This is a genomic window from Methylacidiphilum caldifontis (assembly GCF_017310505.1).
In the GTDB taxonomy this organism is placed as follows: Bacteria; Verrucomicrobiota; Verrucomicrobiia; order Methylacidiphilales; family Methylacidiphilaceae; genus Methylacidiphilum; species Methylacidiphilum caldifontis.
Genome location: NZ_CP065957.1, coordinates 57,672 through 114,748 on the forward strand (window position 1 = coordinate 57,672; position 57,077 = coordinate 114,748).

The window sequence follows — 57,077 nt, forward strand, 5'->3', positions numbered from 1 at the left end:
TTCCACGGGATTGCCTATTCCAGTGGAGGTTTCAGCATGAACTAAGGCAACGAGTTTGGGTTGAGTCTTTTCGAGGGCTTTTTGAAGCTCTTCAGCTTCGATAGATTCTCCCCATGGAACTTCAAGAGTATGGACATCGGCTCCAAGTTTTAGGGCAAGGTCAGCGATACGTCTTCCAAAAAGGCCATTGATCCCAATAAGAACCTTGTCCTGGGGTTCAACCAAGTTAACAAGACAAAACTCCATCCCTGCACTACCTGTCCCGCTTATGGGGAAGGTAAATTCATTTGAAGTTTGAAAAATTTCCCGTAACATCCTTTTGATTTCATCCATCAAAAGGAGAAAATAGGGATCGAGATGCCCAACAGGAGCACAACTCATTTTTTCTAGAATCGATTTAGCCACCATGCTTGGACCGGGTCCCATCAATAACCGGTGAGGAATTTTAAGGGAAGGAATATCAAAAAAACTCATGTCCGTTTTTCTGGATTTGTTGGCAAAGATCGTATCGGTTTTATAAAAAGATGAAAGAAAAAAGGGTTCTATTTTAAGAATCTGTAAAGATATCGCGAAATATTTGAAAAGGAACTCCTCTATATTGACTCATTTTTGTTCCGGAAATTCATTTATTTTATATTAGGCAAAAGCTTACCTATCTTTCCTGTTTTTGCAAGTCCTCTCTGGTTTTATTATTTTTATCAAGTATTAACCTGAAAAATTCTCTTTCTTCTATCAAATGAGAATAGCCATGTTTTCCTGGGAAACCCTCCATTCCATTGCCGTAGGGGGGTTAGCTGTTCATGTTACTGAACTGGCTGCAGCACTGACGCGTCGTGGACATCAAGTTCATGTTTATACACGTAGGCAAAGCTGGATGAGCCATTATGACTGTATAGATGGAGTTCATTACCACCGGTGTGATTTTGCCTTTCATCCTGACTTTATAACCGAAATGCACAATTTGTGTCGGTCCTTTGTGGGTCATCTTTGGAAAGAGGAGGATTATGCGGGAAGTTTTGATATTGTTCATGCCCATGACTGGTTAACCTCCATGGCTGGAAAATGGGCAAAGTGGGGTAGAGGCAGGCGCTTTGTTTTTACCCTTCATTCAACCGAGTATGGCCGATGTGGGAATCGTCATTTTGGGGGGACATCCTCAAGAATACGTCATCTTGAAGGCGAGGGTGCTCATTATTCTGATAAGATTATCGCTGTTTCCAACCATTTGAAATGGGAAATTGTATCGATCTATCATCAATGGGAAGGGAAGATATGGGTTATTCCTAATGGGATCAGTGTTGCTCCCTTTAGTGGATTTATTGATCCAGGGAGTGTTAAGGCTAGGTATGGTATAGGACCTATGGATCCTACTTTTCTTTTTTGTGGACGGTTAACTCATCAAAAAGGGCCTGATTTGCTCCTTGAAGCCATTCCATGGATTCTTAAATTCAATGGCAATAGCAAGTTTATTTTTGCTGGAGATGGTTATCTAAGACATCAACTCGAGTCAAGGTCCTGGCAGCTTGGTATAAGGCATGCCGTGCGATTTATCGGTCATCGGTTTGGTGCTGATCTTCAGGATATTTTTAGGGCGGTTGATGCCGTTGTACTGCCTTCTCGCAACGAACCTTTCGGTATAGCTGCTCTTGAAGGCTGGGCGGCAGGCAAGCCTGTAATAGCCACGCATAACGGTGCAGAGTTTGTCTGGCATGGAGTCAACGGCTATAAAGTTTATCCTACTCCTGAGTCCATAGCTTGGGGATGTTGCGAAATTATGAAAAATTTTGAACATAGCCGATGGATGGGACAGAATGGGAGAAAGGCAGCTGAAGAGTCTTTCAGTTGGGACTCTGTTGCAGCACTAACCGAGCGTTGCTATTATTCTTTGTTGTAAGTTCTTTTAAAATAAAAAAAATTAATGTAAATAGAAGAGTATGCCAGGGATTTTTCATGCTCTTGGACTCCATATGCACCAGCCTTTGGGTAACTTAGCCCTCTTGTTAGATACGAATCGCTGGGAAGCCGAGCAAATTCTTTTGGCTTATGAAAGGCCGATACGGTTTTTGAAACGCTTTGAGCAAAGCGCAAAAGTCCACATTGGTTTTTCTGGGACACTGCTTGAACAGCTTACTGATCCTCATATTCAGGAAAAGAGTAAAGGCATAATCGATTTAGGGGTAATGCTTGCAGGCTACAGGGAGCTTCCCAATATTGAACTTGTAGGAATGGGGTATTTTCATCCTGTATTCCCAATAATCCCTATAGAGGATTGGGAAGAGCAACTTTGGCTTCATAAACAGATTATTGAAAGAGTTTTTAGAAAAAAGCCGGTCGGTTTTTTCCCTCCCGAAATGGGATTTAGAAAGGAGATGATCCCTTACCTGGTGGAAGCGGGATATAGGTATGTGATCATTGATAGCGTACATATTCGAAAAGCCGATGGCCAGATAGCCTCTCCTTATAAGCTCTATAAGGCTGAATGGAAAGGGAAATGGATTACAGTCGTTCCAAGGGAAAGGGATTTGAGCAATGCCCAACAAAGCGGAATGGATCCAGTATGGTTTTCAGCGGAGGCTAAAAACAAGACGAAGGCTGTTATGCCTCCTGTTTTAATTACAACATGGACAGATGGGGAAAACGGTGGATGGTTTAGAAATTTGAGTGATGGAGCGAATTTTTGGGGTTATTTCTTCGCTCCTTACGTAGAAAAGAAATATTCCGGGGAAGGAATTGATACCGTTTTCTTAAGCCAGTTCATTTTAGAATATCCTCCGGTTGAAAAGGTAGAAGTGAGTACCGGGGCTTGGAATGTGGGGTCAACTTCCGGGTATGATTTCTCACAATGGGCGGGGAGCGCGGCTCAGAAACAAGCTTTAAAAGAGATATACAAACTGAGTGCAACCTATTGGCAAAGAGCTAAAGCTGGAGGATCAACAAGTGATCTTGAGTTTAGACAAAAACTCCAAGAAGTACGAAGATTGGTTCTTCAAGCAGAAACAAGCTGTTATCTGTTTTGGGGGGATTCCTGGCTTCCTCAACTCTATGAGCTTATAGAGCGTGCTTACCGGGTTATGCCTTAAAGCTCAGTAAAAAGTGAAAATGTAGGATTTAAATAATGGGAATTTTCTCTTAAAAATGAATTTATAACGCTGTTTTGTAAAGAAAGAATAAGAGTTATGGTTCAAAAAGAGAAAAAGTTATGGATTTACAACCTTTTCCCTAGACTGTTTGGTAAAATTGAAAATTGGAAAAGCCAGATAGATCGCATCGGTTGGATGGGTTTTAAGGTTCTATTCATTAACCCTATAAGTCCTTGTGGATCATCTCGAAGTATTTATGCGATATTAAATCCGAAGGTTATTTCTTCCGAATATGGAACAATTGAGCAGTTTAAAGAATTTTTAAATCGATGTCATAAAGAGGGCATCGAAGTTTGGCTTGATCTAGTAGCTAACCATATCGCTATTGATTCCCCATTAATTAAAGAGCACCCTGATTGGATTGTTTGGGAGGGGAATCATCCTAAAAATCCGGGTTGCATGGATAATGGGCAGTGGGTGAGTTGGAAGGACTTAGCACAGTATAACCATTCGAATCCCAGCCTCATCGCATACCTGAAATCAGTGATTGAGTATTGGCTATGGATTGGAGTAGATGGATTTCGGGCTGATTATGCCTATGGAATTCCTCCTGAAGTATGGAAAGAACTTATTTCCCATGCCCACTTGGTTAATTCGAAGGTTAAATTCTTTGGTGAAGCTCTAGGTTGTCCTCCTGAACAAGTTGTGAGCATAGCCAAAAGTGGTTTTGATTTCATGGCCAGTTCCATTTTTTGGTGGGATGGCCGGCAACCATGGTGGCCCGAACAAAGAGCTCTTTTCCAGAAAGAATCGATAAAGCTCATTGGTTTTCCCGAAAGCCATGATACTGAAAGGTGTGCTTCTTATGAAGAGGCATTACTAAAATTGCAGCAAGCTTATGATCAAAGTGATGGAATACTGATTCCTGCTGGGTTTGAATTTGGCTTTCGCAGAAAGCTTGACGTGGTGAAAACAACCCCACAATGGTGGCATGAAGAGATGCCCGGTCGATGGAATTTGTCTTTGAAAATTAGGCAGTTAGCCCTTGGCACATCCCTTTGATAAAAGTTTCTATCCCATGGGCTTAAAGGATCGCCATTCAAGCCTACACTCAGAACATTTTAAAGCTCCATAGACGTTGTAATAACTGCTATACCCTGTACTGGTATCCGATTTAGCCAGTGTCATTTCATCATGGATATGGGCATGGCCATGACATAGAGCTCGACCGCAGGCGGCACATGTTCCTCTAGCTTCTTCTTCACAAAACCAGCATTTCATATTCTTTTATAGTCAGTTAAAATATTTTTCTATTCAGAATCTAGCCTACGGATAATATTTTTAAAAAACAAGTTTTTTATATGCTTATAGTTGAATCCATCCATCATGTCACATTGCCGGTAAAAGATCTCAATCAATCTGTAGGGTTTTATTCAAAATTGCTTGGGCTAAAACAGATTGAAAGGCCTCCTTTTCCTTTTTCTGGAGCTTGGTTTCAAGTGGGTACCCAACAACTGCATTTAACCGAGTGGACTGATGAAAAGAAGAGTCCAGATTTTAGCATGAATACCAGAGATCATCATGTGGCTTTTCGGGTAAAAAGCATTAATGAGGCTTTAGAGTGGTTAAGAAAACAGGGATATAGGGAAGATCACGCCAATCCATCCTTACGGCTATGGGTTAAATTAGACAGTGTTGCAGGTTTCCCTCAGATTTTTCTGTTCGATCCCGATGGCCATCTCATTGAAATCAATGCGCAACGTAAAGAAGATTAACCGCCATCAGCAGCTTTACTGTTCAAATCTTCCTGTGGCATTTTTTTTTGTGTAGAAAAAAACCGGGCTAACCCAAAATAAAGTGATGTTCCTATAATCGCTCCAAAGCAGTCGGCAAACCAATCGTAGAGGTCACACTCTCTTCCAGGAACAAGCCTCTGATAGTTTTCATCAAGAGCCCCAAAAAGAGAGCTAAGAACGATACCTAGGATAAATCGGGTTGAAGCCCAGCTAAAAAGAAAACCGAGCCCTGCATAAGCAGTGGCGTGAAGAATTTTGTCAGAAATACTTAGGGTAACTTGAGCTAGCACCTGTCCAGGAAAGGAAGAAAGAGTAATCAGAAGATCTCCATATAGAAAACAAACAACCCACCGACCTATCTTTTTTTGCATTTTATAAAACAATAGGTCCAAAATAACTTGGAAAGAATAGTTGGAAAAGAAAATATTAAGAGTAAACTAGCGAGTTATTGGCTCATCACCGAGTAGCCAGACTGTAGTGGTCTGGTTGTGATGTCCTACCGTTCCTGAAAGAGTATAACCTGTTTCCCCGTAAGTCGAGGCTCCGATAAGCGGTACATTTTCGCCGACAAGTTCCTTGACAGCTTTAATTTCCGCTCTGCCTGTTTGCAGCCGTTCAGCCTGTTGATGACAAAGAATGCAATTAAAAAAAACAACAGCAGCGATCTTTTCCGGATACCCTGCATCGGCTATCGCTCTTTGCACAGCTCTTCGGGTAGATTCAACACGACTTTGGGGATCTGCTTCAAGCAGCGAAACCCCGGATCCTTGAGGAATTTCAGAAAAGAAAACAAGGGAGCCATCTTTTTGAATTACCGCTGGGCTATGGACATGCCAATAGCCACTTACGGGTTCTACGATGCCAAAAGGATGACTGTTGAAAGCTTTTGTAGCGTCTTGCCAGCTAGAACAGTTGGTCAATTCTGTATATACATCTGCAGCAACTCTGTTGTTTAATGAATAGACAACCCTTCCCGAACTTTTCGTGACAAAGGCTCCTTTACCAGGGATGGGTCGGAAAGCATTGGCTATGCCCACTCCGTTTTTAAGCGTGGATGCAAGGGCAAGCACCGACAAAGCATTTTTTTCGACTTTCTCTTCTGCATAACAGTAGGTTTCTGTAACTCTTTCTAGATAAAGAGAATCAGCCCCACTGCCGCCTGCAATCCGAACTCCCCGACCAACCGATTCACAGATACCTTTCAAGCATTCCTCTTCAGTGCCAATTCGGGAATGGGCTACGAGAAGAGAAAAAGGATTAACTTTAAGCATTTCAGATGGCTTTTTGCCCGAAAAACCAAGATAAAGAAGTTCTGGGCTAAACTTCAGTCCCTCAAATGCGGTCTTAACAATCTCTTTTGCAGTTTTTTCAGCCTTTTCTTCAATCTTTCCAATAGCTACATTTGAAACAAGGACGTCGCCTAGGGGTTCAATGGAAAGAAGAAAAATCCCTCCGCATGTCATTTCTTCTTGTATCCCATTAAATTCGCCTGCGCTAGAAAGTCCCCAAAGATGGCCCTTCAGTGACTGCTTTATCTCCTTTATACATTGCTTCTGGTCAAGTTCGCTGGATACAAAGCAAACCGTAAATTCAGGCTGTTTAATTCCCTGACGGGCTAAAGACTCAAGAACATCAGATGGAGTTTTCCCATAAGACAAACCTATTTTGACAAAAGAAGAGCTGTTCATTGGAGAAATAAAATAATCGATTGGAAAGGGAGTAAAATAAACCTTAACCAAAATAGCAAGTCAGAAGCAAGACGCACAAGTATTTTTCAACTTTTCTTTAAATCCCTGGCATTATCCCGCTTGGACATAAGATATTTTATAATTTTGTTTTAGGAAGAAATAAGTTGAAGATGAGAGTCAATTAAACTTTTTGTTTTGTTAATTGTTATGATTCCTGTAGCCGATACCATTCCGAGCAAGAAAATTCCTTTCGTTAACCTTTTCTTCATTTTGGTCAACGTTGTTGTTTTTCTTTATGAGCTTAAATTAGGAAAAAACTTGAACAATTTTCTCTTAGACTATGGGAATGTCCCTGTACGCTTTGTTTATTGGACAGAGTTTGGAGGCCAATTCTGGGATATTAAGCGTTATGTCCCTCTTTTCAGCTCTATGTTTCTTCATGGAGGGTTCTTCCACATTATTGGTAATATGATCTATCTTTGGATTTTTGGGGACAATGTTGAAGACCGGTTAGGACACCTTGGCTATCTGTTTTTTTATGTCATTGGAGGAATAGTCTCTGAAATCATTCAAATCCTTTCCGATCCTCATTCCACATTACCGATTATTGGGGCTTCGGGTGCAATTGCTACAGTTCTTGGGGCTTATTTTGTCTTTTATCCCTATAGCCGGATCATTACCCTGCTTCCTGTTTTTGGATGGTATAGTTTTGTTGAAATTCCAGCTCTCTTTTATTTAGGTTTCTGGTTTTTAATGCAGCTATTCAGTGGAACTTTTTTACTGATGAGTCCTGAAAGCTTTGCTTCTGGTGGTGTAGCCTGGTGGGCTCATGCGGGTGGCTTTGGTGTGGGAGCTTTAGTTGGTTGGTTCATAAAGAGGTTTTCTCCCACTGATGAGTAAAGGTGATCTAATCATATTTATGAACTGAAAAATAAAAAAAACGGCTTTTTCTCTCCTTATGAAAGAAAAAGCCGCTAATTCAACTTTAAAAACTATGCCTTTTTCAAGGCTTCTTCGACACCCCTCGTTGTGCTTCCCACGGTATAAGAATGAGCTCCTGCTCCAGCCAGTTTTCCTCCTTTTACGATAAGATATTCCTCTCGTATCGGACGGCCTTCAAAAAAGCATTCGAGGATTTCTCTTGTTCCTGCAGCATACCGCGCCTGGGCTGAAAGAGTTGTCCCTGAATAGTGAGGAGTCATTCCGTTGTAGGGCATGGTCCTCCAGGGATGATCAGCCGGTGGGGGTTGAGGAAACCATACATCGCCCGCATAAGCAGCGATTTTACCACTTTGAACAGCCCTTACTAAGGCGTCTCGATCGCAGATTTTGCCCCTTGCCGTATTAACTAAAAAGGTCCCTTTCTTACACTTTTCGAAAAGTCGATCATTAAAAAGATGTTCGGTAGAAGGATGCAGAGGGCAATTAATGGTAATGACATCGCAGTGAGGAACCATATCGTATACATCAGGATGATAGGTCACTCCAAGTTCTCTTTCCACTTCGGCTGGCAACCTGTGTGTATCGGTATAATGGAGGTGAACATCAAAGGGTTTTAACCTTCTTAATACCGCAAGGCCGATTCTTCCTGCAGCTACCGTTCCCACATGCATTCCTTCCAAATCATAGGCCCTCACGGCACAATCAGCGATATTCCATCCCCCTTTTACTGCCCATTCATGAGAAGGTAAGTAGTTCCTTACCAGTGAAAGAATCATCATCACAACATGTTCAGCCACACTGATACTATTTGAATAGGTTATTTCAGCAACAGTTATGCCTGCTTCAACTGCAGCTTGAATATCCACGTGGTCTGAACCTATGCCCGCTGTTATAGCTAGCTTTAAATTTTTAGCTTTTTTGATTCTTTCCGGAGTGAGATAGGCGGGCCAAAAGGGCTGAGAGATGACTACATCAGCATCAGGGAGTTCTTTCTCAAAAACAGAGTTGGGTCCATCCTTGTCAGAAGTGACAACAAACTGATGACCCAGTCCTTCCAAGTATTTCCTTAAACCCAATCCACCGGAAACCGACCCCAGCAGTTCTCCAGGAACAAAATCTATGCCTTTTGGGTTGGGAACCGTTTGACCTCCAGGATACGACTCAATCTTAGGAATCGAATCCCGGATATAAGACTTCGGATAACCATCTACGGGATCAGGATAAAGAACACAAAGAACTTTTGCCATATTTTTCTCCTTTGGTTTGATTAATAAAATTTATAATCCATCAAGATGTATAAGTAAATAAAATATTTTTAAAAAATTTATTTTTAGTAATATATATAACCATATTGAAAATATTAATTATATTATTACATCCATGTTAGTTGTATACATCAGGTTTTTATGACGCTTTACTGATATTGTGATTATGGAAAACCCCAGTGTAGAAATAGGGGTTAAGAGGACATATAGGACTATTTTCCGTGACGCATTTTAGCAGAAAGCTTCCTCATTGTTAAAATCCTGTAATAACATATAATGGGGATAAAACGGGGAGTTATGGACGACGACTCTTTTTATTCCTTAATTCAAAGACAGGGTATTAGCCGGAGAAGTTTTCTCAAGTTTTGTACCTTTTCAGCTCTAAGCTTGGGTTTTGGTCTAGAAATGGTTCCCGAAATTGTCCATGCTTTTGAAACCAAACCACGGCTTCCCGTCGTGTGGTTACATGGGCTGGAATGTACCTGTTGTTCTGAATCTTTTATCCGTTCTGGACATCCTTTGGTCAAAGACGTCCTGCTTTCAATGATTTCCTTGGATTATGATGATACGCTTATGGCCGCTTCGGGAGAACAGGCTGAGAAATCTTTGCGACAGACCATTGAGGATTACAAAGGAAAATATCTTTTGGCTGTAGAAGGCAATCCACCGACCAAGGAAGAGGGGATGTTTTGCATTGTTGGGGGTAAACCGTTTATAGAACAGCTGAGGTGGGCTGCAAAAGATGCAAAAGCGATTATCGCCTGGGGTAGTTGTGCTTCTTCAGGTTGTGTGCAAGCGGCAAAACCTAACCCTACAGGGGCTGTCCCCATACATGAAGTGATAAAGGATAAACCGGTTATTCGTATTCCAGGATGTCCTCCTATTGCTGAGGTCATGACGGGGATTATTACCTATATGGTTACCTTCGATCGGCTACCTGAGCTTGATTTTCGCAATAGGCCAAAGATGTTTTATAGCCAGAGGATTCATGATAAATGCTATAGACGGGGTCATTTTGATGCCGGTCAGTTTGTCGAGCGTTGGGATGATGAAGGGGCCAAAAAAGGATACTGTTTATACAAGGTTGGCTGTCGTGGGCCTACGACCTATAACGGTTGTTCGACTACACGGTGGAATGGGGGAGTTTCTTTTCCAATCCAAGCGGGACATGGATGTATTGGTTGTTCTGAAGATGGTTTTTGGGATAACGGTCCTTTTTATAGTCGGCTGTCCAATATTAATGTGTTAGGGGTAGAGACCGATGCCGATAAGATTGGATTTAGTCTTCTCGGAGCGGCTGGAGCAGCTATGGCCGTTCATGCTATAGCTAGCGGTGTTTTTAAAAATAAGATCAAGAAAGCAACTGCCCAGTCTCCTAAAAGTGGATCTGTAGAAAACATGCTAGAGGAAAGAAAAGATCGTGAACGACCTAAAGAAAACTCCTGAAGGATTTAGCTTGGATAAAACGGGAAAGAGGATTGTCGTCGATCCTGTAACAAGGATAGAAGGGCACCTGCGCTGTGAAGTAAACATCGATTCGGCTAATGTGATTCGCAATGCGGTCTCCAGCGGCACAATGTGGAGAGGAATTGAGCTGATTGTAAAAGGAAGGGATCCAAGAGATGTTTGGGCATTTACCCAGAGAATATGCGGGGTTTGCACGGGTGTTCATGCTTTGGCTTCCGTAAGGGCTGTGGAAAATGCTCTGGGTATAACAATTCCCGAAAATGCTCATTGCATACGTACGATCATGCATCTGACACAAATGGTTCATGATCACCTAGTGCATTTTTATCATCTTCATGCCTTGGATTGGGTGGATGTTGTCAGTTGCTTAAAAGCTGATCCTCAAAAGACTACTGAAATAGCACAAAAAATTTCTTCCTATCCTCTTTCTTCCCCGGGTTATTTTTCCGATGTGCAAAATCGACTCAAGCAGTTTGTGGAAAGTGGTCAGCTTGGGTTGTTTAAAAATGGATATTGGGGGCATCCTGCTTATAAACTGCCACCCGAAGTTAATCTTCTGGCTGTTGCACACTACCTTGAAGCACTCGATTTTCAAAGAAATATCGTAAAAATTCATACCGTTTTTGGAGGAAAAAATCCTCATCCCAATTGGCTTGTGGGTGGGGTTCCTTGTGCAATCAATATCGATGAAACCATGGGGGCTGGAGCTCCAGTGAACATGGCACAGCTTAACTTGGTTTCTTCGATTATAGACAGAACGGTGACATTTGTCGAGCAAGTCTATCTGCCTGATATTTTGGCTATTGGTTCCTACTACAAAGACTGGCTTTATGGGGGAGGACTTTCTTCTAAAAATGTTCTTTCCTATGGGGAAATCCCCGATAAAGCTAATGATTATTCAGCCTCTAATCTTTTGATTCCCCGGGGAGCGATAATCAATGGGGATTTAAAAAATATTCAAGAAGTTGATTTGCAAGATAGTTCACAAATTCGAGAATATGTTTTCCATTCGTGGTATCGCTACCCCGATCCAGCTGAAAGCAGGCATCCATGGGAGGGCATAACTGAGCCTCAGTTCATCTTAGGACCAAATACGAAAGGAAGCAAAACGCACATCGAACAGTTGGATGAAGAAGCAAAGTATTCCTGGATAAAGGCCCCCCGTTACAAGAGCAAGGCTATGGAAGTAGGTCCTTTAGCAAGGTTTATCATTGGGTATGCTTCCGGTAGGGAAGATTTTAAGGAACCGGTCCAAAGAGCTTTAAGTCAACTGGGAGTGCCTTTCGAAGCTCTATTTTCGACTTTAGGTCGAACATTAGCCAGGGCCTTGGAAGCCGACTGGTGTGCAAAGATGTTAAAGAAATTTTATCAAAGGCTTCTAGGAAATATCTCCTCTGGACAAACCGCTACAGCGGATACCACTAAATGGGATCCTAGCCGTTGGCCTTCTGAAGCCAAGGGTGTTGGTTTTGTAGAAGCTCCACGAGGTTCTCTGGGTCATTGGATTCGTATAAAAAATGGCAAGATAGAAAATTACCAAGCAGTTGTTCCTACTACTTGGAATGGTTCACCCCGAGATCCCCAGGGAAACATTGGAGCTTTCGAAGCTTCTTTGCTTGACACTCCGCTGGCAAAACCCGAAGAACCTCTTGAAATATTACGCACGCTTCACAGTTTTGATCCCTGCCTTGCCTGTTCTACTCATGTTATCGATTTGAGAGGAAGAGAGCTTGCCCTGGTAAGAATTTTATAAAAACCATGGAAACAGAAGTAGAAAAAAAATGGGTGACAAAAGCCGTTTATGTGTACGAGGCTCCCATTAGGCTATGGCATTGGATTAATGCAGCCTCGATTTTTGTTTTAGCGATTAGTGGTTATCTGATCGCCCATCCTCCCCCAAGTATTGGAGGAGAAGCCTTTGGTCATTTCGAGTTTGCTTATATTAGATATATCCATTTTATCGCTGCATTGGTGTTTGACGTGGGCCTGATGGTAAGAATCTACTGGGCTTTGGTAGGGAATAGGTTTGGTCGAGATTTTCTTCATTTAGCTCTATTCGAAAAATCTTTCTGGATCGAAGTGATAAAGAAAATCAAATGGTATCTTTTTCTTGAAAAAGAACCCATAGTATATGAGGGAGCAGACCCCTTAAACCGACTTGCCACTTTTTTAGTCTTTATTCTCGACTGGTTTATGCTCATTACGGGCCTAGCCTTGTTTGGTGAAATGGATGGGATGGGAACATGGGCTTATTACCTTTTTACAATTTGGATCATTCCTATCTTTGGCAGTAGCCAAACTCTTCATAGTTTTCATCATCTCGGGATGTGGCTTTTTGCTTCTTTTGTCCTTGTCCATGTTTATGTCGTTGTTCGAGAAGACATCTTAGGAAGGGTGTCGGTCATTGAAACGATGGTCAACGGCTGGAGAGTAATCCGTGGTGGTCAGCTAAGTAAAAAGGATGCATAAGCTTTTTGAAAAGATATACCTATCTTTTGTTGAACAAGAGGAAGGAAAAGAGCCCGACCAGATTTTTCTTGATGAAAATCAAGCATTGGAACAGCTCTTACATTTTCTAAAGGGAGGAGAGGTTGAGGTTGTTTTCGAAACGAATCCAAGGCTTACAATTGTGGAAAGTCAAATTTGTGGTCTTTGGGCTGCTTTCCAATCTGGAAAGCTTAAGTGGCTTGAGGTAGGCAACTTGCCTAAAAGGTTGATTGAATTTCAAAGTCACCTTCCTTCGATCTCTTTGCTTAGTCTTAAAGAACTTTCTAATCTCCCCCAAGATGGATTGATGAATGCACCCTATCTTCTCGTGGAGATGAGCCGATTAGCAAAAGTATATGATTTTACAAAAGCATCAAAAGTGATTCCTCTGAGTCTTTTGCCCTTATCGCTAGCAGACCAACAGCTCTTAAACGAAACGTTAGGTTATGGGAAGGTTACGATTCAGATTAAGGGCTATGGGCACTGCTTGATTAAAAACTCCGGTTATAAGAATCTTTGGTGGGTTGAAGATTTCAATGTAGAAGGGAAAAGTATTTTCAAAGCAATAGAGATTGTTTCTATTCCTTCACTTGTTATGGCAGCAAAAGAAGACATGCAAAGGGGGCTTTCTAAAGTAAGAAAACTAAAAGAAAGTTTTATGGATCAAAATTCGATCAATGAAGTTATGGAGAAAAAACACGAATAAGAGGAGAAAAAAAGTCTTTGGCTCCGTCTGAACTGCCTTCTTGTTCGACCTTAGGTATATTTTCAAGTTTGATGCGCACGATAAGTCCTCCAGCCTTTACGATTTCTTCAACACGGGCGGGATGATTCTTTGGAATTTCAATTACCGATTTTTTAGGGATCTTGAGATTAGGGATATCTGAAACGAAAATCGCGCTGTCATATCTCTCTCCAAAAGGGAAAATGATTCCGGCAGAGATGACCCCTTCAACAATTCTTCGGGTTGCCAGTCCTGCTTCATGAGCGATGAAAAGACCGTCTTTAAGCGGGCTGTCCACTGAAAAACGTCCATAAGTCCATGTTTCTATAGGATGAGGACCTCTTTTTTTCAATGCCCTTTCAATATCTGAAAAATGGACTACAAGGGGTTGGTCAGCTATTTGTTCTTCAGGATTATTACTTCCTTCGATCTGCCCATTGGCGAAGGCTTCTTTTTGTTGTCGAGTTTCTTTTTTGGCTTTTTTCTTATCGACCTTTTCTGCCTTGGGGATAGATAGAATTCGAGGGGGAGCAGAAAGTCTTAGGCGGGCATAAAAGCAATTGGATTGAATCATTTCAATTACCTCTGCAGGTTCAGATTTTGTAATTTCAAATCGCATGCCTTCTTTCATGGCTGGAATGGGAAAATCAGCTTCACAAACGGCTATCTGAACAATCACTTCCATAGGAGAAACCGTAAATGGAGTGATTTTTTGAAGGAAACCATAGCTGAGCAGCTTGGGATAGCTAGCGGCAAATACCCCGTCTTTAACCTCTCCCCATGCTGTAAATTCTCCATAAGTCCAAACATTGTGAGGTTTTGTTCCTAATTGAGTTAATTTTTTATGAAGCTCTGAAAAAGCGATGATTTTTTCTTTGACAAAAGATTTAGAGCCGAAGGCAAGAGAAAAAAAGCAGTGCGATCCTAATAAAAAACCTAACAAAAAGAGGATTTTCAAAAATCTATATGTTAAACCTTTCAATTTTAGGCCTTTTGTAAGCTAAAAATTCACAAATTGTTGTTTTTTTTACAAATATAATTGTAATCTTTTAGCTCAAAGGCCTTATCTATTGTAAAGAGAATGTTTGTGCGTTTTTACCAGAGAAAAATCTGAATTAAAGGGTAGGGGAAAAAGGGTAATAAACGAAGTCAAGGCTATAAATAAAGCTTGTAGACCCTTTTATCCATCAAAAATAATATTATAACCTACATCTCTATAGGTGTTTTTCCCGCCCTCTTAAACCTTTTACCGTTTTGTTTCAATTCTTATCGTATTTAGCGAATATTTAGCCTCTTTACAGGCTTATTGGTCTTTCCTGACCATCTTCTTATGGATTCGGATGCTTTGATAGGCCCAATTTTTATTCCGCAGGGATAAATTAGTTTATGTCAGGCTACAAAAAAAGGCCAGAGAGATGCATGTGTATTCGGTTTTTCAAGCTGGATATTTCAAAAACTATTTTTCACAAGATAATCGCAGAGAGTTTTTGCTTTTTCTTTAAAAGTTTTCCCTCATTCGAGCTCCAATCACAAAAGGTATACATCAGAAGAAAACATCGCTAATACATCTTTGCTATTGGTACCGAAGCCTACATAAGAATAACACTGAATATTTTAGTCTTTTAGCAAGAATCCATCAAATTTCTATTTTTATTGTCCTTGCCTTTAGAAAAAGAATTGCGCAGTAGCTTGCGGAAAGAGCTTCATTGATGAGGGAATACAATATGGTTTTGATTGCATTAAGTGTTAATTGCGTGGCTAATAATGTTTCTGACAGAAAAGAGAATTGAAAACAGAATATTGGGCGTGCATTAGGGGTCCTTTCGTTGAAAGCTTGGAGTTTGCTAGGGTTGAATACATTGATATGGAAGAGAAAAAAAGTGAAATATTTTTCGATGCCCAATTCTTGATAAATTATACTAAGCTATGATTCTTTATTTGATCCGTCATGCAACGGCTGAGCCAAAAGCGGAGAGCGATGCGAAAAGAAACTTAACTGCTGAAGGCAAAGAAGAAGCAAAGTGGTTAGGGAAAGGACTGAAAAAGCTAGGAATAAAACCGGATGAAATTTTAAGTAGTCCTTTAAACCGTGCAGTTCAAACGGCTGAAATTATCGCCCAAGCCATGAAGATTGAAAAAAAACCGCTCATTATTCCTGAACTCGAAAATGGTCATCCCACTTCTGAGCTGCTCGAGATTATCAAAAATTACGGTAAACCGTCTTCTCTTTTCCTTGTGGGACACATGCCTAGTCTTGCTGAACATCTGGCGGAATTCTTAGGAGTGAATAGGCCTCAGGCCTTTCCTTTTGATAAGGGCGGGGTTTGTGCTATTCGATCGGATGAAACCATTCGGTTAGGAGTTTGGGAGTTGCGTTTTATGTTACGGCAAGGCCAGATTCGAAAAATGTAACAAAAAGTGACTCACTTCTAAAAAAAAGAAACATTCAGAGTTTTTAAACTCTTCGTTCTTCAATGAGAATCTTATAGCTTTTTCTATTATACTCTCTTTTAATTTTGTATGTCCAAGTATATTCTTACATTAAAAGCGATTCGTTGGTAAAGTTTAGATCCCCCTCTCTCGTTGCATTCAAAATTTGTTATTGAAAATCTGAGAAAGGCTTTTGACGATCAAAAAATCATTTGGATAGAATAAGTTAAAAAGTGAAAAAAAAGATAAGTTAAAAATTCACCACTTCCCTGAGGGTATGATAAATATACAATAGTATTTTAAATTTATTTCAAAATACTTAACATTATATTAATGATAATATAATTTTATTTTTTTATTCCTAATATTTAACGGGAATGTTTGATTATGAACGCTTACGAAAAGTTACTTGCTACCGCTATCCAATTTAGAGAGTTACCCACAGAATGTATTAATCTTGCTACCGATATTCTCGGTTCTATTCTGGCTTATCACTTGGGTAAAAACAACACATTGCAGATTATTGAACGGAATGCCACTGAAAATAAAACATCCTTTCAGCTTGACTATGGAGAGCTTCTTAGGACTATTGAAGAGGCGGGACAACAAGGAATAGGACTTTTAGAGCTCAGTAAAAGGTTCTGTTGTCCAAAAGAATTTTTGATTCAATCCCTAAGCCAATTTCCTGATGAAATTACAGAGATCAACGAGGAGCGAGTTATACATAAAAAATATGTTCAAAAGGAGTCGCATTTCCCTACATTTGCTGGCCGGAAAAGGATTACTGTAGAAAAGTTTCTAAGTCTAATTAAAGATTCTCCTGTACACATTGAAGACTTAGCTTGCAAGTTAGGTGTGAAACCCCCTTCTTTGCGTGTTTTTTTCTCTCGAAATAGGAAAAAATTAAAAAATGTAAAGTTTGAAAAGTCTTATTTCATGATAGTGAATTCTCGGAACAAAAAAACTGAGCCAATTAAGATTAAAAGAGTCCTAGAAATTTTATCTAAATCTGGAGGAAGGATATCCAATCGTGATCTGGCCTTTAAGCTGGGAAAGACCAATAGCCAGCTCTCGGATTGGTGGAGTTCCTTAGTGCGCAGAAAAGCTAAGCAGCTTGAAAAAATAGACTTCGATCCCCTACAAAACGTTTTTGTATTAAAACATAGAGAATAAAACAACCAAGGATTGGATGTGGACAAACGGCTTTATAGGTATTGTCTTGGGCTTATCCGGATTGTGGTAAGATATTAGCGGAGGTAAGTGATATGCACTTTTCTGTGGACATGACGCAACAGCGACCGTGTGGTTATAGAGAATATCATCGAATTTTACGATTGAACCAGCAAGAGCAGAGAGCTATGACTAAACAACACGGTTGCAACAATGTCGAAGCCGCTTATCAATCAAAAAGAGATAGCCGTTTCTGCGAGGCTGTCGGGCTAAGAGCGAAAGCAAGGGTTCTGTAAAACTAGAACCATCCCTTTTAGACTCTACTCTTAGCCATGAAGAAATTCTAGAGAAGGTTTTAAGCAAGACGGCTTCGTTAATCTTTAACTTTTTGAAATTATTTTCTGCTTCACAAATCTTTTTTATATGGGAAAAAAACTTTTAAAGTTTTTTATTTTATTCTGTGTTCTATGGTATAAGGTCCCTGATTGCGAAGCGGGACCCTTTACCAAAGAAGAAAAGAAAATACTTAAAACTCAACCTCCTTTTTCTATTGTCATAGCCCATCCTGAGGGATTCATAGGAGAACGGCTGTTTCTAGGCGGTGAGATTGCTCAAGTACAGAATTTGCCTGATCGATCCCTTATGGAAGTCATCCATAAACCTCTTTCCCGAAGTTTTAAAGTTCCACTATCGACCGATCTCAGCTATGGAAGGTTTATTGTTTCAACCAAAAAATTCTTAGACCCTTCCATTTATACAAGAGGCAAAAGCGTTACAGTTATAGGAAGGCTAAGCCGGGTTCAACGGGGTATTATTGGACAACGTCCTTACAACTATCCGGTTATTTCAGCTTCTCATATTCATCTCTGGTCAGAGTCCTATTAAAACTCATTTCTAACAAAAACTGATTTAAAAAGGGGATGGGGATAGAAAAAGGATAAAAACTTTTTTCATTTAGGGGAAATTCCGAAATGTTTTCTAAGTATTTTTCTAATATTTTTCCCCTTTTTTAGGATTGACTTTTTCTTTTTTTGACATCTGCTAGCACTAGTGGAAAACGAAAAAGATCCCATAGAGCAAACGAAAAAAAAAGAAACTAAAAAAGGCGCATTTACCTTTTTTTTGATTCTTATGATACTTTTTCTTCTCTATTTTGGCGTGTTAATCTTTTCAGCAATTAACCAATCAAGCCCCTATGAAAGAATGTTCCACCGATAAGTTGAGCAGGCAACGAAGAGTGTAGAGAAAAAATCTCTTCCTTATAGTTCAAACATAATAAAATATTGCATCTTATCCTCTGGGTATAGATAATTTCACACTAAAAGTTTATATCGGTGAAAATAGCATGGTTTAGTCCCTTACCCCCTAAAAAGTCGGGAATTGCCGATTTTAGTTTTAATGTTATTCCCTATTTAAAAGCTGTTTCAGATTTAACTCTTTTTGTTGAGGACTATGTTCCCCAGGATTCATTAACAAAGGGCTGTTCGGTAATTTCTTATGTGAAGAAAGATAAAATCGATTGGAAGGTTGGAGAAAAACTAAAAGATTATGATCTTGTGTTTTTTAACATAAGCAATGATTTTCGCTTCCATTCTTATGCCTATGAACTGTTCTTAAAATTCCCTGGGATAGTGATTTTACATGATTATGTATTGCAATTTTTTTATGCGGGCTATTATCTGATCGAAAAAAGGCATTTTGCTGGCTATGTTGAAAAATTCAAAGAACTTTATTCTTCAGATATTATTCATGCCCTATCTATAGGAGAAGGACCCTCGGTCATTCTTAATTTTCTTAAAAAGATCTATGAAGACCAATCGATTATTCAGTATCCCATGAACGAGGAAATCATTTTGAGATCTTTAGGAGTGATCACCCATTCTTTTTTTGCTCAAGGGAAAATTAACACTTTTTTCCCTTCTAAACCAGCTTTCAAAGTTGATCTTCCCTATACTTTAGCTGAGGAAAAGATGATTTGTAGGGATCCAAAGAGCTCTGTTTTATTTTTCCCAGATGGCAAAAAGAAAGTGGTTGCGGCTACTTTTGGCTATGTCTTGCCTAATAAAGCCTACGAGTCTGTTTTTAAGGTTTTACAAAATTCTTCTTTTCTTCGGGAGAACATGGAATATTGGATCATTGGAGGAACGTTCTTCTGGTATAATATCCATAGCCTTATAAAGAAATATCAATTAAAGAACGTTGTTAAAGTTTTTGATTATCAACAACCTAATCAAGTCATCGAACTTCTTTCAAAGTCGGATATCTGCATCGCATTAAGGGCTCCAACCATGGGAGAGGCTTCAAGTTCATTGCTCAACATGATGCTTATAGGCAAACCCGTAGTGGTATTAAATACTGGGTGGTATGCTGAGCTACCTAATGAGTGTGTGATTAAAATCGATCCCTGTTGTTTAGAAAATCAATTGGAAGAAGTCTTACGAAAAGTTATTGAACGTAATATACAGCTTAAAGAAATGGGGATCCGTGCAAGAAAATATGTTTTAACCAATCATTCTCCAAGCCGATACGTCGAACAACTAATCGAGTATGCTTCAAAAATAAATATTAAAACAGAAAAAGAAGAAATTAAACCCCTTACTTAAGCTAATATTAATTTTTTAGTTCAACAGCGTATTGAAACTTGATAAAAACACCTTTTATTTTTGATTCAATTGCCTTTTGTAGCCAGTTTTTATCTCTTTCATTATCAATTTATAATTTAATGAATCTGTTTTTTAGGTGAATTGTTTTAGCTTAAAATCCACGATATGCCTACATGGCTCAATATGAGTTGTCTTGAGTTTAAAAAACAGCTGGATGTCGTGGAAAGCAGGTTTGAGCTATAAGAGTAAGATCTTCCTGTCTCTTGTGAAAACAGTCAAGGGATATCTAGATATCATCAGGTCTGATGACTCACAAATACTGTCTATTCTGTTTCAGCTTTGAATAGTTCGAGAAATTTTGCCTAGATCACGGATCCAAACCCGGTATGATGAATGCCAGATCCTTTTCTCCCAAGGAAAGGATGGTCAATAATCTTTTGTAGATCATTCGCTATATTGCTTACGGCTTTACGGTTTTGCGCAAATCCCAAGAAAGGTCGTTAAATGAGTGAAAGATGATGAAATTAAAAAGGTAATATGTAAGTCTATCCGTCAAAAAATATAACGACTCGTGGCATTTATTAATGAGAATGAGTGATTTTGATGTTAAGATTTAACTCCAAAAATAAAAATTAGAGGATAATCATGAACAAATTGATGTTAATGATTTTATTCATGATCTGGAGTGAAGCTTATTCTTATTCACAACTGTATAACAACACAACGATTGGGAGAGTTGGGAATAGGAACTTGTTTTTATTTAGAATGGGAAACATAACTCAGGGGAGCATAGGTAATGAGAATGTTTTCATGTTGGATTTTCCTCCCACTCGACCATCATATGTTGATATTCCAATTACTCGACCCTATATCAACACAACGATTGGAAGAATTGGAAACAGCAACTTGTTTTTGTTTAGGATGGGAAACATAACTCAAGGGAGCGTTGGAAATCAGAACATTTTCATGTTGGATTTTCCTTTTACCCAATCATCTTACGTTGATATTCCAATTACTAAAACTCGATTTCCTTTATCTACGAGAAGTTCTTCAGAATATGGGTATAACAACAGTTTTTCTGAGCCTATATCAACCCAAAGGATAAATTCCCTACTAGACGAGGATAGTTTTAGCGAGGACTGGGATGACGATGGTTGGTAAACGCATGGGTTTATAGATCTCTTGGTTTTTTGCGTTACGGTAAAGCAGCGATTTCTGATCGATTATTTCAATTGAAAAGGTTCTGAGAGATCTTCGGAGAGCACGAAGAAAACAGCCAACTAACGATTGATCCTATCTCAGCCGGAAGGGATTGCAAGCTAGGTTGAGGAAGCAGCTGTTAAAGGGGGATGCTTTCAAGACTGCTAATAAGCGGATGCTTGTTTGTGCAGCAACAGTCATTTCGAAGATCCACAACGGATGTTGGAGGCGAAGCGGAAGCGTTGAATGGCACCGTTGTGGGAGCACAGGCAGCAACTGCTGCTGCCAATGTGTTACATCTTGATAGAACAATCGGAGAGAACAGCGGCCTAGTCCTACAAGAGATTTCTTAGATCTGGCCTTCCAATTTAGGCTTAACAGGCTCGTTACTACTTAAAAAGGCTTTTAGTGTTAATTATTGTTTATAAAAGCAGTCAACAATTCTGTTACTTTTCCTTTTACTCCCTTTTTAAATAATCTTTATTTTTGTGTTTGCAATATTAATGAAACTTTCTGCAACCGATCTGTTTCGATTGGTTATTTTTATTATACCGATATTTATGATGAATTGAAAATAACGATACACTAACTTTTCAAAAAAAGAGTAATAGTTGATTTTGAAAAATAAAAAAGGGATGAAAAAAGAGTGCGGAGAGTAAAGGCTATCCTTGGCCTTTTTATTGACTTTCTTAAAGAGTCAAAAAGGAAGAATATGCAGAGGAAGGATCTTGTTTTCGAGCTAAAAAGGATGTTTAATCCGCTGAGTATGATTGTTGTGTAGGGAGAGCGAAAGGTCAAAAAAAATGAAGATCTATGTCATCTTTTATTCAATGTACGGCCATACTTACAGAATGGCTGAAGCGGTGGCCGATGGAGCTAGGTCGGTCAAGGGAGCAAATGTCATCCTCAAACGGGTACCTGAAACCTTGAGTCATGAAATTCTGCATAAGATGGGGGCAGTAGAAGCGCAGAAAACTTTTTCCCATATTCCTATCTGTGGCATTGAAGAGCTTGGGGAAGCTGATGCGATTATCTTTGGTACACCCACCCGTTTCGGTAATATGTGTGGCCAGATGCGTCAATTTCTTGATGCAGCAGGAAAACTTTGGCTAAGTGGAAAACTTATTGGAAAGGTAGGCAGTGTCTTTTGTAGTTCTAATACGCAGCATGGTGGGCAAGAAACAACGATATTGACTTTTATGGTTAGCTTGCTTCATCTCGGAATGATCATCGTGGGCCTGCCTTATTCTTTTACCGGCCAGATGGTTGTGGATGAAGTAAGCGGTTGTTCTCCTTATGGTGCTTCGACCATTGCTGGGGGTGCCGGAGAACGCATGCCGACGGAAAATGAGCTTTCTGGAGCAAGATTTCAGGGTAGACATGTGGCGATGATAACTGCAAAACTTGTTCGTTAACAGCTATGGCTTATCAACCTATAGAAAACTATGCAATTATTGGAGACATGCACACGGTGGCGCTCGTCGCCATTGACGGTTCTATCGATTGGTTGTGCATCCCCTTTTTTGATTCACCAAGCATTTTTGGGGCCTTGCTCGATGACGAAAAAGGAGGAAGGTTTAAAATCGCACCTCTTGAGAACACGGTTCGTTGTAAGCAGTTTTATTGGCCAGGGACAAACGTGCTTGTAACCCGCTTTCTTTCTTCTCAAGGAGCAGCTGAACTGACTGATTTCATGCCGATTGAACCGGATACCGAAGGAGGAGTGCATCGATTCAGGCTTATCCGTAGGCTAACCGCTGTTCGGGGAACTATAGACTTTGTTCTTCAATGCTGTCCTGCTTTTAACTATGCTTTAGATCCTCATCAAGCAGAACGTATTACATCAGGGGTTATTTTTTCTAACGATAAACTCAGCCTTGTGCTTTCTACAGATAAGACTTTAAAGATAACGGAAAAGGGTGTGGTGGGTCATTTTACCCTTAAGGAGGGTGAATCTACAGTATTTGCTCTTATCCAGATGACTCCCGGTTCAGAATGGGCAATGCATTTATCGAACAAGGAGGCTGAAAGACTTTTTAGGTTGACTGTAGATTATTGGAGAAGATGGATTGCTCAGTGCCATTACACTGGACGATGGCGAGAAATGGTTTATCGCTCCGCATTAACCTTGAAACTCCTTACTTTTAAACCTACTGGAGCTATTGTCGCTGCGGCCACTACAAGCCTGCCCGAAGAAATCGGGGGGATCCGCAATTGGGATTATCGCTTCAGCTGGATTAGGGATTCTGCTTTTACTGTATATGCTTTCATGCGGCTTGGGTTTACCGAAGAAGCCCAAAGGTACATGGAATTCCTTTCTAGGGTTTATAAGGGTATTTCTAAAGATAAACCTCCCCTTCAAATAATGTATGGGGTTGATGGAAGAACGGACTTAAAGGAGGTTGAACTCCATCATTTGGAAGGATACAAGGGGTCAAGACCGGTTCGTATTGGTAACAACGCTTATCGGCAGGTGCAGCTCGATATCTATGGAGAACTTATTGATGCGATCTATTTGTTCAATAAATATGGGGCTCCAATTTCTTACGATGAATGGCAGGAAGTCAGGCGGTTGATCGACTGGGTCACTGAACATTGGCAACAGGAAGATGAAGGAATATGGGAGGTTAGGGGAAGGCGACATCATTTTATCTATTCGAAACTCATGTGTTGGGTAGCTTTAGACCGCGGCTTAAGGTTAGCGGAAAAAAGATCATTCCCCACCGATGTGACCGAATGGAGAAAAGTTCGTAACGACATTTATTCATATATTATGGAAAGAGGTTGGAATCCAAAAATAAAGAGTTTTGTCCAATATCCTGGAACCGATGCCTTGGATGCTGCTACCCTTATGATGCCTTTAGTTTTGTTCGTTTCTCCAACAGATCCTAAAATTTTGGGAACCCTACAGGCTGTGATGCGTCCGCCCCAAGAAGGAGGCCTCTTAGCCAATAACCTCCTTTATCGGTACAATTTAGATAAAACCGCCGATGGATTAAGGGGAAAAGAAGCTACTTTCAATATCTGTACTTTTTGGCTTGTCGAAGCTTTAGCTAGAGCAGGGCAGTTTCAGCCGGAACTTCTTGAAGAAGCCCATCTTCTTTTTGAACGGATGCTTGGATTTGCCAACCATGTAGGCTTGTATGCTGAGCAAACCGGTTCTAGTGGGGAAGCATTAGGGAATTTTCCCCAAGCTTTTACTCATCTTGCATTGATTAGTTCAGCTTATAACTTGGATAAAACTCTTGGGACCTAGGGATAATCTTTCAAGAAAGTTATCTGATCTAGAGGTTTTATAGATTTTTCTTTATTTATTTTTGATCAATGAATTAGAGAGGCAAAATCTGAAAGAAAAGCTTACTGTTTTTCTGAATCGATCTTGATAAGACTATGGATAAAAAATCGTTTTTGAATTTCATCAATGTATTAACAAAAAAACGATGAGATAGATAAAAATTTTTGTTAAAATGATTTTTTTTCTTTCTTTAAAATTGGTTTTTATTCAAAATGATATTACATTAAATACCTTTAATGACATGAAATCCTTACTGTTATTTTTGGTTGGAACGATAGGGATTTTTTTATCCATCCCTTCAATTTCTTTTGCTGATTGTGGTCATGTTTGTAATAAAAATGCGGGCCGTTTTAAATGTCCTGTTGTGGAAAAAGATGGCTATGCAGTACACATGGACCTTTACACCCATAAATCGATCTATCAAGGGGAAACTTTTTGTGACAATGTTCCCGATCCAGGACAGGCGACAATTGTTGTCGATTTGATTAATGCCAAGGCAAAAACAACGCCGGTATCGGTTAAGCTTTTTTCTGAAAATAACAAACTCATTCAATCCCTGCCCCCCAAGGCTTACCCAGGAGGGACCATTTCAGTTCCCGCCTACTTAGAAAGAGGAAAGTATCGATTAGAAGTGGTTATGCAGGATAAAGGAGCTCAGCAGGTAAGCTTCGATTTTCCTTTTGTAGTGGCTATAAAACCTTGGAGCTATTATGTTACCCAAAGTAAAGCGGGCATTTTGCTCTTAGCGATGGGTCTAGTAACAGTTTTAAGCATGTCACTTTCTCGGCTGGATTGGGTATTGAGGAGATAAAAGTTTTTTATCCCTTGGAATTATTCTTTGATTTGATGGATGGAGAAAGGGATCCTTGTTGGCCTATTAAGAACAGAGTCATGGTTATTGGCTGAAAGTTTTGTTTTTAGGAAAAACCTTTTTTCTCATAGATCTCTTTTAGAGATTTTATTCATTTATCGCTGATCGCTTTTCAAAGTCAGGATTAACTATTTTATGACAACTTATTTATTCTCACTTGGCAATTCCAAGAGGAGTTCCTAATTGTCGTCTACGCACGAGGGGGCTGGGATAAGGGTGACTACAAAGATAATGAAATCCCGCCGAAAATATCGGGCGAAGTCCGAAAGCAAGCGGGCAAAAAGAAAAGTAGAAGTCTTAAGGGAAATGAATTTTTGCCCGCTCGTCAATACCGCATTTTTGCGCTCCGCGCAAGTGAAAAAGCAGGCAAAATTCCTGAAAGTAAAATACTGGTGGAGGTTAGGGGATTCGAACCCCTGACCTTCTCATTGCGAACGAGACGCTCTACCAACTGAGCTAAACCCCCTTTTTTTTCCATTAACATTCAATTCTTTTGTGCAAATTCAAGATAAAAGAACGGTGTTATGTTTTCTACTTTAAAAAAATCAGTCCGGTTTCTTTGATTCTTCCTTGGGGCGTAGTAGGGGGAAAAGGATAACATCCCGGATCGATTCCTGGGCAGTTAAGAGCATTGTTAGCCGATCAATTCCTAATCCTATTCCTCCAGCCGGAGGCATGCCATACTCTAAAGCAAGCAGAAATTCTTCATCAATCTTCTGTTTTTCTTCTCCAGCCTGTTTTTCAAGCCTGCTTCTCTGAACTAACGGATCGTTGAGCTCGCTGTAACCGGGAGCAAGTTCCTGCCCGTTAACTATTAATTCAAAGACATCTACAAACTGGGGATCCTCTTTTTTCTGTTTAGCCAAGGGAACAAAATCGGTTGGAAATTCTGTGACAAAGAGAGGTCCGACTGTCTTGGCTTCCACCTGTTTTTCGAAAAGATGTCTGCAGATGTCACTTTCTGTAAATCCTTCCTTGATTTCGACTTCGTAGTGTTCGGCAAGTCTTCTTTTTCCTTCGCTGTTTAATTTAAACCAATCTTCTCCGATCGCTTCTTGAAGGACTTCTCGGAAAGGTTTCCTTGGCCAGGGGGGAGTTAAATCTATAACTTGACCTTCACCCAGATGCTTTGAAGCCGGAAACTTTAAGGTTCCTAACACTTTTTCAGCAACTGTAGAGATCATTTCTTCTAAGAGATTAGCCATCGACTGAAAATCCCCATAAGCCTGGTAGGCTTCCAGCATTGTAAACTCAGGGTTATGCTTTCGAGAAATACCTTCGTTGCGAAAGTTACGATTGAGCTCGAAAATCTTTTCTAACCCCCCAACCAGAAGTCTTTTCAGGTAGAGTTCGGGAGCTATTCTTAAGTAAAGAGAGATGCCTAGAGCTTCATGGAAAGTCTTGAAAGGATTGGCTGCTGCTCCTCCAGCAATGGTCTGCATCATTGGGGTTTCGACTTCTATAAAGCCTTTTTGATGCAAGAAATTACGGATCTCCTTGACTATTTGGCTGCGGTACAAAAAGATTTTTTTGACATCCGGATTCATAATCAGGTCAAGGTATCTTTGCCTATAACGGGCTTCGACATCGTGGAGTCCGTGCCACTTAGAGGGAAGGGGACGAAGTGATTTTACTAGAAGCTGCCAACTTTTAATCCGAATCGTTTTTTCTTTTGTTTTAGTGAAAAAACAGCTCCCTTCTACTCCAAGAATATCACCAATGTCGAGCTGCTTAAGTTGGTTAAAGGCAAGTTCGCCACAGGATTGAGGATTTGCATAGATCTGAATCTTTGAGCTTTGATCCTGGACATGGGCAAAAAAGCTCTTGCCCATATCTCGAATCGAAAGAATTCGGCCTGCAATCCGGACTTCTTGGTTTTCTATAAACTGGGCCACAATGTGTTCAATTGGTCGTGTATCGAAAAAAGGTTGTCCGAATGGGTCGATACCTTGTGATTTCCAATAGTTAAGTTTTTCTCTACGAAGTCTAAGTAATTCTGATTCTGGGTTCGTCGAAGACATGGCCATTGTTCTTTTATTCCATGAAAAAAGGTTGTAAAATTAAAGCTTAATCTCCCCTGTAAATGCAACGAGTTCGAGCTGTTTCTTGGATAGTAATTTCAAAAAGGCCGGGAAGTTTGTCTTTAAGTTTATTCCAAAACCATCCCGCTAGGTTTTCTATGGTAGGGTTTTTTAGACCTTCGATATCGTTGAGATATTGATGGTCTAATTGATCTATGAGAGGAGAAACAGCTTCAGAAATTTTTCCATGATCGTAAAGGATCCCTTTTTGAGGATCCACTTCTCCTCGGACAGCTACGGTTAGTTTAAAGCTGTGTCCATGAATTCTTTGGCATTTGTGACCTTCAGGAAATGAAGGCAAGGCTTGTGCCGCTTCAAAGTCGAAGTCTTTGGATAAAATGACATGCATGGGGTTCTTTTTTTTTGATTTCTCACGTAGGGTTAATTTTGGACAAATGAACAAATATTCAATAAAATAATAAGGCAATAATTTTAATAGTTTGTCTGTAAAAAAGAAACAATAAAAGGATTTGAGCAGCTGATTCTTAATGGTTGTGCATTATTGAGCAATTAGATATGCTGAATTTAATTGCATGATAGGGCTTGGCCCTGAGTACTGTGGATGTTCTAGCCTATGAAGAGAAGAAAGGCTTTTGTTCGAGTCAAAAAGCACATTTCCGGCCTCATTAAACCAACAATTATATCTTTTGAGCAGGATTGAGTAAAGGCTAACGGAACTGTTTATGAGGAAGTAAACGATGGAATACACCATTTTGGGCAAGACCGGTTTTAGGGTTTCGAGACTGGGAATAGGCACGGCAGAAATAGGTTTTGAACGCATGCCTTTAGCTTCTGTCTCCGAGCTTCTTCTCTTTGCTCTTGACCATGGGATTAATGTTTTGGATACGGCACGAGGTTATGAATCTTCCGAAGAATTAATAGGTAAAGCTATTGGTCATCGCAGGAGAGATTTCATTATTGTTTCTAAGTGTGGTTATGGGGAAATTGAAGGCATGGAGTCTTTGCCTCCCTGGTCTAAAAAAAAGATTACCGCTTCAGTAGATCAGTCTTTAAAGAAATTAAGGACTGATCATATCGATATCATGCTTCTTCATACCTGTACAAAAGATGTTCTTCAGAAAGGAGAAGCTTTAGAAGCATTACTTATAGCACAGCAAAAGGGAAAAATCCGATTTATCGGTTATTCAGGGGATAATGAAGACGGTCTTTTTGCTTTAAGTCTTGAGCCAATCGATGTCGTTGAGATTAGTCTTAATGTTACCGATCAGTATAATGCAGAGAAGCTGTTGCCATTGGCTAAAGAAAAAAAGGTAGGAGTTTTAGTGAAAAGACCCTTGGGAAACTGCCCATGGAAGGATCCTTTGGAGTTAAGCCCCCAGTACGGCCGTGAATATGGAGAGGAATATCGAAGGAGATTTAAAGCAATGGGGTTAAAAGCTGCTGATTTGGGTATTGAGGAAGATGGGTGGGCAGAGTTTTTCCTCCGTTTTGTCCTCTCTTTCCCTGAAATTCATGTGGTATTGATCGGTGTAACCAAATTAGAGCATCTGGTCCAAGACATACAAACTTTAAAAAAGGGAGTACTTCCTCAACCCGTGTGGCATAAAGTCAGGGAGAGTTTTATAAAAGCACAAAGCTTATCGGGAAGCATATGGCTTGGCCAGGGCTAGTATAAGTATGAGTAAAAAAGGAGTATCAATAGGCTATGAGTTCAGCTCGGATAAGGGTTAAAGTGGTGGCAAATGCAAAAAAGACAGAGCTTTGTGGCATGTATGAGGATGCCCTTAAAATCAAACTTGCTGCACCTCCAGTAGAAGGAAAAGCCAATGAAGCTTTGCTTTCCTTTCTGTCTTTACGACTGTCAGTGCCTAAGCGGTGTTTGCATATTGAAAAAGGAGAAAAAAACAGCAAAAAAATGATCGTTATCGAAGAATGGGCAAGGCAGAATAGTCCTCTTGAATGGCTTCTTAAAGAGTCCACTAGCCATAACGGACCATCAATATGAATGGATTTGGTCAACCGCATATACTCTTTTCTTCTTTTGCAAAAATATTTTTACTTTTTTCTTTGTTTATCTCGTTATCAGTTTCTCTCTTTTCTGCCCCAATGAAATTTGTTCCCGATCTTAAGCAATCTCAAATTTTTGCTGAAGACGAAAATGGGGTTCACCTGAAATATCCTATCATTATTAATCCCTACACGATCATTTCTCCAGATGCTTTATTGCGAGTGATCTATGTGAAGCCTGAGATGGAGCTTTTAACAACAGGTCTAACCCCTACGGAAAATGAAGGTCAAAAAAAAGGACTTGCTGAAGCAGCTTCTAGATCTACACCCGCTATGGAAACTGAACCCCAACAAGGGGCTTTTCGTGAAGAAACTCCCCAGCAAAAAGAAATGAAAATGATCCAGCAGACTGTTTGGAATACTGGATCAGTATTTTATCAGGCTTTCGATTTTCTTGATGCCGAGGATTTGAGGATAATCTATAAAGAAAAAAACAAGAAATCTTTATCCGACGAACCAATCAATTTCCCCGAAGGGATGGTTTTAGCTCAGATTGATTCCAAGGTGGTGATTATCGCTCTTGAAGAAAATGGCAATGGCTACCAATATGGACTTAAGGCTGGGGATCAGATTTTAGCCATTAATGATGTGGGAATTAATGGTAATCTTAGTGATCTGCTTTCTCTTTATAGAAAAGAAAAATTCGGGATAAGGAGGACAAGAAGTTCGTTAAAATTTCTTGTGGAAAGAAACGGAGAGAATTCTCCTATAGAAGTGAGCATTCCTCTCCCTCCTTCTTTGCAGGGCAGTATCCTAGATGAACCTATTGTTACTGAACCTACTCGTAAGAAACATTAAGAATTTTTAATTTTTTTTAGTAAAAAAATTTTTTTTTATGACCAGAGGTTTTTTATGCAAATTGGAATATTGACAGCTAATCCTAATAATGGCATAAAAGCGATCACGACTAGAAGAGGAGAAAACATGCGAAAAAGAGAACATTACTTCTTGTAATTAACCCTTAAAGGTTTCTTTTCCATGTTTATCGGTCGGTTATTATCTATAATTCTGTTGGGTGGGGTAACTGTTTCAGCAGTTTTTGGGTGGCTCATAGTAAAGCAAAAAAATCAGTTCAAAACTGAATATGTTCGGACTTCAGAGGAGTTGAAAAAAACCAGCGAACAACTTGAAGAATCCAAAGTCTTGTTGGAAAGAACGACAAAGCACCTGGAAGAAGTCAAAGCTGAACTTGCTCAAGAAAAAGAGAGAGCCCAAAAACTGGATAGCGATCTTAAAGAGACTCAAAGTCAACTTGCTGATCTCCAGCAAAAATCGGCGAACAACTCTTCTCTTGTAGACCAGCATAAATCTGAAATTGATACGCTTACTGCTAAACTTGAGGAAGAAAAGAAAGCAAACCAGGAAGCTTCTGAGAAAATAGAAAACCTAGTCAAAGAAAAATTGGCTTTAGAAGACAGTTTAGCAAAGGCGACTAATGAATTGAACAGGTTAAGGCAAGCTTCTCCAGCAGTTGCTCGAGCGGTATCGATGAAAACGGGGATTAGGGGAAAAATCGTTTCGGTTAATAGAAACTGGAATTTTGTTGTTTTGAACATTGGAGAAAAGGATGGGTTGGTTGAAAACGGTGAGCTTCAAGTCTTTAGAAACAAACAATTTTTAGGGAAAATTAAAATTGTTTCTACCGAGCCATCTACCGCTGTGGCGGACATCGTTATGGATTCTTTAAAGGGAAACATTCAACCCGGTGATGATGTTATTAATTAAATAAAAAAAACTTTTGCTTTATTGATAAAAAAAGAAAAAATGATCTTCTATGAAAACTAAAATGATCTATCTGGTTGGTTTAATGTATCTTTTTGCTATTGTAGGCTTTGGAGGAGGATGTGCTTCAACCTCTTCCAGTTCGAGCTCGCCTCAGGCTTCTCAGAATTCTTCTAGTTCTAAGAAAAAGAAGAATAATCAGGAAAATGTCACTTCTATGCCTTGGAATACCCCTCCATCTTGGCAACAGAATGGGCAGGCGGGTGCTTACATGGGAGGGATGCCTGGAGCAGGATATTAAATGGATGGGATAAAACTATTTTTATACCCCTCGCATTGAGGGATCCCATATGTATTTATGGATCTGAAGACCAAGTCTAACCTTTAGTTTGTCCTCTAAGATCCATTGGGAAAGAACTTGAGGTTCCAATTCTCCAAATACAGGGGAAAAGCTAACCGCTTTGATTTTTTCAATCCAAACTTTCTCTTCCACAAGCTTGGTCTTTGCCCATTCGTAATCTTTCCTGTCTGCAATCACAAATTTCAATTCATCCCTTTCACCTAGTTTTTTGAGATTGGCCAATAGGTTATGTTCGCTTTGGCCACTTGAAGGACATTTTAAATCGACGATGCGATGCACTCTGGGATCCACATTGTCTATGGGCAGTGAACCACTTGTTTCCAGGAGGACTTCATATCCTAGGTCACAGAGAAAGCTTAACAGATAGAGGATATTTTTTTGAAGAAGGGGTTCTCCGCCCGTAATTTCTACAAGAGGAACGGAATAGGCTTTGATCTGATCTAGAATAGTCGCTATCGACATGAGTTTTCCTCCTGAGAAAGCATAAGTTGTATCGCACCAGCGACATCTTAAATTACAGCCAGTCAGTCTGACAAATGAACAGGGATAACCTGCAAAGGTGCTTTCTCCCTGGATGCTTAGGAATATTTCGTTGACAAGAAGTTTTAGCTCAAGGATTTCTTGAACACTTAAGTATGCTACCGTGCTCATTCCCAGAAAAAACATAAGCCAGGGGGAAAATTAAGCAACCCAAAGAAGATCATTAAAACACTATGAAATAGAGAGCTTAGAAGCGAGTAGATGAGGATCAGGGCTAGGAGCTTCATTCAAGAGTTGTCTGGCTTCGGGAAGTTTACCAGCTAAATTCCAGAGGAGTATTCCTAAGAGTTTTGAACCATTATGGTAGTAAAGCACCCCCTTGGACTGGTCAGTGTTCCAGAAAGGGATAACAGCTAGGTTACCATCAGCAAGGCCGACGCTTTCATAGGAAAAAGAAAAAAAGTCCGAGTAAAAAGAAGGAATATGGTTATATACTTGCGGATGGCCTGCCATAGCTTTTCCTGCATAATCACCCATTTTCCTCGCATTGTCTTCATGTTCGACCCGCATCCATAAGCCAAGCTGAGGATTGTAAAAATTGGCAACATCACCCGCCGCATAAATATCTTCAATGTTTGTTTGAAGCTGTTCGTTAACAATGATGCCATTTTCAGTTTTTATTCCTGCCTCTTTGGCTAGTTCCACATTGGGTATAATTCCAAGACCAGCAATGACGCAGTCAAAAGCCAGTTCTTTCCCAGCAGAGGTGAGGATGATCTGCTTGTTTTTTTCTTTTCTATAGCCTACAACCGATTGGTTGGGAAAGAGGTTTATCCCTTTTTGTTCGAAATAGTTATTGAGCCGCAGGGAGAGCTCAGAAGGGAAAATTCTTCGACCTATTCCCTCTTCCAAAAAAATCATCGAAACTTTCTTACCTAAAGCAGATAAGCATGAAGTGATTTCGGTTCCAATGAATCCTCCACCAATAACTCCAAAGCTTTCGGCTGACGCCACGATTTCTTTAAGCTTATAATAATCGGCTAAATCACGATAATAAATGATTTCTTGATCTGTAAAGGGCAATGTTCTTGGTCTTCCTCCAGTGGCGATAAGGAGTTTTTCAAAACTAAAAGTTCGGCCTTTATCCGTCAGCACCCTTTTTTGTGCAATATCCAAAGAAACCGCTTTTTCCCCCAGGATCACATCAGCCTTCTTAGACTCGGTTCGACACCATATTCTGTCTACAGGTCTACCTTTCCATAGCCCTTTTGTAAGGGGAGGACGCAGATAGGGAGGATAGGGTTCTTGGCAGAGTACGCCAATGGCTTTTTCATTGTCAATGCTTCGTATTGAACTGACAGCTGCATGGGCTGTCATGCCTCCGCCAATGATTAAATAGGGATAATGGCTCATTACTCTATTTTGAAAGGGGGAAAAAAAATATCAAAACATTTTTTATATAGGAAAACTTTAGAACCGCTCGAGTATTGTAAAGGAGCGTATCCAGCAATCGGATCCCAAATGGGCTTGAGCATGTTGGATAACCTTTTTCATAAAGAGCGGATCTTCTTTGTCAAAAAGGGCAAAGATTGAACTGCCACTACCGCTCATCAAACACAGTGCAGGGTCAAACTGATTTTGAAGCCAATTTTTAACCGTAGGCAACCAGAGATACTTGGAAAATACAGGTTCTTCAAGGTCGTTGAGAGGTTGATCGATTTCATGAGTCAAAGAGGAGCTAATAAGACCTTTTTGGCGGAATTCCGCATAGGTTTTATAAGCCCATGGAGTACTAACAGGAAAGCCTGGATAGATTAAAAGACCCTGGGTTGGATAGGGAAGGGGGAGGGCTACAGAATTAAGGATTTCTCCGCGTCCAGTGCATAAGGCGGGTTTTCTGAAAAGAAAGAAAGGCACATCACTGCCGAGCTGAGCCGCTAAACGAAAAAGATTGTCCATGCTATCTTCTATGGAGAGCAGCGTTTTCAAAGAAGTGAGGACGGCAGCTGCATCACTACTCCCTCCTCCAAGACCTGCTCCGGGGGGAATAATCTTGGTAAGCTTTATCCTCAAGCCTATTTTCAGCTTATAATGGGATAAAAAAAGGAGAGCAGCTTTAAGTGCAAGATTTGAGGAGTCCTTGGGAACGTCAAAATCCCCAGTTGTTTCGAACTCTATGCCCTTAGGGAGAAGCTCGATTTCGATCTTATCCCCAATAGATATTGGAGCCATCAGTGTGCGAAGTTCATGATATCCATCTTTTCTTTTTTCTAGAATGCGAAGTCCTAGATTGATTTTTGCTGGAGCAAAGCTATTAATATAATTTAAAGTACTCATGTATTTAAAACCGATAGTAGCTCTGGATCTATCTGAACCTTCCGAAGCTCTTCAACTTGTTTCACTTTTAAGGCCGCAAATTGATTTTTTCAAGGTAGGTAGTCAGCTTTTCTTGGCTGGAGGAGCCGACGTAGTAAGAAAAATCATCGACAGTGGTGCTGATGTATTTCTTGATCTTAAATTTCACGATATTCCCAAAACTGTTTTTAGAGCTGTCCGTGAAGCTGTCAAGCTTAAAGTAAAATTTACGACCGTTCATATCTTTGGAGGGCGTGCGATGCTTAAGGAAGCCCTTGAAGCTGCTTCAGGAAGTTATACAGAGGTTCTAGGGGTAACGGTTCTTACGAGCATGGATAGCTCTGAGTTGGAGAGCCTAGGTGTTGTCCATCCCTTGGAAGAAGAGGTTTTGTTATTGACCCGGTTGGCTTTGGATGCAGGGCTTAGGGGAATAGTCTGTTCAGGTCGAGAACTGCCTGCTTTAAGTAAAATGGAAAAAAGAGCATCGATTGTTGTGGTTCCTGGTATTCGATGGAAAGGAACGGCTCATTATGATCAAAAAAGGACAATAGAGCCAAAGGAGGCCAAACAGTGGGGAGCAACCCATATTGTTGTGGGTAGACCCTTATTGGATGCCGTCGATAAAGTAGGATTGGTGCGAAAATTGCTTTGTGAATTAAATGAGATAAATTGATGAGAAAAGTGAGAGAAGAAAAAAATAACTTTTTTGCATGGATTCAAAACAGTGGGTATTGTTTGAAACATGGCGAAAAAACCAAAAGGCAACGCAATGAGGGATGAGGCTATGACTTTTGATAAACTTGATTCGCTGTCAACATTACAAATTGTTGATCTTTTAGGGAAATCATTGATTAATGATGCTTATAGCAGGGAAGCCTTTTTCTATTTAAGAAAAAGGGTAGGAGATCTTGAAGAGACATGCGAGAAAGCAAGAGAAGCAATAGAAAAGCTTAATGAAGCTGTGGATAAACTGTCCTCACCGGCTAATCGTGTGGGGACACTATTAGACCTCCCTAAAAGCGATGTTGGACTGGTAGCTCAAGGAGGCTCAGAATTTTTTTGTTTAATTGATCCGCGATTAAAGGGAGAGACGCTTCTCATCGGGACCAGGGTTTTGTTAAACGAAGCCTATGCTATTGTGGGCGATCTTGGTTTTGATGCTTCGGGCATTATTGTGAAGATTCTAGATGTTCTTCCTGACAACCGGTTAAGGATAAGTCATGAGGGTAGTTTTGGAAATTTCATTGTGATTCGTTCTTCACCATTGATGAAAGAACGGCTAAAACCTGGTTTGGAAATTAGGTTAGATCCCTCTCATCGTGTGGCGATCGAGGTTGTAAAATCAACCAAGACCTCTTCAAAAGTTCTCGAAAGGGTACCTGAACTTCCTTGGGAGAAAGTGGGGGGACAAAAGCAGGCGATTGAAGCGATCAAAGATGCTGTGGAACTTCCCTTTCTTTATGCCGATATTTTTGCTAAGTACAAGCATAACGTACCTAAAGGATTTCTGCTTTATGGCCCTCCAGGTTGTGGTAAGACTCTTATTGGCAAAGCTACCGCTTACAACCTGACTAAGAAGCTGCGTGAGAAGACGGGTGAAGATAGACGAGAATATTTCATGCATATCAAGGGTCCTGAGATCCTCAACATGTGGGTAGGTGAGTCGGAAAGGCAGGTCAGGGAAATTTTTGAACAAGCCAGGGAACTTTCCAAAGAAGATTATATTCCTTTTATTTTTATCGACGAGGCCGAATCGATTTTAGGCACACGGAGAGCGGGTAGGTTCAATAGCATTTTAAATACGCTTGTACCGATGTTTTGTGCAGAAATGGATGGTATCGAATCGATGAGGCAGGCGGTCATTATCCTGGCTTCGAATAGAGCTGATTTAATCGATCCGGCAATTCTTAGGCCAGGAAGAATAGATAGGAAAATCAAGGTCAATAGACCGGGCAAAGAAGAAGCCAAAGAGATCTTCCGCATCTATTTGACCGAAGATTTGCCCTATGAATCTGCTCTTGTGGAGCAGTTTGGAGGGGATATTAAAAAGGTTGTAGACTTTCTTGTAGAAAAGGTTGTCGAGGAACAGTATGCCCGCAGCGACCATAATCAATTTCTTGAGGTTACTTTGAGAAGCGGAAGAAGAGAATACCTATATAGGGGTGATCTGAATAGTGGAGCTATCATCGCTTCAGTTGTAGAAAGAGCTAAGAGCATGGCGATAAAAAGAACAATTGCTGATCCTTCTCAGGGTGGCATAAAACTTGAAGACCTGCTTTGTGCTCTTGAAGAGGAGTATCTTGAAAATGATATATTTCCTCCGACAGATATTACAGAGGATTGGTTGAAGCTTGTCGATTATGACCCACAGAATGTGGTCAAGCTTTCTCCGATTATGCCTCGCAAAAAAGGAGTTTCTGCTGTAGTGTAGTAAGGAGTGTTTTGAGTCTTATGGAAAAAAAGAGGCTTATGCCCTGGTCAGTGTATTTTGGGTTGGAAACTGAGTTTGGCATTTCTGTTTTAGAAAATGCCGATATCGATGTCGTTGAAGAATCGATCCATCTTGTACGTTCGGCATCCCAATTGGGCAGTCCAAACCTTTGGGATTATACGAAAGAAGATCCTCATCAGGATGCCAGAGGGTTCAGGGCTAAGGAGTTGCGACAGGATGAGGATGAGGCTAATTTTTTCTCTCAGGATCGACAGCGTCCTTACAGTTTTGAAGAGATAAAAAGCGATTTTGTTCTGCGCAACGGAGCTAGGCTTTATAACGATCATACCCATCCGGAATATTCAACAGCGGAATGTTCAACATTGATTGAACTGGTTGCCCAAGACAAAGCGGGAGAGAGGATATTGGAAGAATGTGCCAAAGCGGCCAGCAAAAAAAGACATCATACCGTCTGTATGTATAAGAATAATACAGACTTTGCTGGTCACAGTTATGGCTGTCATGAAAACTACCTTATTCCTCGGTTAATACCCTGGGATAGACTCGTTGAGGGTATGCTTCCCTTTTTAATTACCCGGCAAATTTATGCAGGTGCTGGGAAGCTTGGATGGGAAAGAGAAGATCATGGGATGCCGGGGGGTTATCAGATATCCCAGCGAGCCGATTTTTTTACAGAACTCGTCGGGATCGATACCATGAACCGTCGGCCTATCATTAATACCCGGGATGAACCTCATGCTAATCCCAAGCTCTATAGGAGATTTCATGTGATCCTGGGGGATGCGAATCTATCAGAGTTTTCTACTTGGCTTAAAGTGGGTTCAACGGCTCTTGTGCTGGAAGCTCTGCAATACGAAAGAATCCCTAAGAAGTTCTTTTTGGCTGATCCTTTGTTTGCACATCGGAGCATATCACGGGATCAGAAATTCCGGTGGGAAATTGAACTTGCCCAGGGTGGAAGGACCACAGCTATTGAATTGCAGCACGAATATGCAGATTGGGTAGCCCGGTATGTGGATCTCGATCACCCCGAAAAGGAAAAAGTTTGGAAGTCATGGAAAGAGACTCTTGACAAGCTGCTTAAAGATCCCTATGCATTAAAAGACAGGCTTGATTGGATGGCAAAGTTCTGGTTACTTCAGACTTTTAAAGAAGATCAAAACCTCTCCTGGGAAGATCCCTGGCTTCAAAGCTTGGATCTAGAGTATCACCTTGTTGATAGAAACCGTGGCCTCTTTTATGCTTTAGAATCAGCGGGAGATATCATCCGTGTTACGACCGATGAGGATATATGCCAAGCTATACAGCAACCTCCTTCCTCTTCCCGGGCATTTATTCGAGGGAAGTTCATACAGCGGTTTTCAAAAGATCTCATCAATGTTCAGTGGGATTATATTGCATTTAGGTTTTGTGGTCAGAGCTATCGGTTAGATCTTGCTTCAGCCTTTCCGGGAGTCGATCTTGAAACTTATTGTGAAGTGATTGATAAAGCAAAGAATGTGGGAGATGTTGTGAGGAACTTGAATTTAAAACCGATGGGAAATTAATTTTTGTTAAAATGAAAAAAAAGGAGGTAACTATGCTCATGACTGAGCAAGGACAAAAAAACAAGCAGATGATTCCTTCTCCTGGTCCTGGTGGAGGTAGTGGTCCTGGACCTCAAGCTCCAAAGGTAGAAAAACCCAATACGGAGGAAATCCTTAAACGGATGCGCAAGGTTGACCCCGATCAGGCGCGCCGCTACAGGCAGAGGACTGGAGAGTGAATGAAATAATTCAAAAGGGGATTGATCCTCTCCCTATAATTGGGGACAAGTGGAGTTTGAATGGGGATTTTATCTCCTTGCTAAAGGAGAAAGGATTGACTTGTACCATTCCTAGGGTTATGGACAGTCCTCCAAAATCCCTATCAACAACTCCCTGCATTGAGTCAACAACGATTCTTGCTTTTTATTATAGGGATGGAGTCATCGTTGCTGGGGATAGAAGGGCTACAGCGGGCAATTTGGTTATTCATGAAAGAGCAGAAAAAGTCATTTCTATTGACCGAAATACTATTTTAGCTGTAGCAGGAACACCGGCCACGGCTTTTGAGATAGCTCGTGTTCTTCAACATTCCTTTGAGTTTTATAGAAGAAGCCAGCTTCAACCTCTCAGTGTGGCTGCCAAAGTAAGAATGGTGAGCAAGCTCCTTAAAGACAATTTAGCGTTGTCCCTACAGGGTATCGGTATCGTTATACCTCTGCTTGCCTTGAGTGATCCCTTTGGTAAGGAAAAACCAACAATCTATTTTTATGATGCCTTGGGAGCTCAGTTTCAGACGGTGGATTTTGCAGTTTCAGGTTCTGGTTCTCCTGCTGTCCGAAGTATTCTACAATATATTAATAGGTGGAGTGGAAAACCGACGGTAGAAAGAGAAGAGGAAGAGTCTATACAACTTGCACTTCAACTTCTTGACATTGCTGCAGAATCGGATACAGCAACAGGGGGAGTCAATCGAAGGACTAAAATTTATCCCCAGGTCAAACTTTTGAAAGAAAGTGGAGTTGTTTCTGTTCCGGAGGAAAAATTAGAACAATTATTTAAAAGCACCTAAAAGAACAGATCCATTTCCTTGGTCGTTTCAAATTCCAATTTTTTCTAGAACTGAGAAAAAAAGAATGGATAAGACTTTTTTCTCTCTGTATAAGTTGGTTTTCCTTAGGTGTTGATGTTGATTTTTTGTTCGTCTTGTGAAGAAGAAAAATAAGTTTTTTGCTTTTTAAATTTAAAATCATAGAAATTTCATGGTATGCCCTCTTTCTCTTTTGTATTTTTGAGAGGCAACATTAAAGTGTTTTATTCTCTGGTCAATAAGATAAGCTTAATAAGGAAAAGGAGTAAAAATTGTGATTGAAGAGCCATACCGTTGGCTTGAAGCCATTTCGAATCGAAGGGAATATATTGAAGATCAGCTCGGTGGGGCTGCTCCAGTCGTGCTGGTTAATGGAGAGCCGGGTATAGTTATTGCGACAAAAAAAGCGGGTACCCCCAAGATATATGAAATCTATGATCATCTGGCTATGGGCTGTCTTGGTCATCCTGCCGATATGGAAAAGATCAGGCAGTCGGCTATAGAGGTCGCTCACTTAGAGGGTTTTACTCGTTCTAGGCAAGATGTTTCGGCTCGGAGGATCGTTGCTTATAGTTTAGCTGTTGCACTCAAAAATGCTTTTGAACAGATTTTTTCTGCTCCTTTTCTTTTTCGGTGTTTGTTCATTGAACTCGGGGAGAGGATTGAAAAAGATGAAGGTTGGACAGTGGATTATGACGGCAGCTATATAACAACTTCAGGAAGAGAGTTGTCGAGGGGACTGCTAATTAGTGGCAAAAAGGAGGTTATGGAGAAATTTATCAAGGAAAGAGAGGCTTTAAAGCTTCAAGAATTTAAAACCCTTAAGGAAATGGTTGAGTATGCGATAAAACTCATATTATGGGCTTCTGAGCTATTGACTTCTCATGAATCTTTAGATGCGGTTATAAATCGATCCTTCAAAGAAATCTTATCTGGCTCTGCTCAATCTGACTTCGAAGTCGTATTTTTGGATAGAACTTTATATGAGCAGCAGAGTTTTACTGCCCTTGGACCTGAAATGTGGAGTTGAATGAACAAGATTAAAAAAGAGAATTGTAAGGAATTAATTTTTGGAATAGAGGATTGAAATTTCCGATGAGACGTATAGTTGGCATAGAAACGGAGTATGGATGTCTTTTTAACCAGGGAACTGAGTTATTATCTGTACCCGAGCAAGTTAAAGATTATCTTATTCTAGAAAAAAAAATAGGGCTAATCGATATCCATGATAGGGATTACGATGAGCCGGCAGGGAACGGGGGTTTTCTTTTCAATGGCGGAAGGCTTTATATTGACATGGGCCATGTTGAGTATTGTACATCGGAGTGCAAGAATTTAGCTGACCTTGTTGCTTCAGATTATGCCGGAGAAAAATTGCTCCAAATGGCTCTGGATGAAATGGGGCTGAGTACAAAGGTATCGTTTATTAAGAATAATATTGATCACTATACAGGGGCGACGTTTGGCTGTCATGAAAATTACTTGATCCACCGTAATGCGCCGTTGACTCAGGAGAACGTGGATTCATTACTTGCTTTTTTAGCTATAAGGGGATTGATGGTAGGCAGTGGGCGTGTAGGTAGTGTGTTAACATCAAGGAAATACAATAAAAAAGAGGAGAAAACAGTCCCTTTTCAGATCATGCAGCGTGCGGATTATATCCAGACAGAAATTTATGAATGGGTTCAATTCAACAGGGCTTTGATTAATGCAAGGGACGAGCCGCTGAGTGATCCTTGTCGGTTTCGCAGGCTTCATCTTCTGCTTGGCGATTCGAATATACTGCCCTTTTCACAAGCTCTCAAAGTGGGATCAACAGCTCTTGTTTTGGATCTGCTCGAATGTCGAAAATTGCCTCGAATCGCATTTGCTGACCCTGTTAAAACCATGAGACAGGTTTCCCATGCAGCGAGCCCGGATTGCTTGGTTGAACTGGCTAACGGTAGGAAATGGTCTCCAGTAGAGGTTTTATCAGAGTATTTTCTTCAAGCCCAGCAATTGGATGAAAAAGATGAAGATGCTCATTGGATTTTGGGAGCTTGGGAAGAAGTACTTGAAGGCCTTTCTGGAAACCAGGAGAAACTTATTGGCAAAATAGATTGGATAACCAAAAAATTTCTCCTGGAGTCCTTTTGCCTGAAAGAAAACATCGCATGGGACGATCCCTGGCTAGATAGCCTTGACTTGGAGTATCATCAAATTAATAGGAAAAAGAACTTTGTTTGGCTTCTTCCTAATACTAGTTATGAGGACCTGAAACTACCAGGCTGGCCAAAGACCAATTTTATAGCGGATCCTCCTCGAAATACGCGGGCTTATGTCCGCAGCCTTCTAATGAAACAACTTGCTAAAGAAAAGGTTTCCTATGTTATCGATTGGGATTATGTTCAAATAGGCAATTCTACGTTTTATTCCTTGGATGATCCTTTTGCTTCGGTTTTGCCGAAAACCTCTAAGAGAGCTTTTTTTGATACTATAATATAAATGGGTAAGGGTTATGTTAGAACTTTTGCAGCAAAAATTACAGTCCCTCTTTAAAAATCTTAGAGGATATGGGAAGCTCAGCGAGGAGAATATCTCTGGAGCGATAAGAGAAATAAGGCTAGCTCTATTAGCCTCTGATGTTCACATCCAGGTTGTCAAAGAGATATGCGAAGAAGTAAAACAAAAAGCTTTAGGGACGAAAGTGTTGGAGAGCATTCGACCTGGAGATCAATTTATAAAGATTTTTCATGACGAGCTCATCGAGTATCTTGCTGCAGATAAAACGGGGCTTTGTTCAAGCCGTCCTCTGAAGATATTGCTGTGTGGTTTAAATGGATCGGGAAAAACAACGACAGCCGCAAAACTCGCTTTGTGGTGTAAAAAAAATCGAGAAAGGGTTGGTTTGGTTGCTGCGGATCTAACAAGACCTGCGGCGATCGAGCAACTTTCAAAACTTGCTTCTTTAGTGGGCATTACTGTTTATGCACCTAAAGAATCCGAAAGGCTTGATGATTTTCTTATAAGGGTTGACTCCCAGTCTGTACAAGATAGGCTCTCTGTAATCATATATGATACTGCCGGTAGGTTGGACCTTGATGAAGAACTTTTGGAAGAATTACGTTATCTCCATGAGCTTGTTTGTCCCCAGGAAGTGTTGATCGTTATTGATTCAGCCACAGGACAAAAAGGGGTTGATGTGGTGAGGGCTTTTAAGGAAAAGATTCCTCTTACAGGATTGATTCTTTCAAAATTTGATGGTGATGCTCGAGGAGGAGCAGCTTTTTCTGTGAAAAAGGTAACGGGTGTTCCCATTCTTTTTATGGGAACAGGAGAGAAGATAGAATCGTTAGAAGTTTTTCGGCCGGAAAGGTTAGTGGATAGATTGTTTGGATTTGGAGATATTGTTTCTTTGGTCGAAAAGGTAGAAGCTCAAGTCAAGGAAGAATCAATTGCTGAAATCGAAAAGAAGATCCGTTCCAAGCAGTTTGGCCTGGATGATTTTCTTGTCCAGATGCGGATGCTCAAAAAGCTCGGTCCCCTAGAACAACTTTTTTCCTATCTGCCTCAGTTTCCCGGAAAAGGGCAAATGACGATTGATGATAAAAAGTTAAAGAGAATTGAAGCCATTGTGCTTTCAATGACTCCTGAGGAAAGAAAAAATCCGGATATTATAAATGGAAAAAGAAAACTTAGGATATCCCGGGGGAGTGGTACAACAGTGGCTGAAATTAACGAATTTTTGAAAAGATTTGATGCTGTACGTAAAATGATCAAAAAGTTTTCCACCAAAGAGGGATTTAAACTGCCCTTTTTTAAAAACTAAAGCTTGTTTTTTATCTTTTCAGTTATAAGGTTTTTATTTTGCGTTATTGAAAATAAGTTTTAATCGGGTTAATTATTGAAGTTTTTAACTTTTATAAGGAATAGAGGCTTTATGGCTGTAGTAATAAGATTACGACGAGAAGGAAAAAAAGGTAGACCAATTTATCGCATTGTCGTTGCTGATAAACGATGTCCTGCAAACGGAAAGTATATTGAAGAGGTGGGATTTTATGACCCCATGATAGAAGATCCTACTAGCTATCGTTTAAAATTTGATCGCGTGGATTACTGGCTAAAACAAGGAGCAAAACCCACCGAAACGGTAAGTCATATTGTAAAAAAAGTTTCACAATTAGTAGCCAAGGAAAATAAGCCTTAAGAAAAACGCTGATCGTCAGTCATGGTGGGATATTATAAAGAAAAAGGGATAATCGTTTTTTATCTGGAAAGTGAGAATCGATGTTATAACTCTTTGTCCTCGGATAATTATAGCGGCCATGGAAGAAGGCATTCTTAAACAAGCTGTAAAGAAGGGGATACTGGAACTTTTTGTGCACCAGCTTAGGGATTATGCTCATGACAAGCACAAGACAGTTGATGACAGACCCTATGGAGGGGGCCCTGGGATGGTTTTAAAATGCGAACCTATTTTTGAAGCGATCGAGTCGATAGGTTATAGCAAGGATAAAGATACGGTTATCTTCCCTTCGCCTTCGGGAATAAAATTTAGCCAACAGTTAGCCAAGGATTTGAGCAAGTGCAGTCGGCTGATTTTTATTTGTGGGCAATATGAAGGGGTTGATCAACGTGTGATTGACCATCTTGTTAACCTAGAGATAGGTATTGGAGATTATATATTAAGTAATGGAACGATCGGCGCACTGGTTATTATAGATAGTGTAGTGAGGTTGATTCCAGGTGTATTAGGTAACCTGGATTCAATTGTGAATGAGTCCTTCGAAGATTTTTTACTGGAAGGACCTCAATATACTCGACCAAGAAAATTTAGGGATTGGGAGGTACCCGAGATTCTGTTGTCGGGAAATCATAAACAGATACTTTTATGGAGAAAACGGCTTTCTGAGGAAAAGACAGAAAAATTACGCAAAGACCTTTGGGAAGCTAGAAAAAAGGAGAGCGGATATGAACCTCATCGAAAAAATTGAATCGACGCAACTTAGAAAAGATATTCCTTCTTTTGCACAGGGAGATTATGTAACGGTTATGACTAGGGTTGTTGAAGGTGAAAAGGAAAGGATCCAGTCATTTTCTGGAATAGTGATTAGTAGGAAGGGAAGAGGAATTAATGAATCTTTCATCGTCAGAAAGATCAGCTATGGTGAGGGAATCGAAAGGAATTTCAAATTACACTCTCCATTTATCGAAAAGATTATCGTTGAAAATAAGGCTCCGAAAGTAAGGAGAGCTAAGCTTTATTATCTGCGAAAACAAAAAGGCAAAGAAGCGATGCTTGGCATGAAATAAGAAAAAAGCAGGCTATCATTTTTCTGCAGGCATGGTGGTGCCTACGGATGAATCCTCTTGATCTTTCTTTTGAGAAGAAACTCTATGAAAAGGGCTATCAAGTTATCGCGGGTATAGATGAAGTAGGCAGAGGGGCGTTGGCAGGACCTGTTGTAGCGGCAGCCGTCATTCTGCCTTCTGATTTACCCTTTAATAAATATTTAAAAGACTCTAAGGCGCTCGAAGAAAAAAAAAGGGAACAGATCGTTTGTTGGTTTATTACAGAAGTAAAGATAAAATTTGGCCTTGGGTTTTCTACCGTCGAAGAGATCGAAAAGCTCAATATCCATAAGGCTTGCCTTTTGGCTATGAGAAGGGCGATTTTCTCTCTGGAAGAAAGACCGGATATTCTCCTTATAGATGGAATCTGGAGCCCACCTGGTATTTCTATTCCCTCCCAAGCCATAGTGAAGGGAGATGCAAAGGTGGCTTCTATCGCTGCTGCCTCTTTAATCGCGAAAGTCAGCAGGGATTCCTGGATGATTAAACTAGGTTCTCTTTATCCGGTGTATGGATGGGAAAAAAACAAAGGTTATGGAACAGCCAGTCATTTTGAAGCTTTGAAAATAAATGGCCTTAGTCCTTATCACAGGAAGTCTTTTTTGGTTAAAAGATCTTTTTCTAAACAAACGTTAACCGATGAAATGGAGTTTTTTTCTAAAGAGACTAAAGAGAATAACACTTACCATGAATCCTAATCTTGAACATGTTCTTGTAGATAGACAGGGCCAAAAACTAGCAGCTCTTTTTCTCCGAAAGTTGGGTTATAAAATATTACTGAAAAATGTAAGGGTTAAAGGTTACGACTTGGATCTGGTATGTAGAGACAAAGAAAGGCTTGTTTTTGTTGGAGTTAACAGTCGCAGTTCCTTAGGGTATGGTTTTACACAGGGAACGATAGATAGTCAAAAGAGAAGAAATATGGTTGCTGCTGCATATGCCTACCTCGATCTGCTTAAAAAGCCCGGTTGTGTTTATCAGTTTGATGTTGTCGAAGTTTTATTTTTGAAAGCCGCACGACCCAAAATCACCCATTATCCTAATGCCTTTGGCTTGGGGGAAATGAAATCAGATTGTTTTATTTGAAAAAATTCCCTCCCTATGAACAGGTAAAAAATTGATATTTTTTAGGGCTAACAGTGACTGAATCCAGAAAAGAACACCCCCTTTTACCATTCCCTATCATCCTCATCTGCGTGGCCTAAGAACTGCCAATGAGGTATCTACGCTTTATGCTAACGGATCGTATAGAGATATCCCACAATAAACAGGGATAAAAAGAGCATTACAGAAAGAAGAGAAGCAACGAACAATTTGCTTTTATTACCTGATGCCACGAGTTTCCATGAAATAACTGCTCTCCAAAGAAGCATGGCACTAAAAAGAAGGATAAGAATAAGAGCAAGATTAAAGACAAGGGGGATTTTGGAAAAAAGCCCAAGTATTATGCTCAGTAACCCCATTCCTCCTCCACTGAAGAGAGAAGTCTTGGCTTTCTTAGGATTGGATAGATATCCTACAACTCCAAGCAAAATCAGGGCAACACCGTAAGCAATTAAACCAAAAGCTGACTTGTCCATCGAGATAGATTTTATAACCTTTTAAGGGATAAACAATTTTTCTTGAAGTAGCAATTGGTTTTTTTTTGCCCATTCAACCCTCTGGCGACATTTATTAAGGAAGGGCTCTATGCCTCTGCCTTCGAGGGCTGATATAGGTAATAAAGATAACCTCGTCCTTTTTTTGAAATCCATAGTCTTCTGCTTCAAGCTCTCAGAGCTAATCAAATCTACTTTGTTGCCCACCGTAATAAATGGTTTTTTAAGAAGCGCTTTATTGTATTTTTTAAGTTCTCCTCTCAGGACATAGAATACACTGACCGGATCTAAAAGTGGATCAGCCAGATCAAGAACATAAACGAGCATGCGAGACCTTTCGATGTGTCTAAGAAAATAAAATCCAAGACCTTTTCCTTGATGAGCTCCCTCAATAAGACCGGGTATATCGGCAAAAGAAATCCTAAAACCATCATCAAAACTAACAATACCAACATAAGGTCTGAGGGTAGTGAAGGGATAAGGAGCGGTTTTGGGCTTGGCCTGCGAAAGCTGTCCAAGAAGCGTTGATTTGCCTGAGTTAGGTAACCCCACAAAACCGACGTCAGCAATTGTTTTTAGTTCTAGGAGGAACTGTCCTGATTGTCCTTCTTCTCCTTCTTCGCAGTAACGCGGTGCCTGATTGGTAGAGCTTCGAAATTGAAAATTTCCTCTTCCCCCTCTGCCTCCTTTACAGAGAATGAAGCGGGTTGCCGGTTCAATAAGTTCAACCACTTTTCTCATCGAATCTCCCGGTTTGGGAATGGGCAGGAGATCTCGACATGAATTGAAAAGGGTGCTCGTATCGAGCTGATAGACAACAACTCCAGGCGGTACTTCTAATTCAAGGTCTTTCCCATCCCGACCTTTTCTTTTTTGGCCCTTTCCCTGTTGACCATCTTCGGCAAACTGATGAGGAGAATAAAGCAAGTGGGAGAGGTCAGATAATTGAGGATTAACTGTTAAAACTACATCGCCTCCTTTACCGCCATCTCCACCATCGGGTCCACCAAAAGGACGAAAAGCTTCCCGACAAAAACTAATACATCCTTTGCCACCTTTTCCAGCTTTAGCCAATATCCGAACGTAATCTGTAAACATGTCTTAAAAAAAAATATATCCAGAAGGGTGGAAAAGGGAAAAAATGCTAAAGAAAGAAGCTTTTCGATTAAGAAGGGCTTAGAGGTTTTACGTGAACAAGCCGTCTTTTCCCATCCCATTCTACTTGTCCATTAACAAGAGAATAAAGAGTAAAATCTCTGCCCATGCCCACATTCTTGCCAGCTTTAAATTTTGTTCCCCTTTGCCTTAGAAGAATATTACCCGCTTCAACCTTTTCTCCACTATATTTCTTGATACCTAATCTTTTACTATGGCTATCTCTACCGTTTCTTGTGCTGCCTTGGCCTTTTTTATGTGCCATAAAAGACTTCTCCCTTTATGAGTTAGAGGTTAATTCGTTGGAATCTGTTGGTGCATTGATTTTTTTCACTTTAACCTGCATGAGTTTTTGTCTATGTCCAACGGTTCGGTGATAACCCTTCCTGCGCTTATACTTGAAGGCGATGACTTTTGGAGCTTTTGTTTTAGAAAGACACTCCAGTTCAACTGAAGCTCCATGAACAAAGGGTTTGCCTATATGACTCCATTTTACTTCACCCACATAAAGAACTTCTTCTATTTTCAATGTGTTACTTTCCCTGATTTGGCTTTCTAAAGGCAATTCAATGTTTAATTCGTCGCCTTCTGCTATCCAGTATTGTTTTCCTCCAGTCTGAAAAATCGCTTTCATATTTAAAAGTTAGGAAGGGATTAATTAATAAGATATTCGCAATAAAATCAAATAAAAAACTCAGCTTTGAAATATATTCTTTTTGACCAGTCCATCAAAAAAATTATCTATTTTCCATTCAAAATAATTAGATTAAAATTATTAATGGTCAATTTTCAGCATTTTTTAATTATTTTTCTTATTTATTTATAGGATGACTTATGAAAATCAACTTTAATGATCTGATTACACCTTTGGAACAAACAGTCTTGGAAATTATAGGGAAAGGGCGTGGGAAAAACAGGCCACAAAAAGAAGTTCACTATCAATCCCATCCTCTTTTGCAAGCACTTAAGAAGGCTGCAACCATCCATATTTATGTGGATAGTGCCGATTTTCAAGAGTTAGATGACTTAATTGTCACTGAAGAAAAGGACAGGCTCATTTATAATGAAGAAATAGATGGGAATACGACCAATCAACCGTTAGTGGCTAAAGTTTTTAACCGGTATTTTGATGCAAAAACCGAAGATAAAATAGCCGATTGGATAAGGCATTTAAAAGAAAGTGCTCCTTCGTTAAGTCTTCAGGATATAGTCACCATTCTTTATACGATTATCAATGGGAGAATTGGTATAGAAACCACTGAAAGATACGGCTGTGGTAGAGGATGGGAAATTAGCCTAGAACTACATACCGAGCTTGCTGCCAGTCTTGAGAATTCCTTTAAGGCAGCATGGTGTCTTTCTCAAAGTAACCCTCGGGCTTTTGTCAAGGTTCCTTTTACCCCTCATTATCCCCACTGCTTTTTAATTGCTAGAGAACTCGAGAAAGCTGGAATAGCGGTCAACTTTACTGCTACATTTTCAGCAAGACAGGTCGTTGCGGCTTCACTTCTTGCTAATCCGCACCGGAGTAATGTTTTTATTGGTCGATTAAGCCAAGGTTTACAGTCCGACCTGCTGGGAGAACACGTTGTATTAGAAGCTCAAAGACAGCTAAGTAGACTCAGGAAAAAACATGGACTAAAAACTCTCAATATTGTAGCAAGCATGCGACGTTGGCAGACATTTGCTTTGACTGCAGGCTGTGACGTTTATACTTCTCCTTACAGAGTGCTTAAAGATTTCCTGGTCCAGAAAGAAATGCCTGCCGAAGAGATTACTTCAAAATTAGAGCAAACCTACATGGACCAGCTGTATTTGAAAGACGAGCTGATCAGTAAAATAGGGGAAAAACAGATCTATCGGCTTTTCGTAGTTGAGCCGGAGTTTATCGAATTTTTAATTACATTGAGAAATTCTGCTGAGTTTGAAAACATGGATGGAGAAGGGCTACAAAAGAGTTTTGAAAAAGCGGGATTTGGGGATTTCTTTTATGCTCCCACGGCACAGGAATGGACAGAATTAAAAAAAGGGAAACTTCCCGATTTAAATTCTCAGTTGACAAAAAAAATTTCAATGGATACACTTTTTAGCCTTTTAGCCATAGGTGACTTTTCTAACTTTCAGAATAAGATGGATACTGAAGCGATAAAAATAGTAGAAAAATCTTTGTGAAATGTTATGATTGGCTTTTTTCTTTTGATTGAGTATTCTTAAAAATATAAAAGATGTAAAAAAGGAGTTAAAAATGGTGATCGCAGCAGATGGAAAAGCAAAAGAAAAAAAAAGCAGGTGGTCCGCAGGCGTTACCCCTTATGCTGAAATGGGTTATTACAATGCCGATTATGTTCCCAAAGATACAGATATTCTTGCCGCTTTCCGGTTTGTTCCCCAAGAAGGTGTAGAACCCATTGAAGCTGGGGCAGCCGTTGCAGGAGAATCTTCGACAGCAACCTGGACAGTAGTATGGACAGACAGGCTGACCGCTTACGAACATTATCAAGGAAAGTGTTTTCGAGTCGAGCAAGTTCCAGGAACTAATCAATATATTGCTTTTATTGCCTACGACCTTGATCTTTTCGAAGAGGGCTCCATAGCCAACATGTCTTCGTCTATCATTGGTAATGTTTTTGGCTTTAAGGCTCTTAGATCTCTGAGGCTTGAGGATTTGAGGATTCCCCCCCACTACGTAAAAACTTTTCAGGGGCCGGCTCACGGAATAATGATGGAGAGGGAGTATCTCAATAAATATGGAAGGCCACTGCTGGGTGCGACTGTAAAACCCAAGCTGGGCCTGTCCGCCAAGAATTATGGTAGGGTTGTCTATGAGGCTTTACGGGGAGGTCTTGATTTTACTAAGGATGACGAAAATATTAATAGCCAGCCTTTTATGCGTTGGAGGGATAGGTGGCTTTTCTGTATGGAGGCCGTCAATAAAGCGATGGCAGAAACAGGGGAAATTAAAGGTCATTACCTGAATGTCACTGCTGCGACCATGGAAGAGATGTATGAGAGAGCTGATTTTGCCAAAGAGCTGGGTAGTGTAATCATTATGGTGGACTTAACGGCTGGCTTTACGGCAATTCAGTCGATGGCGAAGTGGTGCAGGAAAAATGGGGTCTTGCTCCACCTTCATCGGGCAGGACACAGTACTTACACAAGGCAAAAGACTCATGGAGTTAACTTTAGAGTGATTGCCAAATGGATGCGTCTTGCCGGAGTGGATCATATCCATGCCGGAACTGTTGTCGGCAAGCTTGAAGGTGATCTGCATTCTGTCCAGGGTTACTACAAAACTTTAAGAACCCAATACACGGAAGCTGATCCCATGCTCGGTCTTTATTTTGAACAGGATTGGGCTTCGATGCCTGGAGTGATGCCCGTAGCCTCGGGTGGAATCCATGCGGGTCAAATGCACCTGCTTTTGAGTTACTTAGGAGAAGACACAATTCTGCAATTTGGAGGTGGAACGATTGGGCATCCTGATGGCATTGCAGCGGGAGCTACAGCAAATCGAGTGGCTGTGGAAGTCATGGTTCAAGCAAGAAACGAGGGTAAAGACATACTTAGGGAAGGGCCCGAAATCTTGCAGAAAGCATGCCGGTGGAGCCCCGCTTTGGCTAAAGCCATTGAAACATGGAAAGATGTAAGCTTTGAATTTGAATCGACAGATGTTCCAGATGCTGTGGCGATGCCAACGTTGGTATAGAATAAACTCAAAGAACAAAGGAAACGATTATGAGAATAACTCAGGGTACTTTTTCCTACCTTCCTGATTTGACGGATGAAGAAATTGCCGCTCAGGTTCAATACATTATCGACAATGGGTGGGCAGTAATGATCGAATACACCGATAACCCACATCCTAGACATACCTACTGGGATATGTGGGGAATGCCCGTTTTTGATATTAAAGATCCTGCAGCGGTCATGCATGAGTTCAATGAATGCCGGAAGGCTTTCCCCAACCGTTATATTCGCATTAGCGGTTATAACCGTCAGCAGGGATACCAGACTACGATGATCAGCTTTATTTGTCATCGTCCAAAAGAAGAACCCGGTTTTGAACTCGAAAGAATCGAGTGGGAGGACAGACAACAGAAATATCGGCTTAGGCCCTATTCGACAGATAAGCCTAAGGGACAACGCTATTAATTGGTATTGTTTTGTCCCGTAATGATAACCCAATAACGGATAAAGAGATGGAGGTTCAGCAAAAAGAAGCTTTATCATTAAACGAGACAAACGATGCTTCATTTGTTGATGTGGATGAACAGCTCAATCAGTTTCGCATCGATGATGTATTGAATGATCTAGAAAAGGAGTTGATCGGTCTTAAACCTGTTAAACAAAGGGTAAAAGAGATTGCTTCTTTTCTCATGGTTCAGAGGCTACGGGAACTTGCGGGAGTTGTTACTGAACCTCCTTCTCTCCATATGTCTTTTACGGGCCCACCTGGTACGGGAAAAACAACGGTGGCGATGAAGATGGGTAAAATATTACATAGGTTGGGCTATGTAAGAAAAGGCCATCTGATCACAGCTACTCGGGAAGACCTTGTAGGGCAGTATGTTGGACATACCGCTCCTAAAACAAAAGAAGTGATTAAAAGAGCTATGGGTGGGGTTCTTTTTATCGATGAGGCTTATGCTTTGTATCGACCCGAAAGTGAAAGAGATTATGGCCAGGAAGCGATTGAAATTCTTTTACAAGCGATGGAAAATAACCGAAAAGATCTGGTGGTCATATTTGCTGGATACCAAGATAGAATGGAACTGTTTTTTCAGATGAATCCAGGTCTGCGGTCAAGAATAACGCATCACATCCAGTTTCCGAGCTATACTTATGAGGAACTTCTAGCCATTGCCGAGCTGATGCTTAAGCAACAGATGTACTACTTTGATGAAGAGTCCCGAAAAGCTTTTGAAGAATATTTAAAGTTGCGGATGCAACAGCCTCTTTTTGCTAATGCCCGCAGTGTCAGAAATGCGATTGATCGATTTAAACTTCGTCAGGCGGCTCGTTTGATTCAAAAAGGAGGAAAAATTCCTGCAAGCGAGTTAATGAGAATAGATCTAAGCGATATCAAACAGAGTAGAGTCTTTCAAGAAGCCCAACTTAAAACCGAAAAAGAAGAAATCAAATCATGATTTAATGCTATGCGACGACCTATAATGCTTGGAATCGTTGGAGATAGTGCTGCGGGTAAGTCCACTTTAACCGGTGGACTCGTCAATTTATTGGGGGCTGATCGTGTCACTCATATCTGTACGGATGATTATCATAAATACGATCGGAAAGAAAGAGCCCAGATAGGCATAACCGCTTTGCATCCGGATTGCAACTATCTGGATATCATGGAACAACATCTTGAACGCCTTCATTATGGCTTACCGATTTTAAAGCCTGTATATGATCATTCCAATGGCTCGCTTGTGCGACCTGAATATATAATGCCTAAGGAATTTATCATTGTGGAAGGGCTTCTTGGTTTTTATACCCGAGTCATGCGTCAGTTTTATGACGTCAAGGTATATTTGAATCCTCCTGAAGAGTTGCGAAGAGTTTGGAAAATAAAAAGGGATACCACTAAGCGGGGTTATACCCGTGAACAAGTTTTAGACGAACTGATTAAAAGGGAACCTGATTCAGAAGCCTATATACGGCCTCAAAGGGAGTTTGCAGATATCATTGTGACCTTTTATCCTCAAAAAGGGGTGGATCCCGAAAAAATCGACGGTCATTTAAACACCAGACTTGTTTTACGGCCAACAATCCCTCATCCCGATTTTTCTTATCTTATTGATAATCGTGCAGAAAATCATGGAATACGGCTTGAGTTAGGCCGTGATATGGGTAAACCGGTAGATATATTAGAAATCGATGGCAATGTCCCCGAAGAAGAAGCTCTCAGGTTAGAAAAAACGATTTGGAGTCATCTTCCCAAGGGAGTTCCCCCTTTGAATCTTGATCGGCTGGGAAGGTACTTAGATAGAAACGAGATTAAACATAGCCATCCTTTGGCTTTGACTCAGTTGCTCTTAGCCTATCATCTTTTAAGAGCTTACGACGAAAACGCAACCATTCCTTTTGCGCCTCCCGTTGATGCCCTTTCCCGAATTAGAAGACAAAGGGAGTTAAGCCAAAAGGAAATTAACATGGAGATCAAACGCAATGACTAAGATGACGGATATTTCAGAGCAGGATTTGCTTAAGGACTCGAGATTAGAACAACTAGCTGTCAATGTCATCCGTGGATTGTCAATGGATGCGGTTCAGAAAGCTAATTCTGGACATCCCGGAACGCCTATGGGCCTTGCTGATGCAGCGGTTATCCTTTGGACAAGATTTTTGTCTTTTGATCCTGAAGATCCGCAGTGGCCGGATCGAGATCGATTTGTTCTTTCCTGTGGGCATGCTTCTATGCTGCTTTACAGCTTGCTTTTTTTGTGTGGGTTTGATGTTTCCTTAGAAGATCTCAAAAATTTCAGGCAATTTGGATCCAAGACAGCGGGACATCCTGAATACGGACATGCTCCAGGAGTTGAGACGACAACGGGTCCTTTGGGGCAAGGAATAGCTAATGCGGTGGGTATGGCCTTAGCTGAGAGGATATTGGCTAGCCGTTACAATAAGCCTGGATTTGAGCTTTTTAACCATTGGACTTATGTATTTGCAAGCGATGGGGATCTCATGGAAGGAATATCCCATGAGTGTTGTTCATTGGCCGGACACTTAGGGCTAGGGAAGTTGATCGTTCTCTATGATGATAACGGTATAACGATCGATGGTTCTACTTCATTAGCTTACAGCGACAATGTTAAAGAGAGGTTTCTTTCCTATGGATGGGAAGTTCAGCAAATTTATGGCAATGATCGTAAACAAGTAGAAGAAGCTTTTGCAAAAGCAAAGTCGACTGTAGATAGGCCTCATATGATCATTGCCAAAACCCATATTGGCTATGGTAGCCCTCATAAACAGGATACAGAGAAAGCTCATGGAGAGCCTCTTGGGGCAGAAGAGGTGAAATTGACCAAGGAAAAATTAGGATTACCTACTGATATTGAGTTCTTCGTACCTGAAGAGGTAATTCAATATTTTCGTGTTTTTACTCTAAAAGGCAAACGTAAGAGATATGAGTGGCTAGAGCTCTTCAAGAAATATTCTCTTCAATATCCTCAAGAAGCGGAGAGTTTGAATAAAGCTTTAAGAAATGAACTTGCTGAGGGTTGGCAGGATCAGCTACCTACCTTTCCATTGGATAAAGCTATTGCTACCCGAGCAGCTTCGGGAGCTGTTATAAATTCCATTTTCTCCAAAATTGATTCTCTTATTGGTGGATCTGCGGACCTTACCCCTTCTAATAATACCCGGCCAAAGGAAGTAGTCGATATAACTAGAGGGAAATTTTCAGGAAGATATATCCATTATGGAGTGAGGGAACATGCCATGGCCTCCATAATGAGTGGAATGGCTTTACACAAGGGGATAAGACCCTATGGGGGAACTTTTCTTATCTTTTCGGATTATATGAGACCCACCATGCGGCTTGCTGCAATGATGAAACTGCCTGTGATTTATATTTTTACTCATGACAGCATCGGTCTAGGTGAAGATGGACCGACTCATCAACCTGTTGAACAGCTAACCGCATTGCGAGCAATACCGAACATGACCGTTTTTAGACCCTGTGATGCCACAGAAACGGTTGAGGGCTGGAAAGTAGCATTGGCCAGAAAAGATGGACCGACTTCTTTGATCCTTACTCGGCAGGCTTTACCGGTACTCGATCGTTCTAAATATGCACCGAGTATAGGAGCTTTACGTGGGGCTTACGTGATCGCCGATGCCCCTCAGTTTCAAGTTATCATTATTGGAACAGGATCTGAAGTCCATATCGCTCTTGAAGCCCAAAAATTGTTGGCTGAAAGGAATATTCCTGCTCGGGTAGTTTCTATGCCATCCTGGGATCTTTTTTCTAACCAATCTTCTCAATATAAAGAGGAGGTTCTTCCTTCGAACATTCGTGCTAGGGTAGCTGTGGAAGCGGGTGCCACTCTTGCTTGGGCTAAATGGGTTGGACTAGAAGGTGAAATTGTTGGGCTTGATCATTTCGGTGCCTCTGCTCCTTACAAGATAATTTACCAAAAATTTGGAATTACTCCCGAAAAGGTTGTAGAAGCAGCTATCCGCTCTCTTGAGCGTCAAAAAAGGCAGTAGCCTCTATTAATATTGTGATGCTTTGTTTTGAAAAACCGATGGGGGCACTCTACTTTGCTCGGCATTGTAAAACCGCTTGGAATCTTGAACATCGAATCCAAGGACGTACGGATATTCCTTTATGTGAGGTGGGGATCGAAGAGGCTAAGAAAAATTCTCGATTGATTGCACAACTGAATATTGGCAGGGTCTATTCGAGCCCTTTAATTCGGGGTAAGCAGACTGCTCAAATTTATGCCCAGTCTCTAAATATTCCTTATGAAATCAAAGAGGAGCTGATTGAAATGGATATGGGAGAATGGGAAGGGAAAACAGCTCAAGAGCTTTCTCTTCTTAAACCTTCAGTTTATCTAGAGTGGATTGAAGATCCGCGACGCGTTCCCCTTGTACCAGGAAGCAAAGAAGATGTATTTAGCGCTCAAAAAAGGATAGTTAAAGCTGTTCGAGATGTTTATTTCCAGCAAGCAAAGGATTTCAATATTTTAATTATTCTTCACAAGTATATCTGTTCACTCTTGCGTTGTGCCCTTCAAAACCTTGATCTCAATCATTTTAAGCAAGAAATTATTGAGTCGACCCTACCCCAGAATGTATCTGTGGATAGTCCAAAAGTTTTTGAAGCTTTTTCTTCCAAAGGATAAAAATAAAGACAAATTCAGTACTATGCCCTTTAACTGAAGGTGATAAAGTTATGGGGAGGAGTTTACTTAAAGCGATCATTTTGGATTTTGATGGAACAATCGGCTATACTGAAAAAGAAGCCCATTTACCTGCCTGTAACGAAGCCTTCCGGAAAATGAACATCCCTATTCAATGGTCCTGGGAGGAATTTATTACTCTTCTAGAATTGCCCGGTAACCAGGCCAGAATGGAGTATACTTATAGAAAACTCTATCCTTTTGTTGAGGAGAAAACATTAAAAGAACTGTCGGAAAAATGGATTAAAATAAAAAAGGAGCTCTATGTCCGGAAATATGTTTATCAGGCAAGGCTTAGGGATGGAATAAGCGAGTTGATCAAAGGGGCCATGATCCAAAAGATCCATGTAGCTATAGTTTCAACTTCTATTGAACCGCAGATTGAAGCCTTTTTGGACCAACATCTCCCAGAAGCACGAGGTTATATTTATCCCATTTTGGGTAAAGGAGCCGGGAAAAAGACTGCGGAGGACTCTCCACTTTATAACAAATGTCTAGAGATTCTGAATCTGAAGAAAGAACAAGCTATTGCTATCGAAGATTCGAGGGTGGGGTTGCAGGCAGCCCTTAAAGCCGGCATAAAATGTGTTGTTGTACCCAATGAATATACAGCTCAACAAGATTTTGGAGGTGCCTCTTTTGTTACAGCTGATATATCTAGGCTTAACCTTGTGCAGCTTGAGGAGTTTCTTATTAAAAGTTAGATTTTCCCTTTGATTCTATTTTCTATAAATGATTTTAAAACAATCGCTTGGTTATGGAGACTATCTTTAGCGCTATAGACAAGGGTAACCGTTGTAGAGGAACAGTTTTTAAAAAATTCAGTGATTTCTTTTTCTTTGGTCAAAAGCTCTTCTTGATATTTTTTTGAAAAATCTATCCATTTTTGAGGATCGTGAGCAAACCATTTCCTTAACTCCGAAGAGGGTGCCCAGTCCTTAGCCCAAAAATCAATTTTCAATCTATCT

General features: G+C 40.5%; 60 protein-coding genes, 1 tRNA gene and 1 pseudogene (2 of these 62 cut by a window edge). 45 read left to right on the plus strand and 17 right to left on the minus strand.

Annotated features, from left to right (window positions below):
* On the minus strand, positions 1-474 hold the 5' end (the start) of the coding sequence (locus tag IT6_RS00255; RefSeq protein WP_206826731.1) for a pyridoxal-phosphate-dependent aminotransferase family protein. Its footprint begins 648 nt before the window's first position; only the first 474 of its 1,122 coding nucleotides appear in the window; its start codon is at positions 472-474; the stop codon falls past the left edge of the window.
* 274 nt (positions 475-748) lie between these two features.
* On the opposite strand from IT6_RS00255, the gene IT6_RS00260 reads away from it, so the two are divergent.
* The 3 genes from IT6_RS00260 (at position 749) to IT6_RS00270 (ending at position 4,142) form a co-directional block, all read left to right on the plus strand.
* Complete coding sequence (locus IT6_RS00260) at positions 749-1,894, plus strand: glycosyltransferase family 4 protein (RefSeq protein ID WP_242524242.1); 1,146 nt, start codon at positions 749-751, stop codon at positions 1,892-1,894.
* Between the two features lie 40 nt (positions 1,895-1,934).
* Entirely contained in the window at positions 1,935-3,080 is a 1,146-nt protein-coding gene (locus tag IT6_RS00265) for a polysaccharide deacetylase family protein (protein ID WP_206826735.1), read from the plus strand.
* A gap of 96 nt (positions 3,081-3,176) precedes the next feature.
* Positions 3,177-4,142 carry an alpha-amylase family glycosyl hydrolase gene (locus tag IT6_RS00270; RefSeq protein ID WP_206826737.1) on the plus strand — a complete coding sequence of 322 codons (966 nt, stop codon included), beginning with the start codon at positions 3,177-3,179 and terminating at the stop codon, positions 4,140-4,142.
* 9 nt (positions 4,143-4,151) lie between these two features.
* Here the strand turns inward: IT6_RS00270 and IT6_RS00275 are convergent, their stop codons facing one another.
* Positions 4,152-4,361, minus strand: coding sequence for a hypothetical protein (locus IT6_RS00275; RefSeq protein ID WP_134439218.1), 210 nt, complete (start codon positions 4,359-4,361; stop codon positions 4,152-4,154).
* A gap of 80 nt (positions 4,362-4,441) precedes the next feature.
* Here IT6_RS00275 and IT6_RS00280 point away from each other — a divergent pair, with 80 nt between their 5' ends.
* On the plus strand, positions 4,442-4,855 hold the full coding sequence (locus tag IT6_RS00280) for a VOC family protein (RefSeq protein ID WP_134439219.1): 414 nt from the start codon (positions 4,442-4,444) through the stop codon (positions 4,853-4,855).
* Here the strand turns inward: IT6_RS00280 and IT6_RS00285 are convergent.
* Together IT6_RS00285 and IT6_RS00290 are read right to left on the minus strand one after the other, a co-directional pair.
* Complete coding sequence (locus IT6_RS00285) at positions 4,852-5,247, minus strand: VanZ family protein (protein ID WP_166792807.1); 396 nt, start codon at positions 5,245-5,247, stop codon at positions 4,852-4,854. The two genes, IT6_RS00280 and IT6_RS00285, sit on opposite strands and share 4 nt — an antisense overlap.
* 66 nt (positions 5,248-5,313) lie before the next feature.
* Positions 5,314-6,615: an FIST signal transduction protein gene (locus IT6_RS00290; protein WP_242524243.1), complete on the minus strand. Its 1,302-nt coding sequence runs from the start codon at positions 6,613-6,615 to the stop codon at positions 5,314-5,316.
* Between the two features lie 156 nt (positions 6,616-6,771).
* Between IT6_RS00290 and IT6_RS00295 the strand changes: the two genes are divergently transcribed.
* The gene (locus IT6_RS00295) at positions 6,772-7,464 is read left to right on the plus strand and encodes a rhomboid family intramembrane serine protease (protein WP_206826739.1); all 693 of its coding nucleotides are present in this window, start codon (positions 6,772-6,774) and stop codon (positions 7,462-7,464) included.
* Between the two features lie 92 nt (positions 7,465-7,556).
* Here IT6_RS00295 and IT6_RS00300 read toward each other — a convergent pair whose 3' ends face one another.
* Positions 7,557-8,753 (minus strand): NAD-dependent formate dehydrogenase, encoded by a 1,197-nt coding sequence (locus IT6_RS00300; protein WP_134439222.1) that lies wholly within the window; start codon positions 8,751-8,753, stop codon positions 7,557-7,559.
* A gap of 315 nt (positions 8,754-9,068) precedes the next feature.
* Between IT6_RS00300 and IT6_RS00305 the strand changes: the two genes are divergently transcribed.
* From IT6_RS00305 to IT6_RS00320, 4 genes are read left to right on the plus strand one after another with little or no spacing between them, the layout of a single operon-like run.
* Positions 9,069-10,217, plus strand: a complete 1,149-nt coding sequence (locus IT6_RS00305; RefSeq protein WP_305791982.1) for a hydrogenase small subunit — start codon at positions 9,069-9,071, stop codon at positions 10,215-10,217.
* Positions 10,189-11,991 (plus strand): nickel-dependent hydrogenase large subunit, encoded by a 1,803-nt coding sequence (locus IT6_RS00310; protein WP_206828395.1) that lies wholly within the window; start codon positions 10,189-10,191, stop codon positions 11,989-11,991. Before IT6_RS00305 ends, IT6_RS00310 begins: the two co-directional genes overlap by 29 nt.
* A 5-nt stretch (positions 11,992-11,996) precedes the next feature.
* A complete protein-coding gene (gene cybH, locus IT6_RS00315; protein WP_206826741.1) occupies positions 11,997-12,707 on the plus strand; it encodes a Ni/Fe-hydrogenase, b-type cytochrome subunit in 711 nt (236 codons plus the stop codon).
* The gene (locus tag IT6_RS00320; RefSeq protein WP_134439226.1) at positions 12,700-13,431 is read left to right on the plus strand and encodes a hydrogenase expression/formation C-terminal domain-containing protein; all 732 of its coding nucleotides are present in this window, start codon (positions 12,700-12,702) and stop codon (positions 13,429-13,431) included. The genes cybH and IT6_RS00320 overlap by 8 nt, the downstream gene beginning before the upstream one ends.
* Here the strand turns inward: IT6_RS00320 and IT6_RS00325 are convergent.
* Complete coding sequence (locus tag IT6_RS00325) at positions 13,409-14,407, minus strand: hypothetical protein (RefSeq protein WP_206826743.1); 999 nt, start codon at positions 14,405-14,407, stop codon at positions 13,409-13,411. The genes IT6_RS00320 and IT6_RS00325 overlap by 23 nt on opposite strands.
* 968 nt (positions 14,408-15,375) lie before the next feature.
* On the opposite strand from IT6_RS00325, the gene sixA reads away from it, so the two are divergent.
* The 10 genes from sixA (at position 15,376) to IT6_RS00375 (ending at position 24,958) form a co-directional block, all read left to right on the plus strand.
* Positions 15,376-15,861: a phosphohistidine phosphatase SixA gene (gene sixA, locus IT6_RS00330; RefSeq protein WP_206826745.1), complete on the plus strand. Its 486-nt coding sequence runs from the start codon at positions 15,376-15,378 to the stop codon at positions 15,859-15,861.
* Positions 15,862-16,266: 405 nt separating this feature from the next.
* Positions 16,267-17,052, plus strand: coding sequence for a hypothetical protein (locus IT6_RS00335; protein WP_206826747.1), 786 nt, complete (start codon positions 16,267-16,269; stop codon positions 17,050-17,052).
* A 110-nt stretch (positions 17,053-17,162) separates the two neighbouring features.
* Positions 17,163-17,345 (plus strand): hypothetical protein, encoded by a 183-nt coding sequence (locus IT6_RS00340; protein ID WP_206826749.1) that lies wholly within the window; start codon positions 17,163-17,165, stop codon positions 17,343-17,345.
* Positions 17,346-17,472: 127 nt separating this feature from the next.
* Positions 17,473-17,934, plus strand: coding sequence for a Slp family lipoprotein (locus IT6_RS00345; protein WP_206826751.1), 462 nt, complete (start codon positions 17,473-17,475; stop codon positions 17,932-17,934).
* 449 nt (positions 17,935-18,383) lie between these two features.
* Positions 18,384-19,652: a glycosyltransferase gene (locus tag IT6_RS00350; RefSeq protein ID WP_206826753.1), complete on the plus strand. Its 1,269-nt coding sequence runs from the start codon at positions 18,384-18,386 to the stop codon at positions 19,650-19,652.
* Between the two features lie 675 nt (positions 19,653-20,327).
* Positions 20,328-20,813 carry a hypothetical protein gene (locus IT6_RS00355; protein WP_206826755.1) on the plus strand — a complete coding sequence of 162 codons (486 nt, stop codon included), beginning with the start codon at positions 20,328-20,330 and terminating at the stop codon, positions 20,811-20,813.
* A 224-nt stretch (positions 20,814-21,037) separates the two neighbouring features.
* Positions 21,038-21,205 carry a hypothetical protein gene (locus IT6_RS00360; protein WP_206826756.1) on the plus strand — a complete coding sequence of 56 codons (168 nt, stop codon included), beginning with the start codon at positions 21,038-21,040 and terminating at the stop codon, positions 21,203-21,205.
* A gap of 450 nt (positions 21,206-21,655) precedes the next feature.
* On the plus strand, positions 21,656-22,267 hold the full coding sequence (wrbA, locus tag IT6_RS00365; RefSeq protein WP_206826761.1) for an NAD(P)H:quinone oxidoreductase: 612 nt from the start codon (positions 21,656-21,658) through the stop codon (positions 22,265-22,267).
* A 5-nt stretch (positions 22,268-22,272) separates the two neighbouring features.
* The gene (locus IT6_RS00370; RefSeq protein WP_206826762.1) at positions 22,273-24,108 is read left to right on the plus strand and encodes a glycoside hydrolase family 15 protein; all 1,836 of its coding nucleotides are present in this window, start codon (positions 22,273-22,275) and stop codon (positions 24,106-24,108) included.
* 280 nt (positions 24,109-24,388) lie between these two features.
* Positions 24,389-24,958, plus strand: a complete 570-nt coding sequence (locus IT6_RS00375; RefSeq protein ID WP_134440900.1) for a hypothetical protein — start codon at positions 24,389-24,391, stop codon at positions 24,956-24,958.
* Between the two features lie 450 nt (positions 24,959-25,408).
* On the opposite strand, the gene IT6_RS00380 is transcribed toward IT6_RS00375, so the two are convergent.
* From IT6_RS00380 to queD, 3 genes are all read right to left on the minus strand, one after another.
* Positions 25,409-25,484: transfer RNA gene (locus tag IT6_RS00380), tRNA-Ala, on the minus strand.
* Between the two features lie 79 nt (positions 25,485-25,563).
* Entirely contained in the window at positions 25,564-27,039 is a 1,476-nt protein-coding gene (gene lysS, locus IT6_RS00385; protein ID WP_206826764.1) for a lysine--tRNA ligase, read from the minus strand.
* 46 nt (positions 27,040-27,085) lie between these two features.
* A complete protein-coding gene (queD, locus tag IT6_RS00390; protein WP_134440902.1) occupies positions 27,086-27,448 on the minus strand; it encodes a 6-carboxytetrahydropterin synthase QueD in 363 nt (120 codons plus the stop codon).
* Between the two features lie 349 nt (positions 27,449-27,797).
* On the opposite strand from queD, the gene IT6_RS00395 reads away from it, so the two are divergent.
* The 5 genes from IT6_RS00395 (at position 27,798) to IT6_RS00415 (ending at position 31,150) form a co-directional block, all read left to right on the plus strand.
* On the plus strand, positions 27,798-28,730 hold the full coding sequence (locus IT6_RS00395) for an aldo/keto reductase (RefSeq protein ID WP_134440903.1): 933 nt from the start codon (positions 27,798-27,800) through the stop codon (positions 28,728-28,730).
* A gap of 35 nt (positions 28,731-28,765) precedes the next feature.
* Positions 28,766-29,065: a DUF167 domain-containing protein gene (locus IT6_RS00400; RefSeq protein ID WP_206826766.1), complete on the plus strand. Its 300-nt coding sequence runs from the start codon at positions 28,766-28,768 to the stop codon at positions 29,063-29,065.
* Positions 29,062-29,925: a PDZ domain-containing protein gene (locus IT6_RS00405; RefSeq protein ID WP_206826768.1), complete on the plus strand. Its 864-nt coding sequence runs from the start codon at positions 29,062-29,064 to the stop codon at positions 29,923-29,925. The genes IT6_RS00400 and IT6_RS00405 overlap by 4 nt, the downstream gene beginning before the upstream one ends.
* Positions 29,926-30,105: 180 nt before the next feature.
* On the plus strand, positions 30,106-30,852 hold the full coding sequence (locus IT6_RS00410) for a hypothetical protein (protein WP_134440906.1): 747 nt from the start codon (positions 30,106-30,108) through the stop codon (positions 30,850-30,852).
* A gap of 49 nt (positions 30,853-30,901) precedes the next feature.
* Entirely contained in the window at positions 30,902-31,150 is a 249-nt protein-coding gene (locus IT6_RS00415) for a hypothetical protein (RefSeq protein WP_206826770.1), read from the plus strand.
* 21 nt (positions 31,151-31,171) lie between these two features.
* Here IT6_RS00415 and IT6_RS00420 read toward each other — a convergent pair whose 3' ends face one another.
* From IT6_RS00420 to ispE, 3 genes are read right to left on the minus strand one after another with little or no spacing between them, the layout of a single operon-like run.
* Positions 31,172-31,861, minus strand: a complete 690-nt coding sequence (locus IT6_RS00420) for a radical SAM protein (protein WP_242524245.1) — start codon at positions 31,859-31,861, stop codon at positions 31,172-31,174.
* A 60-nt stretch (positions 31,862-31,921) separates the two neighbouring features.
* Complete coding sequence (locus IT6_RS00425) at positions 31,922-33,103, minus strand: NAD(P)/FAD-dependent oxidoreductase (RefSeq protein ID WP_206826780.1); 1,182 nt, start codon at positions 33,101-33,103, stop codon at positions 31,922-31,924.
* A 57-nt stretch (positions 33,104-33,160) separates the two neighbouring features.
* Positions 33,161-34,027, minus strand: a complete 867-nt coding sequence (gene ispE / locus IT6_RS00430) for a 4-(cytidine 5'-diphospho)-2-C-methyl-D-erythritol kinase (protein ID WP_134440910.1) — start codon at positions 34,025-34,027, stop codon at positions 33,161-33,163.
* Here ispE and pyrF point away from each other — a divergent pair.
* From pyrF to IT6_RS00495, 13 genes and pseudogenes are all read left to right on the plus strand, one after another.
* On the plus strand, positions 34,026-34,718 hold the full coding sequence (pyrF, locus tag IT6_RS00435) for an orotidine-5'-phosphate decarboxylase (protein WP_134440911.1): 693 nt from the start codon (positions 34,026-34,028) through the stop codon (positions 34,716-34,718). The genes ispE and pyrF overlap by 2 nt on opposite strands.
* 111 nt (positions 34,719-34,829) lie before the next feature.
* Positions 34,830-35,930: pseudogene (locus tag IT6_RS00440) on the plus strand (AAA family ATPase); the annotation flags it as partial.
* A gap of 566 nt (positions 35,931-36,496) precedes the next feature.
* Positions 36,497-38,044, plus strand: a complete 1,548-nt coding sequence (locus IT6_RS00445; RefSeq protein ID WP_134440913.1) for a proteasome accessory factor PafA2 family protein — start codon at positions 36,497-36,499, stop codon at positions 38,042-38,044.
* Between the two features lie 11 nt (positions 38,045-38,055).
* Positions 38,056-38,262 carry a ubiquitin-like protein UBact gene (locus tag IT6_RS00450; RefSeq protein WP_242524246.1) on the plus strand — a complete coding sequence of 69 codons (207 nt, stop codon included), beginning with the start codon at positions 38,056-38,058 and terminating at the stop codon, positions 38,260-38,262.
* Complete coding sequence (locus IT6_RS00455; protein WP_242524247.1) at positions 38,259-39,092, plus strand: proteasome subunit alpha; 834 nt, start codon at positions 38,259-38,261, stop codon at positions 39,090-39,092. The genes IT6_RS00450 and IT6_RS00455 overlap by 4 nt, the downstream gene beginning before the upstream one ends.
* A 292-nt stretch (positions 39,093-39,384) precedes the next feature.
* Positions 39,385-40,140: an Ntn hydrolase family protein gene (locus IT6_RS00460; RefSeq protein ID WP_134440914.1), complete on the plus strand. Its 756-nt coding sequence runs from the start codon at positions 39,385-39,387 to the stop codon at positions 40,138-40,140.
* A gap of 65 nt (positions 40,141-40,205) precedes the next feature.
* Positions 40,206-41,594 carry a proteasome accessory factor PafA2 family protein gene (locus IT6_RS00465; protein ID WP_206826782.1) on the plus strand — a complete coding sequence of 463 codons (1,389 nt, stop codon included), beginning with the start codon at positions 40,206-40,208 and terminating at the stop codon, positions 41,592-41,594.
* Positions 41,595-41,607: 13 nt separating this feature from the next.
* Complete coding sequence (gene ffh, locus IT6_RS00470; protein ID WP_206826784.1) at positions 41,608-42,918, plus strand: signal recognition particle protein; 1,311 nt, start codon at positions 41,608-41,610, stop codon at positions 42,916-42,918.
* A gap of 111 nt (positions 42,919-43,029) precedes the next feature.
* A complete protein-coding gene (gene rpsP / locus IT6_RS00475) occupies positions 43,030-43,296 on the plus strand; it encodes a 30S ribosomal protein S16 (protein ID WP_134440917.1) in 267 nt (88 codons plus the stop codon).
* 70 nt (positions 43,297-43,366) lie between these two features.
* A complete protein-coding gene (gene trmD, locus IT6_RS00480) occupies positions 43,367-44,083 on the plus strand; it encodes a tRNA (guanosine(37)-N1)-methyltransferase TrmD (protein ID WP_134440918.1) in 717 nt (238 codons plus the stop codon).
* Positions 44,061-44,402 carry a 50S ribosomal protein L19 gene (gene rplS / locus IT6_RS00485; RefSeq protein WP_134440919.1) on the plus strand — a complete coding sequence of 114 codons (342 nt, stop codon included), beginning with the start codon at positions 44,061-44,063 and terminating at the stop codon, positions 44,400-44,402. Before trmD ends, rplS begins: the two co-directional genes overlap by 23 nt.
* A gap of 47 nt (positions 44,403-44,449) precedes the next feature.
* Positions 44,450-45,139, plus strand: coding sequence for a ribonuclease HII (locus IT6_RS00490; protein ID WP_206826786.1), 690 nt, complete (start codon positions 44,450-44,452; stop codon positions 45,137-45,139).
* A complete protein-coding gene (locus tag IT6_RS00495; protein WP_206826788.1) occupies positions 45,129-45,527 on the plus strand; it encodes a YraN family protein in 399 nt (132 codons plus the stop codon). Before IT6_RS00490 ends, IT6_RS00495 begins: the two co-directional genes overlap by 11 nt.
* 149 nt (positions 45,528-45,676) lie before the next feature.
* On the opposite strand, the gene IT6_RS00500 is transcribed toward IT6_RS00495, so the two are convergent.
* The 4 genes from IT6_RS00500 to rplU all read right to left on the minus strand — a co-directional run bounded on the left by IT6_RS00500 (position 45,677) and on the right by rplU (position 47,828).
* Positions 45,677-46,021, minus strand: coding sequence for a TMEM14 family protein (locus IT6_RS00500; protein WP_134440922.1), 345 nt, complete (start codon positions 46,019-46,021; stop codon positions 45,677-45,679).
* Between the two features lie 21 nt (positions 46,022-46,042).
* The gene (gene obgE / locus IT6_RS00505; RefSeq protein ID WP_134440923.1) at positions 46,043-47,137 is read right to left on the minus strand and encodes a GTPase ObgE; all 1,095 of its coding nucleotides are present in this window, start codon (positions 47,135-47,137) and stop codon (positions 46,043-46,045) included.
* A gap of 67 nt (positions 47,138-47,204) precedes the next feature.
* The gene (gene rpmA, locus IT6_RS00510; protein ID WP_134440924.1) at positions 47,205-47,459 is read right to left on the minus strand and encodes a 50S ribosomal protein L27; all 255 of its coding nucleotides are present in this window, start codon (positions 47,457-47,459) and stop codon (positions 47,205-47,207) included.
* Between the two features lie 15 nt (positions 47,460-47,474).
* Positions 47,475-47,828 carry a 50S ribosomal protein L21 gene (gene rplU, locus IT6_RS00515; protein ID WP_206826789.1) on the minus strand — a complete coding sequence of 118 codons (354 nt, stop codon included), beginning with the start codon at positions 47,826-47,828 and terminating at the stop codon, positions 47,475-47,477.
* A 200-nt stretch (positions 47,829-48,028) separates the two neighbouring features.
* Here rplU and IT6_RS00520 point away from each other — a divergent pair, with 200 nt between their 5' ends.
* The 8 genes from IT6_RS00520 to IT6_RS00555 all read left to right on the plus strand — a co-directional run bounded on the left by IT6_RS00520 (position 48,029) and on the right by IT6_RS00555 (position 56,813).
* Positions 48,029-49,366, plus strand: coding sequence for a transaldolase family protein (locus IT6_RS00520; RefSeq protein ID WP_206826792.1), 1,338 nt, complete (start codon positions 48,029-48,031; stop codon positions 49,364-49,366).
* Between the two features lie 73 nt (positions 49,367-49,439).
* Positions 49,440-50,900 carry a form I ribulose bisphosphate carboxylase large subunit gene (locus tag IT6_RS00525; RefSeq protein WP_206826795.1) on the plus strand — a complete coding sequence of 487 codons (1,461 nt, stop codon included), beginning with the start codon at positions 49,440-49,442 and terminating at the stop codon, positions 50,898-50,900.
* A gap of 29 nt (positions 50,901-50,929) precedes the next feature.
* Entirely contained in the window at positions 50,930-51,346 is a 417-nt protein-coding gene (locus tag IT6_RS00530; RefSeq protein WP_206826797.1) for a ribulose bisphosphate carboxylase small subunit, read from the plus strand.
* Positions 51,347-51,393: 47 nt separating this feature from the next.
* On the plus strand, positions 51,394-52,341 hold the full coding sequence (gene cbbX / locus IT6_RS00535) for a CbbX protein (RefSeq protein WP_206826799.1): 948 nt from the start codon (positions 51,394-51,396) through the stop codon (positions 52,339-52,341).
* Between the two features lie 9 nt (positions 52,342-52,350).
* A complete protein-coding gene (locus tag IT6_RS00540; protein ID WP_134440930.1) occupies positions 52,351-53,373 on the plus strand; it encodes a phosphoribulokinase in 1,023 nt (340 codons plus the stop codon).
* Entirely contained in the window at positions 53,366-55,411 is a 2,046-nt protein-coding gene (gene tkt / locus IT6_RS00545) for a transketolase (RefSeq protein ID WP_206826802.1), read from the plus strand. The genes IT6_RS00540 and tkt overlap by 8 nt, the downstream gene beginning before the upstream one ends.
* Before the next feature lie 17 nt (positions 55,412-55,428).
* Entirely contained in the window at positions 55,429-56,052 is a 624-nt protein-coding gene (locus tag IT6_RS00550; RefSeq protein ID WP_242524361.1) for a histidine phosphatase family protein, read from the plus strand.
* Positions 56,053-56,102: 50 nt separating this feature from the next.
* The gene (locus IT6_RS00555) at positions 56,103-56,813 is read left to right on the plus strand and encodes an HAD family hydrolase (RefSeq protein WP_134440932.1); all 711 of its coding nucleotides are present in this window, start codon (positions 56,103-56,105) and stop codon (positions 56,811-56,813) included.
* On the opposite strand, the gene IT6_RS00560 is transcribed toward IT6_RS00555, so the two are convergent.
* Positions 56,810-57,077 carry the 3' portion of a DUF488 domain-containing protein gene (locus IT6_RS00560; protein WP_134440933.1) on the minus strand. 101 nt of this gene lie beyond the right edge of the window, so 268 of the gene's 369 nt are visible here — the last part of the coding sequence; its start codon lies off the right edge, out of view; its stop codon occupies positions 56,810-56,812. The two genes, IT6_RS00555 and IT6_RS00560, sit on opposite strands and share 4 nt — an antisense overlap.

Bases quoted from the DNA above. Each gene is read 5' to 3' on its own strand.
- IT6_RS00495 (WP_206826788.1), top strand. From the start codon at position 45,129: ATGAATCCTAATCTTGAACATGTTCTTGTAGATAGACAGGGCCAAAAA.
- IT6_RS00280 (WP_134439219.1), top strand. From the start codon at position 4,442: ATGCTTATAGTTGAATCCATCCATCATGTCACATTGCCGGTAAAAGAT.
- IT6_RS00450 (WP_242524246.1), top strand. From the start codon at position 38,056: ATGAAAAAAAAGGAGGTAACTATGCTCATGACTGAGCAAGGACAAAAA.
- tkt (WP_206826802.1), top strand. From the start codon at position 53,366: ATGACTAAGATGACGGATATTTCAGAGCAGGATTTGCTTAAGGACTCG.
- IT6_RS00375 (WP_134440900.1), top strand. From the start codon at position 24,389: ATGAAATCCTTACTGTTATTTTTGGTTGGAACGATAGGGATTTTTTTA.
- IT6_RS00445 (WP_134440913.1), top strand. From the start codon at position 36,497: ATGGAAAAAAAGAGGCTTATGCCCTGGTCAGTGTATTTTGGGTTGGAA.
- wrbA (WP_206826761.1), top strand. From the start codon at position 21,656: ATGAAGATCTATGTCATCTTTTATTCAATGTACGGCCATACTTACAGA.
- IT6_RS00260 (WP_242524242.1), top strand. From the start codon at position 749: ATGTTTTCCTGGGAAACCCTCCATTCCATTGCCGTAGGGGGGTTAGCT.
- IT6_RS00275 (WP_134439218.1), bottom strand. From the start codon at position 4,361: ATGAAATGCTGGTTTTGTGAAGAAGAAGCTAGAGGAACATGTGCCGCC.
- rpmA (WP_134440924.1), bottom strand. From the start codon at position 47,459: ATGGCACATAAAAAAGGCCAAGGCAGCACAAGAAACGGTAGAGATAGC.
- IT6_RS00550 (WP_242524361.1), top strand. From the start codon at position 55,429: ATGCTTTGTTTTGAAAAACCGATGGGGGCACTCTACTTTGCTCGGCAT.
- IT6_RS00525 (WP_206826795.1), top strand. From the start codon at position 49,440: ATGGTGATCGCAGCAGATGGAAAAGCAAAAGAAAAAAAAAGCAGGTGG.
- IT6_RS00415 (WP_206826770.1), top strand. From the start codon at position 30,902: ATGAAAACTAAAATGATCTATCTGGTTGGTTTAATGTATCTTTTTGCT.
- rpsP (WP_134440917.1), top strand. From the start codon at position 43,030: ATGGCTGTAGTAATAAGATTACGACGAGAAGGAAAAAAAGGTAGACCA.
- sixA (WP_206826745.1), top strand. From the start codon at position 15,376: ATGATTCTTTATTTGATCCGTCATGCAACGGCTGAGCCAAAAGCGGAG.
- IT6_RS00410 (WP_134440906.1), top strand. From the start codon at position 30,106: ATGTTTATCGGTCGGTTATTATCTATAATTCTGTTGGGTGGGGTAACT.
- IT6_RS00355 (WP_206826755.1), top strand. From the start codon at position 20,328: ATGATCTGGAGTGAAGCTTATTCTTATTCACAACTGTATAACAACACA.
- IT6_RS00405 (WP_206826768.1), top strand. From the start codon at position 29,062: ATGAATGGATTTGGTCAACCGCATATACTCTTTTCTTCTTTTGCAAAA.
- IT6_RS00265 (WP_206826735.1), top strand. From the start codon at position 1,935: ATGCCAGGGATTTTTCATGCTCTTGGACTCCATATGCACCAGCCTTTG.
- IT6_RS00320 (WP_134439226.1), top strand. From the start codon at position 12,700: ATGCATAAGCTTTTTGAAAAGATATACCTATCTTTTGTTGAACAAGAG.
- pyrF (WP_134440911.1), top strand. From the start codon at position 34,026: ATGTATTTAAAACCGATAGTAGCTCTGGATCTATCTGAACCTTCCGAA.
- IT6_RS00530 (WP_206826797.1), top strand. From the start codon at position 50,930: ATGAGAATAACTCAGGGTACTTTTTCCTACCTTCCTGATTTGACGGAT.
- IT6_RS00300 (WP_134439222.1), bottom strand. From the start codon at position 8,753: ATGGCAAAAGTTCTTTGTGTTCTTTATCCTGATCCCGTAGATGGTTAT.
- lysS (WP_206826764.1), bottom strand. From the start codon at position 27,039: ATGTCTTCGACGAACCCAGAATCAGAATTACTTAGACTTCGTAGAGAA.
- IT6_RS00465 (WP_206826782.1), top strand. From the start codon at position 40,206: ATGAGACGTATAGTTGGCATAGAAACGGAGTATGGATGTCTTTTTAAC.
- cbbX (WP_206826799.1), top strand. From the start codon at position 51,394: ATGGAGGTTCAGCAAAAAGAAGCTTTATCATTAAACGAGACAAACGAT.
- IT6_RS00305 (WP_305791982.1), top strand. From the start codon at position 9,069: ATGGACGACGACTCTTTTTATTCCTTAATTCAAAGACAGGGTATTAGC.
- IT6_RS00540 (WP_134440930.1), top strand. From the start codon at position 52,351: ATGCGACGACCTATAATGCTTGGAATCGTTGGAGATAGTGCTGCGGGT.
- IT6_RS00285 (WP_166792807.1), bottom strand. From the start codon at position 5,247: ATGCAAAAAAAGATAGGTCGGTGGGTTGTTTGTTTTCTATATGGAGAT.
- IT6_RS00555 (WP_134440932.1), top strand. From the start codon at position 56,103: ATGGGGAGGAGTTTACTTAAAGCGATCATTTTGGATTTTGATGGAACA.
- ffh (WP_206826784.1), top strand. From the start codon at position 41,608: ATGTTAGAACTTTTGCAGCAAAAATTACAGTCCCTCTTTAAAAATCTT.
- cybH (WP_206826741.1), top strand. From the start codon at position 11,997: ATGGAAACAGAAGTAGAAAAAAAATGGGTGACAAAAGCCGTTTATGTG.
- IT6_RS00340 (WP_206826749.1), top strand. From the start codon at position 17,163: ATGACGCAACAGCGACCGTGTGGTTATAGAGAATATCATCGAATTTTA.
- IT6_RS00425 (WP_206826780.1), bottom strand. From the start codon at position 33,103: ATGAGCCATTATCCCTATTTAATCATTGGCGGAGGCATGACAGCCCAT.
- queD (WP_134440902.1), bottom strand. From the start codon at position 27,448: ATGCATGTCATTTTATCCAAAGACTTCGACTTTGAAGCGGCACAAGCC.
- rplS (WP_134440919.1), top strand. From the start codon at position 44,061: ATGAACCTCATCGAAAAAATTGAATCGACGCAACTTAGAAAAGATATT.
- IT6_RS00335 (WP_206826747.1), top strand. From the start codon at position 16,267: ATGAACGCTTACGAAAAGTTACTTGCTACCGCTATCCAATTTAGAGAG.
- IT6_RS00500 (WP_134440922.1), bottom strand. From the start codon at position 46,021: ATGGACAAGTCAGCTTTTGGTTTAATTGCTTACGGTGTTGCCCTGATT.
- IT6_RS00400 (WP_206826766.1), top strand. From the start codon at position 28,766: ATGAGTTCAGCTCGGATAAGGGTTAAAGTGGTGGCAAATGCAAAAAAG.
- IT6_RS00520 (WP_206826792.1), top strand. From the start codon at position 48,029: ATGAAAATCAACTTTAATGATCTGATTACACCTTTGGAACAAACAGTC.
- IT6_RS00270 (WP_206826737.1), top strand. From the start codon at position 3,177: ATGGTTCAAAAAGAGAAAAAGTTATGGATTTACAACCTTTTCCCTAGA.
- rplU (WP_206826789.1), bottom strand. From the start codon at position 47,828: ATGAAAGCGATTTTTCAGACTGGAGGAAAACAATACTGGATAGCAGAA.
- IT6_RS00295 (WP_206826739.1), top strand. From the start codon at position 6,772: ATGATTCCTGTAGCCGATACCATTCCGAGCAAGAAAATTCCTTTCGTT.
- IT6_RS00370 (WP_206826762.1), top strand. From the start codon at position 22,273: ATGGCTTATCAACCTATAGAAAACTATGCAATTATTGGAGACATGCAC.
- ispE (WP_134440910.1), bottom strand. From the start codon at position 34,027: ATGAGTACTTTAAATTATATTAATAGCTTTGCTCCAGCAAAAATCAAT.
- obgE (WP_134440923.1), bottom strand. From the start codon at position 47,137: ATGTTTACAGATTACGTTCGGATATTGGCTAAAGCTGGAAAAGGTGGC.
- IT6_RS00345 (WP_206826751.1), top strand. From the start codon at position 17,473: ATGGGAAAAAAACTTTTAAAGTTTTTTATTTTATTCTGTGTTCTATGG.
- IT6_RS00395 (WP_134440903.1), top strand. From the start codon at position 27,798: ATGGAATACACCATTTTGGGCAAGACCGGTTTTAGGGTTTCGAGACTG.
- IT6_RS00420 (WP_242524245.1), bottom strand. From the start codon at position 31,861: ATGAGCACGGTAGCATACTTAAGTGTTCAAGAAATCCTTGAGCTAAAA.
- IT6_RS00490 (WP_206826786.1), top strand. From the start codon at position 44,450: ATGAATCCTCTTGATCTTTCTTTTGAGAAGAAACTCTATGAAAAGGGC.